Source organism: Lentzea terrae (genome assembly GCF_003265345.1).
GTDB lineage: Bacteria > Actinomycetota > Actinomycetes > Mycobacteriales > Pseudonocardiaceae > Lentzea > Lentzea terrae.
Genome location: NZ_QFWW01000006.1, coordinates 1 through 54,698, shown reverse-complemented (window position 1 = coordinate 54,698; position 54,698 = coordinate 1). Strand labels below are relative to the sequence as shown.

Genomic DNA, 54,698 nt, shown 5'->3' with positions numbered 1-54,698 from the left:
CCCGCTGCTCCTGGGCGAGAAGTCGCAGCCGATGGACATCGGCCGCAAGACCCGCACCTTCCCGGCCGGAATCCGGCGCATCCTGGTGGCCCGCGACCACGGCTGCGCGTTCCCCGGCTGCGGCAGACCACCGAAACACTGCGACGCCCACCATGTTCACCACTGGGCCGACGGCGGTGTCACCTCGGTCGGCAACGCGGTGCTGCTGTGCCGCCACCACCACACACTGATCCACCACAGCGAGTGGACAGTGCGGATGGTCCACGGCATACCCACGTTCTATGCCCCGGCGTGGCTCGATCCGCAACGCAGGCCAAGACGCAATCTCCTCCACGCCGCCGCAGCGGCATGACGGGCGGGCCCACGGGCTCGCCCGCAACCGGCACGCCTACCGCCCACCGCCCATCGCATGCGCCTGCCGCCTGAACTCCTACCGGCCCACCCGCAATGGACGTCGGCGATGCCCCCTGACGCCATTCCGGGAGCGCGCCACGAGGATTCCATCTATATCTCGCGAAGCCGAAGGCAAGCGGCGATGGCGAAGCCGAGCCGATGCTCCTATAGCAACGCGGGCCAAAGGCGAAGCCAAGGCACCCCGTGTGGCGATGCGAAGCGAGCCGGACAGGGCTATGCGTCATCGGGTAAGCGGTAATGACCGCGCGCTGAACAACCCAACGCAACCACGCACGCCTGCGATTGGGGCTTGACTTCGGGATCGAGGTGCTACCGTTTCGCGGATCGGACGGCTGCGAAGCATCCGTCCTTTTCCGCCCGACGCAGCGCCTCGAAAGGGCCCCGAAGTCAAGCCCCAATCGCGATCGTCGCGAAGCGGCGATGACGCAACCAAAGCCCGTAAGGCTACCCACGCAACCACGCTGGAACGCAACCACACCGCAGAAGGTGACCAACCCCGCCGAAACGCCACGCGCCCACCCATCGCGCCCACCCACCGCGCCCGGCGAGCGACCTGACTACACCCCGCTCACACGCCCCCGAATACGCTCACCCACCATGCGCAACGTCCTGCTAATCGCGTCCCTGGCGCTCGCAGCGGCCGGCCTGGCTGGCTGCGGCAGCTCGGCCCAGCCCTCGACCCAGCCCACGAACGGCGGGTCGACCCCGGCCGCCACGAATCCGTGCAAGGCCGACGACTTCAAGGTCACCGGCGAGTTCGGTGCGGCGCCCAAGGTCGAGATTCCCGCCTGCAAGCCGACCGACGAGCTCATCATCAAGGACCTGGTGCAGGGCACCGGTGCCGAGGTGAAGGCCGGCACGACGGCCACGGTCAACTACCAGCTCACCACGTTCTCCGACAAGAAGGTGCTGGACAGCTCCTTCAAGCGCGGTGCGCCGTTCGACGTCAAGAACGTCGGGCAGGCTTCGGTGATCGACGGCTGGAACGAAGGGCTCGTCGGGCTCAAGGAGCAGGGGCGGCGGCTGCTGGTCGTGCCGCCCGCCAAGGGATACGGCCAGGGCGGTCAGGGCATCAAGCCCAACGAGACCCTCGTCTTCGTGATCGACGGCGTGAAGGTTACGCCCGCGTAAGCGAAAGTGGGCCCCGAACAGGTCGGGGCCCACAAAAGATCAAGGCAGCAGCAGGAGCTTTCCGGTCGTCCGGCGCGACTGCAGGTCGGTGTGCGCCTGCGCGGCCTCCTCCAGCTTGTAGCGTCCTCCGATCCGCACGTCCAGCACGCCGGACACGATCGCCCCGAACAGGTCCGCGGCCCGCCACTCGAACTCGGCGCGGTCCAGCAGGTACGCGCCGGTCGACGGCCTGGTCAGGTACACCGAGCCGGCGGCGTTCAGGCGTTGCGGGTCCACCGGCGGCACCGGGCCGGACGAGGCGCCGAACAAGGCCAGCAGGCCGCGCGGCTTCAGCGAGGCCAGCGACTGGTCGAACGTGTCCCGGCCGACCCCGTCGTACACGACGTCGACCTTCTCGATCTGCGACGCGAAGTCCCCGTACCGCAGCACCTCGTCCGCCCCGGCCGAGCGGGCCAGCGCTTCCTTCTCGTCGGTCGACACGGTGCCGATCACGTACGCACCGCGCGACTTCGCCCACTGCGTCAGCAGCAGGCCGACGCCACCGGCGGCCGCGTGCACCAGGACCCGATCGCCCTCGGAAACAACGTGGGTCGAGTGCGTCAGGTAGTGCGCGGTGATGCCCTGCAGCAGAGCGGCGGCGGCCAGCTCCACGTCCAAGCCCTCGGGGACTCGAACGGCAGCGGATGCCGGCACCACGACCTCGGACGCGTAACTGCCCAGCACCGACATCCACGCCACGCGGTCACCAACCGCGAAAGCACTGGAGTTCGACGCCACGACCTCGCCCGCGCCCTCCAAACCCAACGCGGTGGGCAACGGGATCGGGTACTGCCCGCTGCGCTGGTACGTGTCGATGTAGTTGACGCCCGCAGCGCCGACCCGCACCAGCAGCTCGTCGTCACCGGGCACCGGCGACGGCACGTCCGAGTACTCCAGCACCTCCGGGCCGCCGGCCGAACGCACCACCACTGCCTTGGGCATCTGTCCTCCTTGATCGACTCAACCCGGTCAACCCGGTCCGCGTCGAGGTTGTTCCCGCTCCCACGTCGTGAGAACCACCAATCCTGCGGTCACTCCTCGCCGAGCGCCACGCGGCGCGCGAGGCCGAGCGGCAGCGCGCCGGACCCCGCGATCCGGTCGTGGAAGTCGCGCAACGACCCCAGCTCCAACGACAGGTACTCGTCGCGGATCAGGTCGATCTCCAACGCCCCGGTCAGGTACGACGGCGCCTGCGTCGGCCACGCGCAGTACCGCTTCACCTCGCCGGCAGCGGTGCCCGGCGTCAAGGCCGTGCGCGACACCATGAACGACTCGGCTTCCGCCGGGGTCATGTCGCCGCAGTGCAGTGCGGTGTCGACGACCATGCGCGCTGCCCGGAACAGCCGCGCCTCCACGTGACCCATCAACGCCGCGCGCGAGGTGTAGTAGCCGACCGACCGCAGCAGCTTCTCCGCGTACAACGCCCAGCCCTCGGAGAAGTACGACGTCCGGAACACCTTGCGCAGGGGACTGGATGAGCCCTGTGCCGCCACCCACGCCGCGTGCCAGTGGTGGCCGGGGTAGGCCTCGTGCACCGAGATCGTCGGGATCTGCGAGCGCGCGTTGGTGCGCAGGCGGTGCGTCACTTGTTCCGACGAGGCACCGGCAGGCGTGAACGGCACGAAGAAGTAGCCGGCCCGTCGCGACGTCAGCGGTGGCGGGCCGAGGTAGCTCGCCACCGACATGATCGCGCGGTGGAACAGCGGGGACGGCACGACGCGGCACTCCTCGCCGTCGGGCATCGTCACCAGCGAGTGCTCGATCAGCGCGGCGCGAGCGCGTGAGGTCTCCGCCTCGTACTCCGCGCGCATCGCTTCCAACGTCGACGGGTGGTCGTCCTGCAACGAGCTCATGACCGAGCGCCAGTCCGGAGAGCCCGCCAACTCCACGAGCTCGGTCTCCAGGGAGGCGTACGCGTCCTGGCCGCGCTGGTGCAGCTCCGGGGCGCCGTAGCCGAGCAACTCCTTGTCCTGCAACATGGTCGAGTAGAGCTTCTCGCCCATCCGCCAGTCGCCGGTCGCCCGCAGCGAGAGCTCCTCCAGGAACGCCGCGTGCCGGTCGAACGCCTCGGCCGCGGGTCCGGCGGCCTCCACCAGCTCAGCCCGCAACGCTGCAGAGGAGACCTCCAGCGGCAGCGCGTCGAGCAGGAACGAACGGCCCGTCCGCACCTGGTCCATCGCCCGCTGCACCACCAGCGGAGACGCCAGGGACGCGTCGAGGTTCGCCTCGGCGGCCGCGAAGATCGACGGGACCTCGCGCAGCTTCGCGATGGTGGACGCGACGAGCTCGTCCTCTGGCAGCAGCCGGTGCAGGAACGGCGAGAGCAGTCCGAAGAAGACCACGCTCGAGTACTCCTGCGGGTCGCGCCGCCACGCCGGCCAGGCCTCCATCGCCAGTGCGCCGCGCAGCACCGACAGCGCCAGGTCGCGGTCCACCGAGCGGGGCAACGGCTCCAGGCGCGCCAGCCACGCGCCCCTCTCCCTGGCCCGGTGCTCGAACGCGGTGGCGGAGAAGTCGCCGAACGTCGAGTAGTGCTCGAGCGAGCCGACCTGCGCTGCGTGAGCGGGGTGGTGGTCGAAGTACCACGAGAGGAACGACGTGAGCGTGTCGGTGGTCACCCGACCGAACCTACTCGCTGGTTTTACAGTGTGGGGGTGTCTGATCAAACCACGCAGAAGCGCATCGTTGAGTTCGTGAAGGCCCACGGCAAGCCGGGGTCGCCGGTCAAGGCCGTGGTGGAGCCGATCGGTCGCGCCGGCGCGCGGATCGTGCTGGTCGGCGCGGACGGGGCCATGGGCGACGTGATGGCCAAGGACGTCGAGGCCGCCACCAAGGCCGTTGAGGCCGTCGACAACGTCGAGCAGTCCGAGTGGGACCGCGAGACCATCGCCGGCACCAAGATCGGGCCCGCGCACCGCCGCAAGATGGCCACGATGCAGTCATGAAGGTCGTGCTCGCCTCGTGCGCCGCGCTGCCCAAGGGCGACGGCGACGAGGACGCGCTGGTCGAGGTGCTCGAACGCGACGGGGTGGACGTCGAGTGGCGGCCGTGGGGCGAGGACGTCTCCGACGCCGACCTCGTGGTGCTGCGCGCCACCTGGGACTACACCGAGCGCCTCGACGACTTCCTGGCGTGGTGCGAGAACGTGCCCGCGCTCGCCAATCCGGTGCCGGTGGTCCGCTGGAACACCGACAAGTCCTACCTCGTCGAGCTTGCCGCGCATGGTCTCGGTGTCGTGCCCACCGCCGTCGTGGAACCGGGGGAGGAACCGGACTTCCCGGACGGCGAGTTCGTGGTGAAGCCCGCGATCGGCGCGGGTTCGCGCGGTGCCGCCAGGTTCACCGACCACGCCGAGGCACGTGCGCACTTCGAGGCTCTTGGCGTCAAAGCACTTGTGCAGCCCTATCAGTCCAGTGTGGACGCGCACGGCGAGACCGCGCTGGTGTTCTTCGCCGGCGAGTACTCCCACTCGTTCCACAAAGGACCGATGCTGGCGCAGGGCCTCGCGGAGTCGGAGTCCGGGCTGTACGTCGAGGAGAAGCTGCGCGCCATTGAACCGACCGAGGTGCAACGCGCGCTGGCCGAGCAGGTGCTCGACGTGGCCGCTGAGCTGCTTTCGTTGCGGCGTCAGGACTTCCTCTACGCACGGGTCGACGTCGTCGCGGGACCGGACGGCGCACCGCTGCTGCTGGAACTGGAGCTGACCGAGCCGTCGCTCGGGTTCAAGTTCACCGGCGAAGACGCCGCATCCCGGTTGAGCGCGGCGATCCGGCGAAGGGCTTAAGCCCCGAGTTCCGGCGCCTCGCGGGCGATTCTGGCCAGCACGTCGAGCGCGCCGCTCAGCCGGTCCAGCGGCGGCGAGGCCAACGCGAGGCGCACGGCGTTCGGTGCCGCCCCGATCGCGAACGCCGCCGCCGGGGTCACCGCGATGCCCTCGCGCGCGGCCGCGGCGACGAACGTGTCGGCGCGCCACGGTGCCGGCAGCTCCCACCAGCAGTGGTAGGCGCGCGGATCGGCGTGCACGGTGAACCCGGCCAGCCGGTCCGCGACCAACCGCTGCCTGGCCGCCGCGTCCGCCCGCTTGGCCAGCTGAACGGCCGCCGCGGTGCCGTCCGCGATGTGGTGCGCCGCCACGTCGACGGCGAACCGCGGCGCCGTCCAGCCGCCACCCCGCACGGCTGCCGCGACCTGGTCCACCAGCGACGCGGGCGGCACGACGAAGCCGAGCGTCAGTCCGGGCGCGATGCGCTTGGACAGGCTGTCGACGAGCACCGTGCGGTCCGGCGCCACCGCGGCCAGCGGAGGCTCGTCGCACAGGAACGTGTACACGGCGTCCTCGATCACCGGGGCGTCCAGTTCTGCCAGCACCGCAACGACTTCCGCACGGCGCGCGGCGGGCATCGTGACACCGAGCGGGTTGTGCAGCGCCGGCTGCAGGTAGACCGCGCGCACCGCCGCCGCGCGCAAGGCCTCCGGGACGACGCCGTGCTCGTCCATCTCCAGCGGTACCAGGGTGATTCCGAGCCGGGCGGCGATCGTCCTGACCACCGGGTAGGTGAGCGCCTCGACGCCGAGCCGTCCGCCCACCGGCACGAGCGCGGCGATGGCTGCCGCGAGCGACTGCTTTCCGTTGCCGGTGAACAGGATTCGGGCCGGATCGGGTCGCCAGCCGGTGCGCGCCAACAGGTCTGCGGCGGCGGCTCGGGCGGCCGCGGTGCCGGTCACGGCGCCTGCCTGCAACGCGTTCGCCAGCACGTCCGGACGGAGCATCGTGGCGAGGCTTTCGGCAAGGAGCGCGGACTGCTCTGGCAGGACTGGGAAGTTCAGTTGCAGATCCACTGGCGCGCCACCGGGGTCGGCGAGCGCGGGTTCTGCCGCTCCTGCCCGGACGAACGTGCCGCGGCCGACCTCGCCGGTGACGAGGCCGCGCCGCGCGAGCTCGCCGTAGACCCGTGCGGCGGTGGAGTTCGCGATGCGGTGGCGGCGGGCGAAAGCGCGTTGCGGCGGCAGCGGCTCACCCGGCCGCAGTCGACCGGACGCGATGTCGGCCGCCACGGCATCGGCGATCCGCCGGTAGTCCCGCACGTCGTCCCCCAATTGCACCGAGAGCAATGTTTTCATTGTACCGAGCAAAGCTCCTGGCTACGGTCGAATCATGAGTACCGCAACCGTCAACGGCATCACCATCGGATACGACGACGAGGGCACCGGCGAGGCGTTGGTGCTGGTCCACGGCCACCCGTTCGACCGATCGATGTGGCGCCCGCAGGTCGAGCACTTCAGTCGAAAACGATGGCGGGTGATCGCCCCGGACCTGCGCGGCTACGGCGAAAGCACGGTCGTCCCCGGCGTCACCCCGCTGTCGGTCTTCGCCGCGGACATCGCCGCGCTGCTCGACCACCTGGACATCGACACGGTCGTGCTGGGCGGTCTCTCGATGGGCGGGCAGATCGTCCTGGAGTTCGCGCGCACCTTCCCCGATCGCCTCAACGGCCTGATCCTCGCCGACACGTTCGCGCAGCCGGAAACCGAGCGAGGCCGGCGGAACCGGCACGAGATGGCGGACCGGCTGCTGCGCGAGGGCATGTCCGGTTACGCGACCGAAGTGCTGTGGAAGATGGTGGCACCGCACAACACCCAAGCAGGCGAGCACGTCGCGAAGATGATGCACAACGCTCCGCCGGAAGGAGCGGCGGCGGCGTTGAGGGGCCGCGCCGACCGCCCCGACTACACGGCGACGCTCGGCACGATCACCGTGCCGACGCTGGTCGTGGTCGGCAGCGACGACGAGTACACGCCGGTCGCGGATGCCGAGTACATGCACGAACGCGTCCCAGGTTCGGAACTGGTCGTGGTCGACGGTGCCGCCCACATGCCGAACCTGGAACGCGCTGACGTGTTCAACAAAGCGGTCGAGGTGCTGCTAGCGCAGACCTGATCCGATGCCGGTGAGCCCGCGGACCTCCATCTCCGACTGCTTCGCGGGGTCTGCGGGCTCCTTGCTGAGGATCGTGCCCAGGAACCCGGCCAGGAACGACAGCGGGATCGCCACGATGCCGGGGTTGCTCAACGGGAAGAACGCGAAGTCGGCGTCCGGGAACACCGACGACTTCGAGCCGGAGATCGCGGGGGAGAAGGCGATGAGAAGCACGCACGAGGTAAGGCCGCCGTACATGCTCCACAACGTGCCGCGCGTGTTGAACCGCTTCCAGAACATGGAGTAGAGCAACGTCGGCAGGTTCGCGGAGGCCGCCAGGGCGAAGGCCAACGCGACCAGGAAGGCAACGTTCTGACCGTTGGCCGCGATTCCGCCGACAATCGCGAGCACGCCGACGCACACAGCGGTGATGCGGGCGACGCGCACCTCGTCGCGCGGGTCCGCCTCACCGTGCTTGATGACGTTCGCGTACACGTCGTGCGCGAACGATGCGGAAGCGGTCAACGTCAGGCCGGCGACCACGGCGAGGATCGTCGCGAACGCCACCGCACACACGATGCCGAGCAGCACCGTGCCACCGACCTGGAACGCCAGCAACGGCGCCGCGGAGTTCTCGCCACCAGGAGCGCTGGTGATCTTCTCGGTGCCGACCAGTGCCATCGCGCCGAAGCCGATGACCAGCGTGCACGAGTAGAAGATCGCCACCATCCACGTTGCCCACACGACGGACTTACGCGCCTCACGCGCGTTCGGCACCGTGTAGAAGCGCATCAGAACGTGGGGGAGAGATGCGGTGCCGAGGAGCAGCGCGAGCGCCAGCGAAATGAAGTCGATCTTCGACAGACCCGAGCCGCCGTACTTCACGCCCGGCGAGAGCACGGCCTCGCCCAGTGGCGACTTCTGGGTCGCGCGGTCGAGCATCGCGGACACGTCGAAGCCGAACTTGCCGATCAGGAAGATCGTCATCAGGGTCACGCAGAGGATCAGCATGACGGCCTTGATGATCTGCACCCACGTGGTGCCCTTCATGCCGCCGACCAGCACGTACAGCACCATGACGATGCCGACGACGGCGATGATGATCGCCTGGCCGACGGCGCTGTGCACGTCCAGCAGCAGCGCCATCAGACCGCCGGCACCCGCCATCTGCGCGATCATGTAGAAGAGCGAGATCACCAGGGTCGCGTTCGCCGCGGCGGCGCGGACCGGTCGCTGGCGCATGCGGAACGCCATGACGTCGCCCATGGTGAAGCGGCCGGTGTTGCGCAGCCGTTCCGAGATGAGCATCAGGCCGATCAACCAGGCGACGACCCACCCGATCGAGTACATGAAGCCGTCGTAGCCGTTCACCGCGATCGCGCCCGAGATGCCCAGGAACGATGCCGCGGAGAGGAAGTCACCCGAGAGTGCGATGCCGTTCTGGGTGCCGGTGAAGCTGCTGCCCGCGGCGTAGTAGTCCGAGGCGCTCACGTTCCGCGTGGAAGCGCGGTACACGATGTAGAGCGTCAGCAGGACGAAGATGCCGAAAACGGACAGGTTGATCGCGGTGTTCGCCCCGGTCACGCGAGCTCCTCATCGGTTTCTGCGAGTGCGCGCACTTTTTCGACCTGCGGGTCGAGCCTCTTCTTGGAGTAACGGGCGTAGGCCATCGTGATGATCACGGTGGTGACGATCTGGAGAAACCCCATCGTCAGCCCGACGTTCACCGTTCCGAACAGCGGGGTGCTCATGAAGCCTGCGGCGTACGCGGAAAGCAATACGAACGTGATGTACCAAGTGAGGAACAGCAGCGTCGCCGGGATAATAAAACGCGTCACCCGGCGCTTCAGCGCGCGGAAATCCTCACTCGTTTGGATGGCACCGAAATCAGGCTCACCGTCACCATCGATGAGCAATGAGTGACGGGGCTCGTCAAAGGCCGCGAATCCGGGCTGCGCCGGGCGTGACACGGAGGGCAGCGCCTTCGTCATCAACCGCTCGCATTCGTTACGGGGAGTACCCGGTGAGCGCCTGCGCACAGGCTGCGACCGGACCGGGTGTGGAGGGCGCAAGCGTAACCACGCGTGGCCACGAGTCAATCCCCAGAACCGGTAGGACCACCCCATGAGGTGGGCGGTCACGCTGGGTGATCGGTCGTGCACGCCCCAGGTCGTTGTCGCGTCACGCTCTCTGGCCTACTATCCGCTCACACCCGATACGGCTGATCTCGAAATCGAGCGGCGGGGGTGTCTCAAGTCGCGAGGATTCACCAGGCCAGGAGGTAGCCGATAGTGGGGCACTTCGAGCGCGCCTTGGGGATCATTTCGTGAATGTCGAGTGGAGAAAGGTCAGCGACTGGCGCAACTGGCGCCTGCCGGTCAAGCTCGGCGTCGTGCTGCTGGTGCCGGTCGCCGTGGCGGTCGGTGCGGGCGCGTTGCAGATCTCCGGTTACGTCGACCGGTCCAACAACTACGTGCAGATGCAGGGTCTGGTTCGTCTTCGAGCGGATCTTGCGCCATTGATCTCCAGCGTTCAGCAGGAACGCACGCTGGCCGCGCAGAGCGCCACGAGCGGTTCCGGTGTCGGCGCCTACCAGAACCAGATCAGCGCCACGGACAACGCCGCCGCGACCGTGCGCCGCCGCGTCGACCGCACCGGCGGGCTGAGCGAGGTCGCGCGCAACCGCTTCACCGAGCTCGGCGGCCAGCTCGACACGTTGAAGAACCTGCGGGAGAAGGTCGCGCAGGGCGGCGACGGCGGTGACCCGTCCGGCGGCACCACCGGCTACACCGCGGTCGTGAAGTCGCTGCTGGACTTCGAGCAGGCGCTCATCTCCCAGTTCGGCGACCAGGGCATCGCCGGCACGGCGCTCGCGCTGCACAACATGGTCATCGCGCAGGAGCAGGTCTCCCAGCAGCACGCGATCGTGTTGGCCGGGATCGGGCGAGGCAAGCTCCTCGGCCCCGAGGTCCGCGCGCTGGAGCAGTCGGACATCCGCCTGCAGGACCGCATCAACGACTTCCAGGCCATCGGCACCACCGAACAGCGCCGCAGCTACGACCAGTCCGTCACGGGCGCCGCCGTCGCGAGCCGCTCCGCACTGGTCGAACGCGCGCTCACCCAGCCGGACGGCACCCCGGTGACGACGCGTCCCGGCCAGCCGAAGCCGCCGCCGTCGTTCGGCATCGCCGTCGACGAGTGGAACAAGGCGTCCGGCACGACCGCGCGGCTGATGGAGCAGGTCGTCCGCCAGCTGCAGGAGGAGCTCGGGAGCTCGGCCGACGCGCTGCAGGACGACACGTCCAACAAGGCCGGTGCCGCCGCGGTGATCCTGCTGGCGATGCTGATCATCGCCGGCGCGCTCGGCTTCGTCATCGGCCGGTACCTGCTGCGGTCGCTGTCCGAGCTGCGGCACTCCGCGCTCGACGTGGCGCACTACCACCTGCCGGAGGTCGTCGCCGCGATCCGCGCCGACCGCAAGCCGGACACCGAGATCGAGCCGGTGCCCGTGCACACCACCGAGGAGTTCGGCCAGCTGGCGCGTGCGTTCGACGCCGTGCACGAGCAGGCCATCCGGTCCGCCGTCGAGCAGTCGTCGCTGCGGTCGGGCATGAAGAACATCTTCGTCAACCTGTCGCGCCGCTCGCAGGGTCTCGTCGAACGCCAGCTCAAGCTCATGGAGGAGCTGGAGCGCCACGAGGAGAACCCCGAGCAGCTCGCCAACCTCTTCAAGCTCGACCACCTCGCGACGCGCATGCGCCGCAACAACGAGAACCTGATGGTGCTCTCCGGCACCGACGTCGCCCGCCGGTTCCACCAGCCCGTCCCGCTGGCCGACGTGCTGCGCGCCGCGGCCTCGGAGATCGAGCACTACCAGCGAGTCGTGGTGAAGTCGACGCCGTCGGTGGAGATCGTCGGTTACGCGGCCAGCGACCTCGTGCGCCTCGTCGCGGAGCTGCTGGACAACGCCACCGCGTTCTCCGCGCCCACCACCCAGGTCATGATCGGTTCGCGAGTGGACCAGCAGGGCTCGGTGCTCCTCGAGGTCGCCGACCAGGGCATCGGCATGGGTCCCGCCGAGCTCACCGAGGCGAACGAGCGGCTTTCCTCTGGTGCAGAAGATGATGTGCCGGTTTCGCGTCAGATGGGTCTGTTCGTCGTCGGTCGTCTCGCGGCCCGCCACGGCATCACCGTCCGGCTGCGCGGGGCTGGAGAGGGCCGGGAGGGCCTGCGGGCGTTCGTCCTCGTGCCGTCGGAACTAGTCCGGTCGCACGCGGAGCCGGACGCGCCCGCTCAGCCGCGGCACGCCGCGCTGCCCCAGCCGAAGCCGGCGCTCTCCGCGAAGCAGCCGCACGTCGTCGTCAAGACCCCGAACCTGGCTCCGCCGCCGGTGCCCGCGCCCGCCATCGAGCACCAGCGCGAGTCGGCCGAGTGGACCTCGTTCCGCGGCGCCGCGATCGAGGAGCCGAAGCCGCTCCAGCGGCAGCCACGCCCCAACGGGTCGCCAAATGAGACGCAACCCACCCCGGTCGAGACGACTTCTTCCTGGTTTTCCGGCAGCGGCGTCGCGGCGGACACCGCTGAGAACACTTCTGGCGAACCGGTCAACGGTGACCATTCGCCGCCGGCGTCCCGGCCTGGACCGTCACCCTCGGTAGCCGCCACCTGGTTCGGCAAGAAGGCGGCGGGCACGGTCTGGGAACAGCCGGGCGACCCCGCGACGGACGCCGGCGAGACAGGTGCCGGGTTGCCGAAACGGGCGCCGCGTAAGAATCTGCTCCCCGACCTCGCGGAACGTCCCGAGAACGGCACGCGCCCGGCCCCTGGGCCGAAGCGCGATCCGGAGCGAGCACGAGGCTTCCTCGCCAGCTACCAAACAGGCATCCGCCAGATGCCTCTTGGCAGCAACGGGAACGGAAACGGCCAGGGGAAGAACGGCCTGGGGAACGGGGAAAAGGCATGAGCACGCCTCAGTCGCGTCAAGTGGACCAGTTCGGCTGGCTCATCACGAACTTCACCGATCGCGTGCCCGGCGTTGCGCACGCGATCGTCATCTCGGTGGACGGGCTCCTGCTCACCAAGTCCTCCGGTCTGCCGCCGGATCGTGCGGAGCAACTGGCCGCCATCGCGTCGGGTGTCGCGGCGCTCACGATGAGCGCGTCACGATGCTTCGAAGGTGGCGGAGTGTTGCGCACCGTGATCGAGATGGACTACGGGATCATGCTCCTCATGTCCATTCGAGACGGGTCTTGTCTGGCGGTTCTCGCCGCCCCCGACAGCGACGTCGGTCAAGTCGCCTACGAGATGACCGTGGTCGTCGACCAGGTGGGCCAGATCCTCACCCCCGAACTGCGAGCGCAGCTGCACAGCGTGAGGTGATCATGAGTTCGGCCGCTGACGCGCACCGACGACGCAGGCGGGCGGAAACGCCCGCAGAGCAGACGTTCGCCGACCTGATGAACGGGTTCACCCTGGACTCGGGTCGCAGGCGATCGCGCACTGCGCCGGACGTGCCCGCGCGGGAAGCAACTCCCGTGGTGACGCCGGTACCGCAGGTACCGCAAGAAGAACCACCGGTGTTCGAGAGCTCCGTCCCGGAGCTTCCGGACGCCTCGATCGTGCGTGCATATGCCTGGACGGGCGGGCGCACACGGTCGAACATCAACCTCGAGATCGAGACACTTGTCTCCGCCAATGATCAGACTCGGCAGTCGGCAGGTATCTTGCAGGCTGAGCACCAACACGTTGTCGAGCTGTGCCGCGCACCGCGATCCGTCGCGGAGGTGGCCGCACTGATGCGCCTCCCGCTGGGAGTCGCGAAGGTGCTGCTCGGTGACATGGCGGAACGAGGTCTGGTGGACGTGCACCAGACCGCTTCCGCAGGCGGTGTGACGCCGGACCTCGGGTTGATGGAGAGAGTGCTGAGTGGACTACGTCGGCTCTAGATTTCCCGACTTCGGGCCCCCTGGGCCGCCTGGACGGGAGCTGACTTCGGCCAAGGTCGTCGTCGCCGGTGGCTTCGGCGTCGGCAAGAGCACCTTCATCAGGTCCATCGTGGAGAATGATCTCCTCACGATGACCGCGCTCCCGCCGGAGCGCGCCGGGCTGGTCACCGAGCTGGTGCGCATCCAGTTCGGCCGGGTGTGGCTCGATCCCGGTCTCGCCCTGCACCTGTTCGTGGCGCCGCAGTGGCAGGACCCGCGCGCGGGCTGGAACGACGTGGTGCGCGGCGCCGTCGGTGCGGTCGTCCTGTTCGACGTGATGCGGCCGGCGGACTCCGTCGACGCGATGCGGTACTTCGAGGACCACCACATCCCGTACGTGCTGGCGTTGAACAACGTGCACGCGTCGGTCCGGTCGGACGTGAAGGCGATCATCCGCGGGATGGGCATCGACCCCGCGGTTCCCGTGGTGAACTGCGATCCGCGGGTGCGGCTCTCGGTGCGTGAGACGCTGATCTCGCTGACCGAGCACGCGAAGCTGGACCGGTGGCGCCGTCGTCCCGGCCCGGACGAGACGACGCCGCTCGCGCCGGTCTGCTGATTCCGAGTCGCGCTGACCTGGAATCCATAAAACCGCCTCAAGCCTTCGTTAAATGAAGTGTGCTCCAGATCACAGGGCCCCTACCTTGAAGGCATGAGGCTGCTCCTGTGGTTCGGGCTGGTGTGCATGTGCGCACTCAGCGGTGACCACCTGCTCGCGGTGACGACGGGGATGATCCTCGTCGGCTGCGCGACCGACCGCGTCCGCCGCTGAGCGCGCCGGCTGAACCAGAGATGGACCTCGACGGGCCCGAGCCACGTTGCTCGCACCCGTCGAACGGTCGTCACGGTCTCCTGGTCGCCTCGGTGGAAGAGATCACGGGGGCGGGACGTAGTTGATGGTGAACTCCTGATCCGGTGCGCCGGAGCACCGTTCCTGAACTATCTCGGTGCCCGCGATCGTGTCCTGATCACGAAGGCCGAGGCACCTGTTGTCCGTGTTGCTCGGGCGGATGCGGATGTGCTTCTTCTTGGGATCCGGCGAGCTGACCGGTTCTAGCGTGAACATCTGATCCGAGTTGTCGTCGTCGCAGTCTTCACGGGGTACGAGCAGGTCCTGCCCAGTTCCTTCGTTCAGGATGGTGAGGCAGCCGACCCCGGTCTCCGGGTGGTGCCACTGGATCTGCACAGCGTCGTCGTTCCCGACGGGGTCGACGAAAATGCGGGGCGAGGCGGCCTGCCCGCAGGGCTGCTGGGCGGCGATGGCTCTGGTGTATTGACGGGTCCGGTCCTGGCCCTCGCCCAGGCAGAGCTGGGGTGTCCGGGCGGGGTGGATCTCCGCCCAGGTCCCGACCTCGGAAATCTCCAGTCCGGGAACCGTGATCACGCTGAACGACGGACTGGCCCGTGTGCTCGACGGGGTCTGTGTGGATGTGCCGAACGGCAACGCCCGCAGCCCCAGTGCCGCGACGAGGCCGATGCCCACGACCATGATCACGATCAACGGTGCACGCCAGTGCCAGGACGCGCGTTTTCGGGCCGGGGCGGCGATCGCCTCCGCGTCGATGTCGATTCGCCTGGCGACGATTGCCTCGTCGATCGGCGGCTCGTTCCCCATGGCGATGCGCGCTCTGGCGTCGAGCCACCGCTGGACCTGCTCGTCATCCAGCCCGCAGGCTCTCGTGTACGTGTCGACGAACGACTCGCGCGGCAACGTGTTGCGTCCGAGGGTGGTCGCGATCGTGCTGGACGGTAGCGTTTTCCCCTGGTCTCTGGCTCTTGCCTCCAACTGCCGATAGGTCAGCCCGGCCCAGGTCCGGAGCAGACGAAGCGCCGGTGTGAACTCGGCCAGACTGGTGGCCGGATCCGGCGGAAGGACCTCCCTCGGCGACCCCTCTGTGTCGCCTCCTTCGCGGCTGGTCATGAGTCTGAATAGCCCCCCTGAGTGATCATGATCCTGGATTGCCCTCCCATGATTGATCCCGAATCTGGATTTTTTCTGGATTGATCCGGATTCTATACGGGTTGGATAGGGTTTACCCGACAATGCGGCCGAAAGGTAGCACTGCAATGCGCTGTTCGGACGCTGTTCGAGCACGGTTCGAACACGGTTCGAACGCTGACCGACCTGTTTCGATCCAGGCCGAACGGCACGAGGGCTTGTTTCCGGCTTGTTCGCCCGGCCAGGCTTGCCATTGCCGGTTCCACACGCCGATCACTCAGGGTCGAATGCGGCGGGGACACTCTCGGACGTGAAATAAGAAGGTAGCGCATACGAAATGAGGCCGTAGCGCGACCAAGCCTGGAGAAGAGTTCGCCGGCGTCATCCTGACGGCCGCCTCGGCTTGATCAACTCGGGCGATGGCACGCCGTAATTCGTCGTGCCGATGACGGGATGAAAATTTCGTCTCGATCGAAGTGCCGAAAATCGGACTGCAGGAGCGTCTTTATGCACAACGGGCAACGTGGCTTGGACGAGTGGCAGGTAATAGTTGTCGGAGCGGGTAACGCGGGTCTGTGTGCGGGTATTGCCGCAATGCAGGCCGGTGCTACCTCGGTCGCAGTTCTGGAGGCCGCCCCGAAGGAACTTCGAGGCGGGAACAGTTCATTGACCAAGACCATGCGTTTCTCCTGGCGGGGAAGGGAGTTCATGGCCGGTTTGCTCCGGGAATCGGACAGGGGGCGGGTGGACGAGATCCTGGCCGGCCGATCGGAATACACCGATGAGCAATATCTGGAGGACTGGCTGCGGATCTCCGGAGACCAGGTGGACGTCGCGCTCATCGAGTCGATCATCCGCCGATCCAACGGCACGATCGCGTGGATGCGCGACTTCGGTCAGCGTTGGGCACCGAGGCCGAAGCCTCTCCCCGGCGATGTGCCCGTCGTGCTCGACGGTGGCGGCGAGAGCATGCAGCACCGCAACTTCACCGAGTTCGAACGCCTGGGCGGGACTGTCCTCTACGACAGCACGGTCACGGGGTTCGGCAGGACGGCGGACGGTCGCTTTCTGCTCAGGGGACCGGGGACGGCCTTTCCTCTCTTCGCCGACGCACTCGTGCTGGCGTCGGCCGGCTTCGAGGCGAACTCCCGGATGCGCGTGCGCCACCTCGGCGAACAGTGGCGCGACGTCAAGTTGCGCGGAGTGCCGTTCAACGACGGCGGCCCGCTGGCGGCGGCCATCGAGTTCGGCGCCGACACCGCGGGCAGCTGGGCGGAGTGTCACGCCACGCCCCAGGGAATGACGCTGCCCGACTACATGCTGCCGGGGCAGATGCACAAATCCCACGGCCTGGCGCGTTATGCCTTCCCGTGGGGTGTCGTGGTGAACCGGGAAGGGCGCCGTTTCTTCGACGAGTCCGGCGAATACAGCAATCTCAGCTACGTGACGCTGGGGCAGCAGATCATGAACCAGCCAGGCAGGATCGCCTTCCAGGTCTTCGACCACAAGGTCGTCGAATCCGGCGTGCTTCCGGACGGTTATCTCGGCGACCCGGACGCCGTGATCGCCCATTCGATCGAGGAAGGCGCCCGGAGACTTGGCATCGACGCGGAGAACCTCGTCGCCGAAGTGCAGCGGCTGAACAGTGACGGCAATGACTCAATCCCCGGCGAACGAGGCGAAACCACGCGTACGCCCAAGCGCCTCGACACGCCTCCGTTCTTGTTCGTTCCGGTGGTCAGCGGTCTGACGTTCACTTACGGAGGCCTGTCCGTGACCACCGGGGCCGAAGTGCGCGGTGGAGGCGAACCGATCAGCGGACTGTATGCCGCCGGCGTGATCGTCGGCGGTCTTTACCACCACGGATACCCAGGCGGAACAGGTCTGATGGCGGGCGCCGTGCTGGGTCGCGCGGCAGGCACGGCAGCCGCCGAACACGCCATTCGAACAGGGGGAACAAATGGTGCGGGCAACATCGCTGGATGAAATGACGATTGTGGTCGTCGGGGCCGGCAAGATCGGGTCCCACCACGCTGCCGCTTTCCGGCAGGCGGGTCACCTCGTCAGCACCGTCGACCCCAGCAGCGGCGCGGACTGGGACCACGTGGCGCGGGTGCCCGAACCGTCGAGTGTGGACGCCTGGGTGGTCGCCACGCCGACGGCCACCCATCTCTCCGTGGTCTGCGACATCCTGCGGCGCCAGCCGGACGCCCGCATCCTGCTCGAGAAACCGGCCTGCTATCCGGCTGAGCTCACCGAACTCGTGCGGACGGTCCGGCAGCATCCCCGTGCCCGGATCCTCGTCAACGACGTGTACTCGTACAGCGCGTCCGTGCGGCGCTTCGCGGAGACCGTGCGAGAGCACAGTGAGTTCGATCCGATCAGGAAGATCACCATCGAGTTCACCAAGAACCGGGACTTCGACGTCGCCCACGGCAGGTTCGTCGACACGCAGTACGGCGAGGCCGGTTACGAGGGCTTCCACATGTTGAGCATTCTGCGGGCGGTTCTTTCGGCCGACGCGTACCAGAGCTATCTGTACACCGTACCGGCGTCCGTCACTGCGGAAATGCGCGTGCGGACCTCGGCGGCGGATTTGCCGGAGATTGAGCTCTACACGTCGTCCACGGGTGCCATCGCCTTCGCCGACCTGGCCGGGTTCGCCTTCTCCGCGGATGTGTTCAAGAACTACATCGAGCCCTCGGCCGTGCCCTACGGAGTCGATCTCCGGTATCGATTCGCCGACGTGGAACTCGACTCCGGAAAGCACGTCACGCTGGTCTTCGAACCGTTCTTCGGTTCGGAAGACGACTACAAGAACACGCACGTCGTCTACGTCCACGATGGGCGGGACGCGGCACCGAAGCCCCATTTGCTGGTGTTCGGTAATCATTTCAAGGAGGCGCTCCTGACGCAGTTGGACCTGTTGCACCGGGCCGAGGAGGGGCATGCCGTGATACGGCCGTCCGAGCACCGGTTCCTGGCGGCACTGGGATGGGCCGTCGGCACCGGAAGCTTTCCTCCGCTGACGGGAGCGGACCAGTACGTCGATCTTCGGGGAAATGACGAGAAGCTCGCACAACTTGGGAGTGAAGCATGACTCAGACCGTTCAGGACTTTTCCACCATTTTGCGACCGGCCCCCGACATGCAGGCCGAGGTCGTCGACCGGGACCTGGCAGTGACGCAGATCGCGAGCCAGATCAAGACAGACGAGACAGCGGCGGCGTTGTTCGCACAAGCCTGCCGATTCGAGGCCCCGTTCGCCGCGAGCTGGATTCACGGGCGCGGCGCCAGGTCCCCGTACCTGTCGCTGGAACTCGCCGAGGAGTCCCTCGACGACGACGGGTACCGCGCCCTGCTCGCCGACGTCGTGCTGACCACCTCCACCGGTGTTCCCTTCGACTACCGGGCGCTGGCCGCGGAGAAGCTCGCTGCTTTCGGCGCCGGCAAGTTCACCGATGCCCTCACGGAGGTCGTCGACTCGTTCGAGCCGATGCTCGCCCGCACCAGGGAAGCGAAGATCGCTGTCCCGACGGATGGCATCGACCACCTGTTCGACATTCCGGACACGGTCACCGGAAGGCTCAACCTGATCATTTCGGCCAGCCGGGCGAAGACGCTGGAGAGCCGGTACCTGCTCGCCCGCCGGATTCTCGGGATCGACGAGGTGGTGGCTCCGCGGACGGAGGCGGAGCGGCTGATCATCTCCGATGTCGGCACGACCATGGCTTCGCCGTCGGACTACCTGGTGCCGTGGGACCAGGAGTTCCCCGGCGAGAACGGCACCAGCCTCACGCTCGCGGAACTGATGCGAATCGTGCTGATGTGCGGGGAGTTCAAACTCCCGGACGCGACCGTGCGGCCGATCCTGGTCGATTTCTACCGATCCGTGCTGCGGACCGGCGGCCGCTCGATCATCGGCCTCGCCGCCGGCGTTTTCCACGTCGAGCACGGCACGCTCTCGGAGCCGTCCTACTACTACCAGGGGCGCGATGCCATCCTCGGCAAGGGAATCGTCATCGACTGCGTCGGCGGGGCGATCCTGCAGGAGGGCTCGTTCCTCGGCGGCGGTTTCATGCCGATCCTGATCCACACCCACAAGCACATCCGCGGGAAGGGTGAAGCGGCCGCCTCGGAACGGAAGCGCATTCACCCGTGCATCTTCGTCGCGGAAGCCGGTGCGCGGTACCCCATGGCCGCGGTCGGCCTGTTCGAGACGGTGGACTACCTGGGCAAGGAAACGCCGTACGAGGGAATTCGGGCGTTGCCCCACGGTGCGTGACCTGGGCGAAGTTTCGAGAGTGAAAGCAGCGACAGCGGCGTCGCGCACGATTTTGCCGGAGTGAGCTGACGAATTCACACGGGATCGGCGCCGCTGGGCCGCGAAGACGATGTTGCCCAGCGGCGTCGATCCACACCAGAGCAGGGGGATTGTTGCAATGCGCGCTTCCAAAGTCGCCGTGGTCGGCGCGGGCTATGTCGGATTGACCACCGCCGTGTGCCTCGCCTCACTGGGTCATCGTGTCGCCTGCGCGGATGTCGACCCGCGGAAGGTGGCCGCGCTGGGGCGCGGCAGGGCGACCATCCAAGAGCCGGGTCTGACCGAGTTGCTCAGGGAAGGACTGGAGTCCGGCCGGCTGGAGTTCACTCTCGGCGCGAGCGCCGCGGCCGCCGAGGCGGACATCGTGTTTCTGTGCGTGCCGACGCCGATGAGCGCCAGTGGAGCGGCAGACCTCAAGGCGCTGGAGTCCGTCGTGGCCGAGCTGCGGGACGTGCTGCCGCCGAAGTGCGTCGTGGTCAACAAGTCGACGGTTCCGGTCGGTACGGCGGTCCGTGTCGCCGGCCTGCTCGATCGTGAGGACGTGTCGGTCGTGTCCAACCCGGAGTTCCTGCGTGAGGGCTCCGCCATCTACGACTTCCTGAACCCAGACCGGATCGTGGTCGGCTCGGCCGATCACGATCGGATCGGTGCCGAGCGGGTCGCCAAGCTGTACGCGAAGGTCGCCGCGCCCGTTCTGGTGACCGACTCCGCGAGCTCCGAGATGATCAAGTACGCGTCGAACTGCTACCTGGCGACCCGTTTGTCGTTCGTGAACACGATCGCCGAGCTGTGCGAGTACCTCGACGCGGACATCGACGACGTGACCAGGGGCATGGGCTACGACGCCCGGATCGGGAGCGCGTTCCTGCGGCCCGGACCGGGCTGGGGCGGTTCCTGCTTCCCGAAGGACTCCGTCGCGCTGCAGCGGACCGCGGAGTCCGTCGGCAGCGAGTTCCTGGTGCTGCGGGCCGCCATCGAGGCCAACCACAGGCATCAGGCGCTGGTGGTGGACAAGGTGCGCAAGGCGGTCGGCGGTGACCTGGCGGGCGCCAGGATCGCGCTGTTCGGATTGACGTTCAAGGCGGGGACGGACGACCTGCGGGACTCGCCCGCGCTGGCGATCGCCGGGCTGCTGGCGGACGAAGGCGCGGAGCTCGTCGGCTACGACCCCTGCGTCCACAGCGCGGTGGCGGGGCTCACGGACCGGGTGCGGATCGCCGGAACCGCCTATCACGCGGCGCAGGGTGCGGAGGCGATCGTCCTGCTGACGGAGTGGCCGGAGTTTCGCGCCCTCGACTGGCCGCGGATCGCCGACCGGGTCGGTGGCCGAGCCGTCATCGACACCCGGAACCACCTCGACCGGCTCGTCCTGCGCCGCGCGGGCCTGTCCTATCAGGGCATCGGCCGTCCGGCAGTGCGGGACGACCGCCGGACACCCGTGCCGCCGATGGCGGCGTGATCCGAAGTCCGGGCTGAGCCCCGTCCGGGCGATCGGTGACGTGGTCCGCGCGTCACCCGTCGCCCGGCCGGGGTTCGCCGGTGTCTCCAGCCGACGTGAACAGGAAGTCCGATGACGACACGAGCTGGTTCGTGGTCCGCGCTCCTACCGCTGTGCCTTGGCTTCTTCATGGTCATGCTGGACATGTCCGTCGTGAACATCGCGGTGCCGTCGATGGTGCGGGATCTTGGCGCCGACCTGAACGCGGTGATCTGGGTGACCAGCGTGTTCCTGCTCGCCTATGCCATCCCGATGCTGTCCGCCAGCAGGCTGGGCGACCGGGTCGGGCCGAAACGCGTCTTCGTCGCCGGGCTCGTGGTGTTCACCGGGGCGTCGCTGTGGTGCGGGCTGTCCGGCGACGTGGAGATGCTGATCGCCGCCCGTGCGGTGCAGGGTCTCGGCGCCGCGCTGATGACACCGCAGACGACGGCGTTCATCACGCATCTCTTCCCGCCGGCTGAACGCGGCCCGGCGGTGGGCGCCTGGGGCAGTGTCGCGGGCGCCGCGATGATCACCGGTCCGGTGCTCGGCGGCGTGCTCGTCGACCGGCTCGGCTGGGAATGGATCTTCTTCGTGAACGTGCCGATCGGACTGGTCGCGCTGGTGCTGGCCGTTCTCCTCGTCCCGGACTGGCAACCGCGCAACGCTCGCCGGTTCGATGTTCCCGGCATGCTGCTCTCCGGCGCCGGCATGTTCTGCCTGGTGTTTGGTGTCCAAAATGGACAGAAGTACGACTGGGGCACTGTCGGCGCGGGCATCGGGATCTTCGACATCATCGCCACAGGTGTGTTGCTGCTGGGTTGCTTCGTGTGGTGGCAACGAGTGAACCGCCGCGCGCCGCTGCTTCCCTTGCGGATCTTCAGCAACCGCACGTTCTCCGCGGGCGCCTCGTCCGCGGTGGTCATCGGGTTCGTGATGACCAGCATGCCGTTCCTGCTGGTCATCTACATCCAATCGGTGCTCGGACTGTCCCCGACCGCTGCCGGTCTGCTCATCGCGCCGATGGCGCTGCTGTCCGGTACCGCCGCGCCGTTCGTCGGCCGGATGTCAGACCGGATGAACCCCAAGTACCTGGTGATGTTCGGGATGTTCGCGCTGTCCGCGGGCCTCGGCGTCATCGCGCTGGTGATCACACCGGCGAGCGCGCCGGCGATGCTGATCCCCGGGCTGTTGCTGTGCGGTCTCGGCGTCGGGTTCGTCTTCTCCCCGTTGAGCAACGTGACCATCAGCTCGGTCGACCGCACGCTGGTCGGCAGTGCGTCGGGCATCTTCAACACCGCCAGGCAGGTCGGTGGGGTGCTCGGCAGCGCGGCGGTCGGCGTGCTGCTGCAGATGCAGATCAGCGCGTCGACGGTCCGCAGGGCGAACGAGGCCGCCCTCGCGTTGCCCGCCGAGTTCCGCCCACGACTCGTCAGCGCCTTTGCCGACGCGGCGGGCGGCGCCACTCCCGCGCTCCCGGCGGACCTGCCACCGGAGATCGCCGACCAGGCGCGGCATCTCGTCGCTCACGTCATCCAGAACGGGCTGACGGACGCGGTCAAGATCTCCTTGCTGCTGCCGATCGGCGTGCTGGCGTTCGGGCTGCTGGTCGCGGCGGCTCTGCGCCCGTCGCCCGTCGCCGCTGACTCCGGGCCACGCAGCTAGGCCGTGCGCACTCGACTGAGAGCGGCGATCTGCTGGGTGTGCACCGGAAGGTGGTTCCCGGCGAGCCCGTTGATCAGGTCGGCGAGCGGCAGCGGCTGGTCCACCAGAAGCTGGTCGCCGGACATCAGGAACGTCGGCACCAGCACTGCCGCGGTCTGCTCGCTGAGCTGGTCGGCGAGGTCGCAGAACACGGCCGCCTGGCTGCGGACGTGGGCGATCAGGTCAGCCCGGCCGGAGTGCTCGGCGATGATCCGGTCCAGGTTCCAGCTGTCGAGGCAGATCCGGTTGTCGAACGTGGGGCGTGCGCCGGAGACGACGCCGAGCGCGACTGCCGCGGTCGCCGCGTCGACGCTGAGCACGTGGGCGAGCACCTGGTCGGCGTTCCAGCCTCCGTCGGCCGCAACGCCTCGGTCGGGGGCTGCCGCCGCGTCGAGGAACTGCTCGTAGGCACTGCGCAATGCGGTCGTTTTCATGCAACCAATGGTTGCACGTTGCGAGTTCAGTTGCAACCAGTTGGTTGCACAACGGTTGACAAGATCGCTACGATCGTTTCAGTGTTGACCGAAGGGGATCACCTGTGAGCGTCGGACGAGAGACCCGGCTGTCCGCCTGGATCGAGCGGTTCGCGGCCCACTTCGCCGAGGAGGGCATCCCGCTGATCGGCGGCCGCATCCTCGGCTACCTGCTGGTCTGCCAGCCGGTCGAGCGCACCGCCGCCGAGTTGTCGCAGGAGCTCGAGGCCAGCAGCGGCTCGATCAGCACGAACCTGAAGTACCTGGTCAACGTCGGCCTGGTGACCAAGAGGACGCGGCGCGGCCGGCAGGCGGCCGAGTACCGGATCAACGAGAAGGCCTGGACCGACTTCATCCAGCGCAAGCTCAACGCGATCGCCAGCGTCCAGACGCTGACCGACGACGGCATGCGGCTGCTCAGCGGCGATCCGGAACGCGCGATGCGGCTGCGGACCGTCGACCACCTCTACGGTTGGCTCTCAGCGGAACTACCCGCTTTGTGGGAGCGCAGGCCCGCGTCGCCCAAGTAGCGTGGGTGCATGTGGCACCCCTACCGCGATGACGTCGAGTACTACGAGGAGCGGGCGCGCGGTCTGCTCGCCTCCGCGTGGGACGGCGTGCCCGGTGCGTTGGAAGTCTTCGGCGATGTGCCGCTGACGGACGAGGGGGCGCACATCGTGCTCGCCCAGGCCCACGGTTGTCAGGACTGGAAGGCGCTCAAGGCCAACATCCGCAAGCCGCGCCCGTTCGCCCGCGCCCACCAGGCCATCGAGCTGCAACACCCCGATGAGCTGAAGGCGATCATCACGCGCGACCCGTGGCTCGTGAAAGCCAGTGGTACCAACGGGAACGACCTGCTCGGGCTGTCCGCGGCCAAGTGCGACGAGCGGCTGGTCAAGGTGCTGCTCGACGACGGCGCGGACATCAACCACCAGAACGTGCACGGCTGGACCGCGTTGCACCAGGCGGCCTACGCGAACCTCCCCTCGTTGGCCCGGTTGCTGCTCGACCGCGGCGCTCGTACGGACCTGGAGGCGCGTGGCGAGGGCGGCACCCCGCTCACCGTCGCGTTGTTCTGGGGCAACAGGGAAGTCGCGGAACTGCTCGGGGTCAATCCGCCGAACCTGCGCGTCGCGGCCGGCCTCGGCAACCTGGACCTGGCGACCGAACCGGAGGCCGGGCGCGGCTATTACCGCCCGCACAGCGGTTTCCCGCGCTGGTGGCCGACGAACGACCCGCAGGAAGTGCTCGACGAGGCGCTGTCGTGGGCCGCGCGGAACGACCGCGTCGAGGTGTTCGGTGACCTGCTCAAGCGGGGCGCCAGGATCGACGCGGACGTCTACCGGGGCACGGCGCTGGCGTGGGCGGCGTGGTGCGGGCTGGAGAACGCGACTCGGGCGCTGTTGGACCTGGGCGCGAATCCCAACCAGCGCACAGGTTTTGGCGGCCCGATGCACGGCGAGGGCGTGACGGCGTTGCACCTCGCGGCCGAGCGCGGGCACCTGGCGATCATCCGGATGCTGCTCGACGCGGGGGCGGACCGGACCATCCAGGACGTGAACTTCGAGGCGACGCCCGCCAACTGGGCCGGGCACAACTCCCAGGAGGACGCTCAGGCCTTGCTGAGCGCCTGATCCTCAGCGGGCAGTTCAACCTCGTGCGTGCGCTCGCGGCTGGACGTCCACAGCGACGCGGTGGCCACGACGACCGCACCAGCGCCGAGAACGTGCAGCGACACGAGCACCTCGGGCACCCCGGTCCAGTACTGGACCACGCCGAGCGCGCCCTGCGCGACCACCACGCCGATCAGCGTCCAGTACTGGCGGTTGCGGACGAAGAAGCCCATCGCGATGAGCATGCCGAGGAACAGGAACAGCAGGTCCGCGTGGATCTGCGCGAGCGTCGGCACCGGCACCGCGAGCCGCGGCGTCTTCGAGTCGCCCGCGTGCGGGCCGGCCGCGGTGACGAACGTGCCCGCGATCAGCAGCAGGTACATCACGACCGCCATGACGACCTGAAGCCCGCGCGCTCCGGCCGGGACGAGCCAGCGCGCCGGTCCGTCGCCTTCGCTGAGCGAGCGAAGCAGCAGCACGGCGAACCACACCAGCACCATCGAGACCATGAAGTGGACGGAGACGCTCCACCACACCAGTCCGAGGCGGACGGTCGCGCCACCGATCACGGCCTGCGCGAGCACACCGCCGACCTGGATGGCCGCGAGCGTGATGACCCTGCGCCGGCGTGGCTTGTTGAGCCAGGCGGCGACGAGGCACAGGCCGGTGATGATGCCGATGACGCCGAACAGCGTCCGGTTGCCGAACTCGACCCACTGGTGCAGCGCGGCGACGTCCGGGTGCTCGACCGGCACGATGCTGCCCTCGACGCACTCCGGCCACGTCGGGCAGCCGAGCCCGGAGCCGGTGACGCGCACGATCGACCCGGTGACCGCGATACCGCCCTGCGCGATGATGGCGGCAATCGCGAGGGCGCGTTGCAACGGAACGATGAAAGCGGTCAATCGGGACACGCGAACGATGGTATGCCCGGTCAGGTGAGACGAGTCGTCCGGGTGGCCAGTGCCCCGGCCACAACGCCCCAGGCCACGAGCACTGCGACGGGGCCCACACCAGGAGCAGTGCCGTGGACCACAGAAGTTTCCAGCGCCTGCGCGAGAGCAGCCGACGGCAACAGGTGCACGAACCCGACCGGGACACTCAAAGCCACGCCACCGACCATCAGCAGCACGAACCAGATGATGTTCGCCAGCGCCAGCACGATCTCCGCGCGCAACGCACCACCCAGCAGCACGCCGAGCGCGCCGAACGTCAGAGTGCCCAGGACGATCAGCAGCACGACCCACGGCAGACCCGAGAGCGGAAAGCGCCAGCCCAGGATCAACGCCGTGACCGCCAGCAGAGCGATCTGGATCGCGACCACGACCAGCGCGCCGCAGACCCGTCCGGCCACGAGCAACCAACGGGGCAGCGCGGAGGCCGAAAGCCGCTTCAGCACGCCATAACGCCGGTCGAACCCGAGAGCGATCGCCTGCCCGGTGAACGCGGAAGAGATGATCGCCAGCGCGAAGATCCGCGCGGCAGCGGAACCCACGCGAGGCTCCGGCATCGGGATCACCGACATCAAGCTGAGAGCGACCAGCAACGCCAACGGGATGATCACCGTCAGCAGGATCTGCTCGCCGTTGCGCAACGTCAGCATCGCCTCGGTGCGGGCGTGCACGAAGAGCATCCGAGGCAGAGAGCCGCGGCCGGGCGCCGGCTTGAACGTGCCGGGAGCGAAGGTGGTCACGAACGCAGCTCCCTGCCGGTCAGCTCCAGGAAAACGTCTTCGAGGCTGCGCTTGGCCACGGTCAGCTCCTCGGCCAGCACACCCTGCTGCGCGCACCACGACGTGACGGTCGAGACGACCTGCGGGTCGATCAGACCCTCCACGACGTAGGCGCCCCGCGTCGCCTCGCGCACCTTCAGCCCCTCGGGCAGTGCGGCGGACAGCAGCGACGTGTCGAGCCCCGGCCGGGCGCGGAACCGCAGCTGCTGGTCGTCCGCGCGGTTCGCGGTCAGCTCGGCGGGCGAGCCCTGCGCGACGACCCGGCCCTGGTCGATGATCACGACGTTGTCGGCCAACGCCTCGGCCTCGTCCATGAGGTGCGTCGTCAGCAGCACAGTCACACCGTCCTCGCGAAGAGCACTCACGAGGTCCCACACCAGATGCCGCGCCTGCGGGTCCATGCCCGCGGTCGGCTCGTCCAGGAACACGAGTTCTGGCCGGCCGATCAACGCGCAGGCCAACGAGAGCCGCTGCTGCTGGCCGCCGGAAAGCCGCTTGTACGGAGTCCGCACGACACCGGACAGTCCGAGGACTTCGATCAGCCACTTCGGATCCAACGGGTGCGCGGCGCACGCCGCCACGAGGTTCAGCATCTCCAGCGCGCGGATGCCGGGATATCCGCCACCGCCCTGCGGCATCACGCCGATGCGGGGCCGCAGAGCTTCGGCTCCCGGCGCGAGGCCGAGCACGCGCACCGTGCCGTCGTCGGCCGAGCGGAAGCCCTCGCAGATCTCGACGGTCGTCGTCTTGCCCGCGCCGTTGGGCCCGAGCAGGGCGAGCACGGTGCCGGGAAGCTGAACGAGGTCGAGGCCGTCGACGGCGGTCTTCGAGCCGTACCGCTTGACCAGCCCCGACACTTCCACCGCAGGCTGGGGATTCGGGCTCACGGACGGTCAGCCTAGGCGGTCGCGGCAATCCGCCAGAAGGCAGGGCTCGACGCCGTTTTCTGAAGGACGGCTGAAAAAGGTGGGGCTGGCCCTACCCCGGGACCTCAGGGACACCTCAGGGTTTGCTCGGGGGAGTTCCCCATTGGTTGATCAACGAGATCACAAGAGACTTTTGACGTGCTCAAGACGGGGGCTAACAGACGGGGACTGGTGGTCGGGGGACTGGTGTTCTCACTGGTTCCGATTTTCTACCTGCATGTCGTGTCGGCAGGGCAGCTGAACCCGATCACCGACGTGATCAGCGACTACGTGTTCGTGGACAACGGCACCGGCTGGCTCGCGGCGACGTCACTTAGCCTCGCCGCCGTTTCGATGTTGCTCGCTGTCAACCTGAGAGGTGTAGGCAGGTCAGCGCAGTGGCTGATCGGCATCTGGGCGGCAGGGCTGACCGTGTCGACGATCTTCCCGACCGACCCGACGGGGGCGCCGACATCCATGTCGGGCTACATCCACCGGTACGCCGGCGCGGTGATGTTCGTGGCGTTGCCCGCCGCGGGTGTGCTCATCGCCAGGAAATTTCCGGCTCTGCTCGGTATCGCATTAACGGCGAGTGTCTCGAGTGCGGCTTTTATGGTCAGTCACGTTTCGTTCGCCGGATTCGAGGCGCGCGGCCTGACCGAACGCGTTTTGTTCGTGGCCCTTTACGGACTTCTCTTCGCCATCGCGGCCCTACAGGTTAGGCGCACGACATGACTCTGCTCGCCATCACGCTCGCCGTGCTGGGCGCCGTGAGCTTCGCGCTCGCGGCCCGCCTGCAGCACGACGCGGTCGCCGAGACCGGGGCACGGGTCAGCGTCCTGCGGCAGCCGCGCTGGCTCGGCGGCCTGGCCCTGCTCATCGCCGGTGCCGGGGTGCACGCGGCCGCGCTCGGCATGGCGCCGCTCACGGTCGTCCAGCCGATCGGCGTGCTCGCGATCGGGATGACCGCACTGATGGACCGCCGTTTCCGCGAGTTGCCGGCGATCCTGATCACAACCCTCGGCGTCGGTGCGTTCGTGTTCCTCGCCTCTGGCAGTGCGACCGCCACTCAGGTCGCGCCGGATGCCGAACTCACCGCCGGTTTCGTGGTTCTCGGCGCGATCGCGGTGCCTGGGGTGGTAGCCGCTCTCACGACGAACGCGCGCACTCGCGCCGTGGCGTTCGCATCGGCTGGTGGTGTCGCGTACGGGTACGTGTCCGTGCTGATGCGCGCCGTCTCGCAGTCGGTGCAGCAGGGCGGGTTCGGACTGAGCCACGTCGCGTCCGTGCTCGGCATCGCCCTCTCGCTCGCCGTCGGTGGCTGGCTGGTCCAGCACGCCTACGCCGGCGGGCCTCCTCATCTCGCCGTCGCCTGCCTGACCGTGGTGGATCCGCTGGTCGCGGTCGGCATCGGTGCCTTCCTGCTCGGCGAGGCCGCGCACCTGTCCGTGTGGACCGGTGTCGCGCTGATCGCCTGCGCGCTCGCCGCAGCCAGCGGTGTGTTCGCCCTCGCTCGTCAACCTCGTGTCTCTACTCGATCGGAGCTTCCCGTGAACACCTCCAGCGCGCTGCGCGTCGTCATCGCCGCCGACACGTTCCCGCCGGACGTCAACGGAGCCGCACGGTTCGCCCAGCGCCTCGCCATCGGCCTCGCGTCCCGCGGGCACGACGTCCACGTCATCGCCCCGGACTCGCCGAAGGCCACCGAGATCGACGGGGTGACGGTGCACCGGCTGCGCTCGCACCGGCTGCCGTTCTACCCGGACTTCCGGTTCTGCCTGCCGTGGCAGGCTTCCCGCGAGGCCGACGAGCTGATCAAGTCGTTGAACCCGGACGTGGTGCACGTCCAAGCGCACTTCGTGGTGGGCCGGTTCGTCCTGAACTCCGCCGTCGCTCAGGGCATTCCCACGCTCGCCACGAACCACTTCATGCCGGAGAACCTGTTCAGCCACGCGCACGTGCCGGCGTTCCTGCAGGGCATGGCCCGCAAGTTCGCCTACCGCGACCTGGCGCGGGTGTTCGGCAGGGCCGACGTCGTCACCGCGCCGACGCCGCGCGCCGTGCAGTTGTTGCACGAGAGCGGTTTCCCGGAACGCGCGGTGCCGGTGTCGTGCGGCATCGACATCGCCCGCTACCAGCGTTCGGTGACGCACAACGACCGTCCCACGGCGTTGTTCGTCGGCCGGTTGGACGAGGAGAAGCGCGTCGACGAGTTCCTGCGCGCCCTGGCCCGCGTACCCGGCGCGTTCGGTGAGATCGTCGGTGACGGCACCTGCCGCGCCGAGTGGGAGCTGCTGGCCCGCGACCTCGAGATCACCGACCGCGTGAAGTTCCACGGCTTCGTGTCCGAGGACGACCTGCTCGACGCCTACGCCCGTGCCGACCTGTTCGTCATGCCCGGTGTCGCCGAGCTGCAGAGCCTCGCGACGATGGAGGCGATGGCCGCGGGCAAGCCGGTGATCGCCGCGAACGCCATGGCGCTGCCGCACCTCGTGCACCCCGGCCGCAACGGCTGGCTGTTCGAGCCCGGCGACGTCAGCGCGCTGGCCCAGCGCCTGCACACGCTGGTCCACGACACGCCGATGCGGACGCGCATGGGCGCCGCCAGCAGCGAGATCATCTCGCACCACGCGCTGGCGGCGACCCTGGAGCGCTTCGAGGGCCTCTACGCACGAGCGATGGGCCGCACCGCGCCGATCATCGCACTGGCGGCCTGAGCTTCTGCTCGATCGCCTGCGCGACAACCAGTCCGGTGTGGGAGAGGGTGAGCGTCGAGGGGTGCTCACCCTCTCCCTTCACGAGGAACCGGTACAGCGAGGCGTGGCCCTCCAGCCGTTCGCGCAACATCGCCGGGACGTCGCAGCCGTCCGGGTAGATCGCCGGGATCGCCTCGTTGACGAGCTGGCGGCGGATCCGGCGGCGCTCCACCCGTGGCACGTACCAGGACGTGATCAGCAGCAGCGTCAGGCCGAACGCCAGCGCCGTGCCGATCACCGCCTGCCAGCCCCAGCCCGGCGGACCGATGATCAGCAGAACGTCGGCGAGCGCGAGGTAGCCGATGCCGTAGACCACGGCCCAGCCCGCCGTCGCGGCAGCGGGCGGCTCGGCTCGTTCGGTGCCCCAGACGCCTTCGGCCCGGCGCCAGCGTTGCAGCGACTTGCCACCGGACAAAGCCATGTAGATCCCGAACACTCCACAGAGGACCGAGGTCGGGATCACCAGCCAGGGCCTCGTGTGCAACTCGAACTGCCAGACCGTCCAGACGAGTCCCGCCGCCGTCAGCGCGACCGCTGCCTGCTTCCAGCGGCGCTTGATGATCTGCATCGGCTTGAAGTCGGCCAGCACGGCGAGCGGTGTGCGGATCGGCGCCGGCAGCGAGCCGAGGATCAGGAGTGCCGTGACGACCAGCGCCACGCCGGCCACCGTGACGGTGCCTGTCGTGATCTGCGCACGGTCGTCGGGCAATCGGTCGATCGCTATGGCCGCCAACGGGATCACCGGTGAGAGCAGCACCAGTCCGTGCAGCATCGTGCCGCTTCGCAGTGCCGCGTATCCGAACGCGGCGAGCAGGCTGGCCGCGCCGATCGCCGCACCCGGACCCGCGGCCCACGTCGGCAACAGGCCGAACAACGCCATCACGACCAGCGCGCCACCGACCGCCAAGCCGAGCAACCCCAGGAACTGGGCGAGGTTTCCGCCTCTGGTGAGCCCGGTGATCGTCCAGTACGGCAGCAGTGCCGCACCGCGGACCGATCGGGTGATCGGCCGGACCGCGGCGAGCCCCGACCGTTCGGAGTCGGCGACGGTGACCGCGACGGCCGCGGCGGTGGCGGCGGTGCGGATCATCTGGTCCGACGCGGCCTCCTGGGTGAGCGGCTCGCGGCCGATGCCGGCGCGGTCGAACGCGTTGAGCGCGGCCATGCCCATCGTGACCGTGTGCTCCTGCGGGAACTCCAGCCGCCGCAGCAGATCGGCGTGCTCCTCCAGGAAGAGCTCACCCCGTGACCGCTTGTCCGCGCCGTCACCGCGGTCGGCGATGATCGCGGCCCTGAGCCGGGGCAGCTCCTCGCAGATGATCCGCCAGTGCAGGCCCCACGCGGCCAGTTCGGCGAGCTTCATCGACGACGGCGAGAGCTCGTGCTCCGCCTCGTAGATGCCCTGCAGCTCCTTCTTGGCCTCCTCCGCGCAGTTCGCGACCTGGATGGGCAGCTCGACCCCGAACATGGTCTCGAGGACGCTGTCGACGACGGCTTCCGCGCGTTCCTGCGGCGTGCGCTGGTCGCCTTCCGGCCGGCCGAGCTGGTCCATCCTGCGCAACCGGCGCGGGTCGAACAGCACGCGGCACAGCATCGTGGCGCCGTCCAACCGGCCCCAGATCCAGTCGTTGACCCGCCAGGACCGCTTGAGGAACCCGGAGAACCTCGACAGCGACGCCCCGCCGGCCTTGTCGTCGGCCGTGAGTGACTGCTGGGCGAACGCGTTGCGCGTCTGCAGCGACACCTGCACCAGCTCGACTGCCGTGTCCAGCCCGGTGGAGGCGTCGTCGGACAGGCAGGTGCCGGCGATTTCGAGCGCGAGCAGGCGGCTGAGGTGGCGTTCGCCGTCGCTCAGCCCGGCCTCCTGTTCGGTCGGTTCCTGGCCGAGCAGCGCCTGCCAGCAGCCGAGCCCGCCGAGCCGGAGCCGGCGCTCGTCGAGGCCTCCGAGCACCTGCTGGGCCGTGCCGACGATCCGGCCGATCTCCGCGACCTGCGCCTTGACCTCCAGGCCGAGGTGTCCGTCGATCATGTGCTCGTGGTAGCTCGCGAGCCGGCCGGTCCAGTACTCCTGGCCGAGCGAGTCGGACGGCTTCCACGCGAACAGCTCGGTCCGGAGCCTGCGCAGTTCCGCGCGCACGTGGTGGAGCTCGCGCCGGACGCCGGCGATCTGGTCCGCGCTGCCGTCCGGTGCGACCCACACGAGCCGCTTGAGCAGGTCGAGTGCCGACGCGCCAAGGCGTTCGGCCATCGTGATGCCCCACTCCCAGCCCACACCCTCGCGGCACGCGGTGTCCGGCAGCTTCACCCCTGGCACGTACGGCAGCACGCCGTGCTGCTTCTTCCACTTGCGCTGCGCGGACTCCGCGGCCCGGCGCGCCCGTTCGAACGACCAGTTGGCCGGGTTTCCCTTGGGCAGCGCGAACTGCTGGGCGGTGAGCTGCCGTGCGGCCAGCCGGATCTCGACGTCCTCGTAGTGGCCGAAGAGCTTGTCCGCCAACGAGTACACCTCGTCGACGACGTTCTCGTCGTTGGTGTGCAAGCGTTCCAGGAGTGCCATCCGGCCGCCCCTGCTGCTGGCCGCGCGCCGGTTGTGCTCCTCGATCTTCTCGACGTACGTGCGGTTGGCCTGGCTGGACATCGCGCCCAGCAGCTTGCCGCCGGAGCTGACCGTCGTGAGGCCCTTGTCGATCATGTCTGCTTGTGGCTCGGAGCCGAGCGGTTCGGCGTGCGGGAACACCAGCAGCATCACCCGGCGCACGGGCCCGTCCGCCGGCATCCGGTCGATGGCCTCCAGGGCTTCTTTGGTCGGGGTGTTGACCAGCACACCACCGTCGACCGCGAACCGGCTCCGGTCGCCGCCGTTGGCCCAGCTCGCGACGTCGGCCATGTCGGGCCGGTCCGGCGTGGCCTGCCCGCCGACGGGGATGAAGCTCGGCTCGAACGCGAACGGGAAGCTGGCGCTGCTGCGTGCGGCCAGGGCCAGCTGCCGGACGCGGTCGTTCAGCGTCTCCGGCTTGAAGTCGTCCCTGGTCTCCTCGCTGACCCAGGTGTAGGGGTCGCGGCGGAACGAGAACGAGCCCTGGTGCACCGACTGCGTGAGCGGCTGGCCCAGGTCGTCGTAGGTGACGGCCGGGACGCCGCCGAGCAGCGTGGTGGTGATGCGCAGGTCGATGGGCCGCTGGTCGGGCTCGGTGGGCTCGAAGTCCGCGGTCAGCCGGGCCAGAGCCTCCTGAAGCCTCGGCAGGAAGAACTCGTCGCCCTGGAGCAGGCTGGCCGGCTGGCCCCGGAACGGCGTTCTGAGCAGCTGCTCCATCCGGCCCTGCTCAGCCCACAGGTCCCGCAGCCGGCTCAGGTCGGCCCGCTTGTTGACCTGCGACAACGCCAGCGCGGCCCCGTTGATGCCGCCCGCCGACGTACCCGCGATGACGTCGGCCCGCGCGGTGCAGCCGACCAGGTCCAGCAGCGGCTGGTAGGTGCTTCCCGGCCTGGTCAGCCGGTCCAGCTCCAGCACGACACCGCCCATCCAGACGGCCAGGCTCACGCCGCCGTTGAGCACAACGGCGAACCGGACCTCTTCGCGCGACATGGGTTGCTCCGTCATACGCGCATCACCCCCTCCGGCTTCGATCTTCCCCTGTACAGGTACTCGTCCGCCGAAGGGATGTGGTTACTGACCCGATCGACCCATCAGCCGTTCGTAGAAGTCGTTCCACCGATCGGCGGTCGGTCCGAGGCGTTCGAGCATCTCCGCGACGGTAGGGGAGGGGTGCGGGATCGACTTGCGGATGTAGTTGACCAGGTGCAATGCCACCAGCTCGGCGTCGTGGTCCGCGTGCTCGCGGGCGAACACGCGTTCGGCGTCGTCCAGCTCGAACCGCGGCGACGTGGCCAGCCCGAAGTCGGCGAGGTAGACCCGTTCGCCGTCGGACCGGATGTTGCCGAAGTGGACGTCGAGGTGCAGCAGGTCTCGCGACCGCAGCGCTGCCACGATCTCCACGAGCTGCCGTTCCACCTCTGGCAGGCGTCCCGGGGTGAGCCACTCGCGCAACGCCAGCGGGATGTGCTCGAAGAACAGCACCAGGCTGTGCGTCGCTGCGGCCAGCTCGGTGAACCTGGCCCTGATCTGCGGCGACCCGCCCAACCGTGCGGCCGCGGCGTCGACGTCCAGGAACTCGGCGGTGACCGGCGCCCGGCCAGGCAGCACCCGGAAGTGGTGCAGCAGCGGGAAACCGGCGGTGCCCGCCACGAGCTGGTTCGCCGCCAGCTCACGCCACGCGGAGAAGCCCGGCGACCCGATCCCGTACTGGCACACCACCGGCAGGTCGAACAGGTTCGCGGTGGAGAACGGCCGCGCGAGCTCGCGATCGGTCAGCGGCACCCGCTTGGCGAACACCGGAACGCCGTCGACGTCCAGCAGCACCGGCCCGCCGCCGGCTCCCGAACCCAGCGCCTTCCCGCGCTCCAGCAGCGCCGAGAGTTCGGAGTCGGATTGCTGCGAGAACCAGTCCCTCACGCAGCGGGGTCGGACTTGAGGAACGGCCCGACCCGCTTCCGCGCGATCAGCACGCACACCGCGAACGTGATCACCGCACCCGCAACGGCCTGAGGCACCGTGTACGCGCGCCCGTCGAACGCGGACCCGGTCGGCGGCAGGATCACCGCGATGATCGCCGACGTCACCGCGGCGAAGAGGCGGAACTTCTGCCCGACGACGGCGGTGGCCAGCGGAAGCGCCGCCCACAGCACGTACCAGGGCTGCAGCACCGGCCCGAGCACGAGGATCGCGCCGAGCGACGCGCCGAGGCCGTTCATGGCCTTGATCCGGCCCTTGAAGCTGCGCCACAGCAGGAGCACCGTGATCACGAGGGACACGCCCTGACCGAGCAGGCGGGTCACCGCGATCATCGCCTCGGTGTGGTTGCCGAGCCCGAGCATGATGCCGGTGCCGGCACCGAGGAAGCCCAGCGCCGTCGGCGGCGACATCCACGACTTCACCGTCCCGGCGACGTCCAGGGTCGAGATCCACCCGAAGCCGAACCCGGTGCCGAGGCAGATCACCACCACCCCGACCGCGGCTATCGCGGTCATGATCCCGGCCACCAGCAACAGATGTTTGAACTGACCGCCGAGCTTGCGCGCCACCAGCACGCCCAAGAATCCGAGTGCGGCCATCGCGGGGATCTTCACCATCGCGCCGCACACGATGATCGCGGCGCCCCCGGTGATCCAGGTCCACTTCAACGGTTCCAGCCCGCGCATCGCGAGCTCGAACCCGACCAGCATCAGGCCCAGCGCCAGCCCGTCGTTGTGCACGCCGATGACGATGTGGAACAGCACCAGCGGGTTCAGCGCACCCAGCCACAACGCGCCGACCGGCGGCACGCCGAACCGGGCGGCCAGTCGCGGCAGCGCCCACACGATCATCGCGAGACCGCACAGCACCAGCAGCCGGTGCAGGAACACGCCCGAGACCACGTGGTCCCCGGTGAGCATCGCCAGCAGCCGGCCGGCGGCGAGGAACAGCGGGCCGTACGGGGCAGGGGTCTCGCGCCAGATGTTCGGCACACCGCGCGTGAGGATGTGGTCGACGCCCAACGCCGTCGCGGGCCCGAGCTCGTACGGGTCCTGGCCGCGCGCCGCGATCTCGCTCTGCGCCAAGTACGAGTAGACGTCCCGCGAGAACATCGGGACGCAGAAGACCAGCGGCACGGTCCACATCAGCAGCGTGCGGTCCATCTGGCTGCGCGAGACCAGGCGCGCGCGTCCCGGCCGCACGAACCGGCCCAGCGCCAGCCAGGCCGAGACGATCATGAAGATGCCGGTCCAGACGACCCCCATCGCGACTGAAGGCATCCGCGAGAAAAGTCCGAGGACAGGCACGCCGTAGAGCGGTGAGTAGATGGGTGCGGCACCGCCACCGAGCGACCCGATGGTCAGAAGCAGCGCGCCGATCGTGCCCCAGCGACGAACGATGTCCAGCTGACGACGCTCTCGACCGTTCAAGAGGTCGCTCTCCGGAGTCACGGCTCCGCCGTTGGTGGGCATGCGAGCAGGGTATCCAGCCACGTTCAGCCGTGAGTCAGGTCACCCTGTGACCGCGATCTTTGCGACCTCCGGCTAAATACGCAACACTGGTGTTGTGAAAAACGCCGAGACCCACCTTGACGCCGTGCAACAGCACGACGGCAAGACTCGGCGTGCCGTCGCCAGGCTCCTGTTGGAGCAGGGTCCGGTCACCGCGGCGGCTGTCGCCGAGGAACTGGGCATCAGCCCCACGGCCGTGCGCCGTCACATCGACGCACTGCTCGCGGACGGCGAGGCACTCACGAGGGACGCACCCCGCCAGACCCAACGCGGTCGTGGCCGTCCCGCGAAGCTCTTCCTGCTCACTGACGCCGGACGCGCCCGGTTCGGCCACGCATACGACGACCTCGCGGTCGCCGCGATCAGGTTCCTCGCCGAGACAGGTGGCGAGGGAGCGGTCAAGGCGTTCGCGCAGAGCCGTGTCGACGCGCTCGTGGACCGGCACCGTGCAGCGATCGTGGCCCAGGCCACACCCGCTGACCGGGCCAAGGCCCTTGCGACCGCGCTGACCAGGGAGGGCTACGCTGCGTCGGCACGTCACGTCGGGGTGGGCGAGCAGTTGTGCCAGCACCACTGCCCGGTAGCCCACGTGGCGGCTGAGTTCCCTCAGCTGTGCGAGACCGAGACGGAAGCTTTCGCGGCTCTCCTCGGTTCACACGTACAGCGCCTCGCGACGATCGCAAGCGGCCATGCCGTCTGCACGACGCACATCCCGAACGTTCAACCCAGCTCTGCCGGCCTGGCCGGAAAGCACAGCCCAGATGATGGAGGGGAGCCCGCATGACTGCCGCTGCCGAGCAGCGCACGCCCACCACGGTGCAGTCTCCGCTCACGCAGGAAGAGACCATCGCGTCTCTCGGCAACTACGAGTTCGGCTGGGCCGACTCGGACGTCGCCGGCGCGAGCGCCCGCCGAGGCCTCAGCGAGGATGTCGTCCGCGACATCTCGGCGAAGAAGGACGAGCCCGAGTGGATGCTCGAGTACCGGTTGAAGGCGCTCAAGCTCTTCGACCTCAAGCCGATGCCGAACTGGGGCGCCGACCTCTCTGGGATCGACTTCGACTCGATCAAGTACTTCGTGCGGTCCACCGAGAAGCAGGCCCAGAGCTGGGAAGACCTGCCCGAGGACATCAAGAACACCTACGACCGGCTGGGCATCCCCGAGGCGGAGAAGCAGCGCCTCGTCGCCGGTGTCGCCGCCCAGTACGAGTCCGAGGTGGTCTACCACCAGATCCGCGAGGACCTGGAGCAGCAGGGCGTCATCTTCCTCGACACCGACACGGGCCTGAAGGAGCACCCGGAGCTCTTCAAGGAGTACTTCGGCTCCGTCATCCCGGCCGGTGACAACAAGTTCTCCGCGCTGAACTCCGCGACCTGGTCCGGCGGCTCGTTCATCTACGTGCCGAAGGGTGTCCACGTCGACATCCCGCTGCAGGCCTACTTCCGGATCAACACCGAGAACATGGGCCAGTTCGAGCGCACGCTGATCATCGTCGACGAGGGTGCCTACGTGCACTACGTCGAGGGCTGCACCGCGCCGATCTACTCGTCCGACTCGCTGCACTCGGCCGTCGTCGAGATCATCGTGAAGAAGGGCGGCCGCTGCCGCTACACGACGATCCAGAACTGGTCGAACAACGTCTACAACCTGGTCACCAAGCGCGCCAAGGCCGAAGAGGGCGCGACCATGGAGTGGATCGACGGCAACATCGGTTCCAAGGTGACCATGAAGTACCCGGCCGTCTTCCTGATGGGCGAGCACGCCAAGGGCGAGGTCCTCTCGATCGCGTTCGCGGGCGAGGGCCAGCACCAGGACGCCGGCGCGAAGATGGTCCACCTGGCGCCGCACACCTCTTCGACGATCATCTCGAAGTCGGTGGCGCGTGGCGGTGGCCGCACGTCGTACCGCGGCCTGGTCCAGGTCAACAAGCGGGCGCACCACTCGAAGTCCACGGTGAAGTGCGACGCGCTGCTGGTCGACACCATCAGCCGGTCGGACACCTACCCGTACGTCGACGTCCGCGAGGACGACGTGCAGATGGGCCACGAGGCCACGGTCTCGAAGGTCTCCGAGGACCAGCTGTTCTACCTGATGTCGCGCGGCCTGAACGAGGACGAGGCCATGGCGATGATCGTGCGCGGGTTCGTCGAGCCCATCGCGCGCGAGCTCCCCATGGAGTACGCCCTCGAGCTCAACCGCCTGATCGAACTGCAGATGGAAGGGGCCGTCGGCTGACATGGCCGCCCTGTCGACTCAACCTCACTCCCACGGTGCTGTCGTTCCGGTCACCTCGCGCGCCGAGCACTTCACGTCCTACGACGTGAACGCGTTCGAGGTGCCGGGCGGTCGTGAGGAGATCTGGCGTTTCACGCCTCTCAAGCGTCTGGCCGGTCTGCACTCCGGCGCTGCGGCAACGGGTTCCGCTGCCGTTGAGGTGAACGCCGCTTCCGGTGTCACCGTCGAGACCGTGGGTCGTGACGACTCGCGGCTCGGCACCGCCGGTGTGCCCGGTGACCGCGTCGCGGCGCAGGCGTACTCGTCGTTCGAGAACGCCACCGTGGTGACGCTGCCCGGTGACGCGAAGTCCGAGCCGACCACCGTCACGGTGACCGGCCCCGGCGCGGGCGCCGTCGCGTACGGCCACATCCAGGTCAAGGCCTCGCAGTTCGCCGAGGGCACCGTGATCCTGGACTTCCGCGGTTCCGGCGCGTACGCGGACAACGTCGAGTTCCTCGTCGCGGACGGCGCGCACCTCACGGTGATCACCATCCACGACTGGGCCGACGACGCCGTGCACGTCTCGCAGCACCACATGAAGCTCGGTCGTGACGCGACCCTGCGGCACACGGTCGTGACCCTGGGCGGCGACGTCGTCCGCGTCACCCCGGTCGTGCAGTACGCGGGCCGCGGCGGCGACGCGGAGCTGTTCGGTCTGTACTTCGCGGACGCGGGACAGCACCAGGAGCACCGGCCGTTCATCGACCACGGGCAGCCGAACTGCCGCAGCAACGTCGTCTACAAGGGCGCGCTGCAGGGCGACGGCGCGCACGCGGTGTGGATCGGCGACGTGCTGATCCGCGTGGCGGCCGAGGGCACCGAGACGTTCGAGCTGAACCGGAACCTGATCCTCACCGATGGTGCGCGTGCCGACTCGGTGCCGAACCTGGAGATCGAGACCGGCGAGATCGAGGGCGCGGGCCACGCCAGCGCCACCGGCCGGTTCGACGACGAGCAGCTGTTCTACCTGCAGGCGCGCGGCATCCCGGAGGAGCAGGCACGCCGTCTCGTCGTGCGCGGCTTCTTCCAGGAGCTGATCGCGAAGATCGCCGTTCCCGAGGTGCGCGAGCGCCTCGAGGCCGCCATCGAGGCAGAGCTCGAGGCGGTCGGGGCGTGATCAAGGTGTGTGCACTGTCCGAACTGGACGACCGCAAGCCGTTCGCCGCCAACGTCGATGATGTCGATGTCGTCCTGGTGCGCAACGGCGAGCGGGTGCACGCGCTGGCCGATCTCTGCTCGCACGCTGCAGTGTCGTTGAGCGAGGGCGAGGTCTCTCGCAAGGGGATCGAGTGCTGGTTGCACGGGTCGTGCTTCGACCTGGAGACCGGCAAGCCCAACTCGCTGCCCGCGACCGAACCGGTCGACGTCTACGCCGTCGACATCCGTGACGGCGACGTGTTCGTCGACGTCACCGTCACCACGAACTGACTTTAAGTACCAGGAGATACAGGTAGTCATGGCCACGCTCGAGATCAAGGACCTGCACGTCTCGGTCGTCAGCGAGGACGCCCCCAAGGAGATCCTCAAGGGCGTCGACCTGACGATCAAGGCGGGCGAGACCCACGCCATCATGGGCCCCAACGGCTCCGGCAAGTCCACGCTGTCCTACGCCATCGCCGGTCACCCGAAGTACACGATCACCTCGGGCACCGTCACGCTCGACGGCGAGGACGTCCTGGAGATGTCCGTCGACGAGCGCGCCCGCGCCGGCCTCTTCCTCGCGATGCAGTACCCCGTCGAGGTGCCCGGCGTCTCGATGTCGAACTTCCTCCGCACCGCCGCCACCGCCGTCCGCGGCGAGGCCCCGAAGCTCCGCACGTGGGTCAAGGAGGTCAAGGGCGCGATGGCCGACCTCGACATCGACCCGGCGTTCGCCGAGCGTTCGGTGAACGAGGGCTTCTCCGGCGGTGAGAAGAAGCGCCACGAGATCCTGCAGCTGGGCCTGCTCCAGCCGAAGGTCGCGATCCTCGACGAGACCGACTCCGGTCTGGACGTCGACGCGCTGCGCGTCGTGTCCGAGGGCGTCAACCGCTACAAGGCTTCGGGCGAGGTCGGCGTCATGCTGATCACGCACTACACCCGGATCCTCAAGTACATCGAGCCCGACTTCGTGCACGTCTTCGCGAACGGCCGGATCGTCGAGTCCGGTGGTCGCGAGCTGGCCGACGTGCTCGAGGCTGAGGGTTACGTGAAGTACACCGGTTCCAAGGAAGCCGCAGCCCTTTCCTGACGTTCGCAGTGTTGAATCATTCTGGGTTTCGAGGAGGCGGCGCTGTGACCACCACCGCAGCACCACTGGATGTAACCGCTCTCCGAGCGGACTTCCCGATCCTGTCTCGCACCGTTCGTGACGGGAAGCGCCTGGTCTACCTGGACTCCGGCGCCACCTCGCAACGCCCGACGCAGGTTTTGGACGCTGAGAAGGCATTCCTGCAGACCGCCAACGCGGCGGTCCACCGGGGTGCCCACCAGCTCGCGGAGGAAGCGACCGACGCGTACGAGGGTGCGCGTCAGCGCATCGCGGACTTCGTCGGCGCCGACTTCGGCGAGCTGGTGTTCACGAAGAACGCCACCGAGGGCTTCAACCTCGTGGCGTACGCGATGGGCAACGCCGCCACCGCAGGCCCCGAGGCCGCGCGGTTCGTGCTCAACCCCGGTGACGAGATCGTCGTGACCGAGATGGAGCACCACGCGAACCTCGTGCCGTGGCAGCAGGTCGCCCAGCGCACCGGCGCGGTCCTGAAGTGGTTCAAGCTGACCCCGGACGGTCGCCTCGACCTGTCCGATGTGGACAGCGTGATCACGCCGCGCACCAAGGTCGTCGCGTTCACGCACCAGTCGAACGTGACCGGTGTGATCAACCCGGTCGACGTGCTCGTCGCCGCGGCGCAGAAGGTCGGCGCGCTGACCGTGCTGGACGCGTGCCAGTCGGTTCCGCACGGTCCGGTGAACTTCCACGAGCTGGGTATCGACTTCGCGTCGTTCTCCGGCCACAAGATGCTCGGCCCGTCCGGCATCGGTGTCCTCTATGGACGTCGCGAGCTGCTGGAAGCGTTGCCTCCCTTCATCACCGGCGGCTCGATGATCGAGCTGGTGAAGATGGAGGGCTCGACGTTCGCACCGCCGCCGCAGCGCTTCGAGGCCGGTTCGCCGATGACGTCCCAGGCCGTGGGTCTGGGTGCCGCGGTGGACTACCTGTCGGTCGTTGGCATGGAACGAATCCACGCCCACGAGCACGCGCTGACCGTTGCCGCGCTGGAAGGTCTTTCGGGCATCAAGGGTGTCCGCCTGATCGGCCCGTCCGACGCGGTCGACCGCGGTGGCGCCGTGCCGTTCGAGATCGAGGGCGTCCACCCGCACGACGCCGGCCAGGTGCTCGACAGCCTGGGCATCGCCGTCCGGGTCGGCCACCACTGCGCGTGGCCGCTGCACCGCTGCCTGAACGCCCAGTCGTCGGTGCGCGCGACGTTCTACCTGTACAACACGCTGGACGAGGTCGACGCACTGGTCGACGGCGTCCGCGAAGCGCAGAAGTTCTTCGGGGTGGCCTGATGCAGCTCCAGCAGATGTACCAGGAGATCATCCTGGACCACTACAAGAACCCGCACGGCCGAGGCCTGCGCTCGCCCTACGACGCGGAGTCGTTCCAGGTCAACCCGACCTGCGGCGACGAGGTGACGCTGCGCGTCCACGTGGTCGACGACGTGGTGCAGGACGTCTCCTACGACGGCCAGGGCTGCTCGATCAGCCAGGCCTCCACGTCGGTGTTGACCGACCTCGTCGTGGGTAAGCCGGTGGGCGAGGCGTTCAAGAAGATGGACGCCTTCGTCGAGCTGATGCAGGGCCGCGGCCAGGTGGAGCCCGACGAGGACGTCCTGGAGGACGGCATCGCCTTCGCCGGCGTCGCGAAGTACCCGGCGCGCGTGAAGTGCGCGCTGCTGGGCTGGATGGCGTTCAAGGACGCAGTAGCACGAAGCCAGGGAGCAGCATGAGCACCGAGTCGGAAGAGGTCGTTCGCGGCGCGGAAGGCATGCCGGTCTTCGAGCCCAAGGCCGATGTCGCCGCACTGGACGACGTGGAAGAGGCGATGCGCGACGTCGTCGACCCAGAGCTCGGCATCAACGTCGTCGACCTGGGCCTCGTCTACGACATCCGCGTCGACGAGGAGAACATCGCCACCATCGACATGACGCTGACGTCCGCGGCCTGTCCGCTGACCGACGTCATCGAGGACCAGACGAAGGCGGCTCTCACCGGTGGCGCCGGCGGCGGCCTGGTGAAGGACTTCCGCATCAACTGGGTGTGGATGCCGCCGTGGGGTCCGGAGAAGATCACCGACGACGGCCGCGAGCAGCTGCGGGCGCTCGGCTTCACCGTCTGATCGGCTCGACCAGGCGCGCACCCCGCTCGGGGTGCGCGCCTTTTCGTTGTTTCGGCCTCCTGCGGCGACCTCGCTCGCTTACGCTCCGACCTCTACGTGGCAGCAGTCAACGCCAAGAACCGCGACGCAGCACTCGAACTGATCTCCAGCAGCGCTTTCGCCCGCTTCGACGAGCTCCGCAAACACGCGTTGACGAGCACCGAGGACCAGCTGGCGGCCGCACTCCCCACCGGCCCGCGCGCAACCGTGTACGTGCTGCGGGCCAAGGCCGATCCCGCCCAGCTCCGCTCCGGCACGGGCCGCAGCATCATGTCGTTCATGGTCGAGCAAGGCCTCGTCACGGTGAACACGTCGAGCAAGTACGTGAGAGCCGACGGCACCACCACCGTCACGCAGACGAGGCCCCAGCTGACGAAGCTCATCCTGAACGACGACCGCGCGACCGCCGAACTGAGTTCCGACGATCCGGGCGGGCCGCAGTCGGCCGTGCCGCTGAAGTTCGCTTTCCAGACGGCCCGGTTCGGCGCCGCACGCGCGGCCGAACTGCGCACGCCGATCAACTGAGGACCCAGTTCCCGTTTTGTTTTGTCCAAACAATTATTAGGCCGAAAGCCCTAGTGACGACCTCGGACCCACCTGGAATGGTGGATGATGCTTGCTGGGGGCCATGGGGGATTCCGGTTCACGCCTTCTGTTCGCAAGGCGGACGCATCGTTGCAGGTAGCGGCCGGTAGACGCGCATGCCCGACTTCTTTCACGGGTTCATTTCCTACTCTTGAAGTCAGGTGCAGACAATGCTCATCAGACGTATCGCGGTGTGCTTGACGACCGCACTCGCCTTTGCCGGATTGGTGGTCGCGCCAGCCAACGCGGACACCGAGAAACCGCCTGCCGGAATCAGCGCCGAAGCGTGGCGGACCAGGCCCGCCTTTCCGATCTTCACCGCCGCGGCCGGTCCCGTCGTCTGCTTCGCCGGGCACGTGCAGGACCACGGTTGGCAGGCCGCGGACTGCAGCGACGACGGCGACTGGGCCTGGGCAGGTACCACCGGCGAGTTCCGGCGCCTCGAAGCCATCCTGATCGTGGGCTACAACACCGGCGGCAAGACCTGCGCCGAAGCACACGGCCAGGACTACGGCTGGCAGGGCCTGCGCTGCGCGGACGACGCGCGGGAGTTCGCGATCGGCACGACCGGCCAGTTCCTCCGGATGGAGGGGTTCAAGTTCGGTCACACGACCCGTTGGACCTGCAACGAGGCGCACGGCCAGAACTACGGGCGGCAGGGCTACGGCTGCGTCGGTCCGGCCCAGACCAGGTTCGCGGGCACCACCAGCCAGTCGCTCCGGCTCGAGGCAGCGACCGCCACCATCTTGCCCTGATATCTGCGCGGAGGGGCCGCCTGAAAGGGAGGCTCCTACCCTTTGGGACACCACACCGAACTCGATTAAATGCGTTGCGACCCTGTCCGGCCGTCACCTAACTTGATCCCATCACGAACGACAGAGATCAACCGGAGGAAGACATGCTTGCCAAGGCGGAGCTTGCGGGTTGGCGAATTCTCGCCTTCGTCGCCGGCGTGCTGCTGGCGCTGGCGTGGGGCTCCACGCCATGACCTGATCCCCAGGTCATGACCTCGGAGCCGCCCACGGGAAACCATGGGCGGTTTTCTTTTTGCGCGGTATCAATGCCGACGAGCTTCGGAAGCGGAACGGATTCCAAACCCGTTTCCCGAGGGTTCGACTCCTTCCGTCGGTGCGACACAACCAAATACACACGCGGTCGTGGTGAACTCGGCGGACACGTCGGTCTTCCAAACCGAAGCAGAGGGTTCGATGCCCTCCGGCCGCTCGCTTTGAAGTGGATCTAGCCCAACTGGCAGAGGCACATGGTTGAGGGCCATGACAGTCGGGGTTCGACTCCCCGGATCCGCACGCCCTCGTAGCCCAACGGCAGAGGCAACGCGCTCAGAACGCGTCCAGTCCAGGTTCGAATCCTGGTGAGGGCACTGCACCACCACAACTGCATCGGGGGACGCGCCGGCGCGCAGGTGATCCTTGCAAGATCGCCCTGGAGGGTTCGACACCCTCGTCTTCCACTGTCGTCCCGTAGCTCAGCTGGAGAGAGCGTCCGTCTGATACGCGGTAGGTCCCAGGTTCAAGTCCTGGCGGGACGACCACCGTCCGGTAGCTCAGCGGAAGAGCGTCTGTCTTACAAACAGAGGGTCCCAGGTTCGAAACCTGGTCGGACGACCACACCTCCCGCACAAAGCCGCAGCCCGCCGTGATCCCGGCGGGCTGCGGCGTGCGTTCAGGCGTAGACGCGTTCCACGAACGAAGCCAGCTGGTCCTCCGGCAGGTGCCGCGCCAGGTCCGCCTCCGACACCATCCCGACCAGCCGGTGGTTCTCGATCACCGGCAACCGCCGGATCTGGTTGTCTCCCATCGTCTCCAGGACGTGCGCCAGTGAGTCCTCGGCATCGACCCAGTGGACGTGGCCGCCGAACTCACCGGCACGGGTCGTCGAAAGATCCATCCCGGCGGCAACGGCACGAATCACGATGTCGCGGTCGGTGATGATCCCGTGCAGCCGGTCGTCCTTGCCGCAGATCGGCAGGGATCCGACGTCGAGGTCCCGCATCATGCGTGCGGCTTCGACGAGGCTCGCGTCCTCGTCCACACACTGCACTCCGGGGTGCATGATCTCGCGCGCTTTGGTCACAACTCCTCCTCTCGCGCCGTTTTCAGGATCCGCCTGGCTGAACCACTCCGCAGATTGGTCGTCTGAACGGGTAAAGCTTGCGGGTCCAACAGCCCGAAGTGCTACTCTCTGTGGTCATATAGTTACGCAGTTGCTATCTCCGGGGGCCGCGATGAGGCTGTTGGCGGAACTGTCCGACGATCCCTGGACCGGCGTTTCACCATCTGTGTACGAGACAGGCAGGCTCGTCGCACTGGCCCCGTGGCTCACGGGGAACGAAGCCAGAATTCGCTACCTCCAAGACACTCAGCACTCCGACGGGACGTGGGGAGGACCCGGCGAATACGCGCTGGTCCCGACGCTCAGCGCCGTTGACGCGCTCAGAGAGCACCCAGCAGCGCGCAGAGGTCTCGAGGCGCTGCACAAGCTGCTGAGACGCCCGCTGAAGCTGCCGGACACGGTCGCCGTCGAGCTCATCGTGCCCGCGCTCGCCGAGAGACTCGGCTTGCGCACACCGCTCGACCCACATCCGCTGCACGCACTCAGACAACGCCCGCTGCCGGAAAAGCTCTGGCACACCCTGGAGATCTTCGGTCCCCGCCCCGAGGTCACCACCGTCAACGGCATCGTCGCCGCCAGCCCCGCCGCCACCGCTGTCCAGTTGCAAGGCCCCAGGCCAGGCGCGAGCCTCGACTACCTCGACACCGTCCAGCGCAGCCACGGTGGTCCCGTCCCCGCAGGTGTTCCGGTCCCTCTCTTCGAACGTTCCTGGATCATCGTCGCCCTGAAGTCCGCGGGCCTCGACGTCCCCGATCCCATGCTCGACCGGATCAAAGCCGCGTTCACCCAAGACGGCGCGGCAGGCGGACCGGGGCTTCCCGCCGACGCCGACGACACCGCCACCGCACTGCACGCTCTTGCGTTGTGCGACAGCCCGCGCACCACCGAAGCCCTCCACCGCTACCGGGAAGCCCGCCACTTCGCCTGCTTCCTGAACGAGCGCACCCCGTCGACCAGCACGAACGCCCACGTGCTCCAGGCACTCGGCCACGATCGGCAACTGGAGGAGTGGCTGCGCGACATGCAGCGACCAGAAGGCTTCTGGCTCGACAAGTGGCACGCCTCGGCCTACTACGCGACCGCGTGCGTGACGAATGCCTTGCGAGGCAATAAGAAGGCGGTCGACTGGGTGCTGGAGACACAGCGAGACGACGGCTCGTGGGGCAGATGGGAAGGGACCTACGAGGAAACCGCGTACGCCATCAGGATCCTGTCGCACTCGCGGCAGGACGTCACCGAGGCGATGATCCGCGGCGCGGAGTTCATGCGTGAGTGGGGAGACCGCCCACACCCGCCGCTGTGGCACGACAAAGACCTCTACACGCCAACGAGAATCGTGCAGGCCGAAGGCATGGCAGCGCTCCACCTCGCGTGCGCGGTGTGCTGATGAACCGCACCGAGCTGAGGTTCGCGCTGCAGCTGATCCCGTTCCTGGACTCGGTCGAGGACTACCAGGACGGCCTGGTCAAGCTCAGGGACCGCCGCTGGCTCGTCTGGCATCCGGACGTGATGGCCGCGTTGTTCCGCCACGACCGCGACCTGCGCCACCCGCCGAGCCGCACGCTGAGTCCGTTGCTGGGCCACCGTTCCGTGCTGTGGCTCGACGGCGAGGAGCACACCGCGTACCGCCGCGCCCTCGCACCCATGTTGCGCGGCAACAGATATCAGGCGCTGATCGATGAGATGGTCGGACGCTCGATCGCCAAACTGCCCAGCGGTGACCCGGTCGGGCTCGCCGCGTGGACTCGCCGGCTGACGCTGCGGATCATCGGCCGCATCGTCCTCGGGGTGGACGACGACGAGTTGCTGACCGCGTTCACCCGCTGGCTCGACCGCCGCCTCGGCAGCCGCGTCCGCACCCTCGCGCACCGCTACCTCGCGCCCGGCACCACGAGGTTCGACCCCGAGCTGGACCGAAGGCTCTTGCACCGCGCGAAAGCCGCCGAACCACCCGCGCTCGCCGCCTACCTGCCGCAGGAAGATCTGCGCGACCAGGTGGTGTCACTTCTGTTCGCTGGCCACGAAACCACGGCTTCGGCCACGGCGTGGACGGTGTTCTGGATCGACCGGTCGCCGGGACTCGCGGACAAGATCCTCAGCGGCGACGCTGCCCTGCTCGAAGCCACGATCATGGAGTCGCTCCGGCTGTCCCCGCCCGCGACGCTCGCCGGCAACCGGATGAGCGACGCCGGTATGACGATCACGCCGAGCATCTACCTCGCGCACCGCCGCGCCGCGACCTACGCCGATCCGCACAACTTCGACCCGGCCAGGTTCCTCGGTGGGCAACAGCGGCCGGGGGCGTTCTTCCCGTTCGGCGGGGGAGTGCGGCACTGCCTGGGAAGGGACCTGGCGCTGCTGGAGATCCGGATGATCGTCACGGCGCTGCTGCGACATCGGCGCATCCGGCTCCACGTACCCCGCCACTGCGCACCCCAGCTGCGGGGCGCCGCGATGGCGCCCCCGCCGAGCCTCGCGATGGTGGCCACGTGTCGGCGTTGATCTCCATCCACAGACTGGAGCATCCGCTGGGCGTGCACTACGCGTGCTGCGCGGCGTGGGGTGCCTGCTACGCAACGAAGTTCGACCTCGCCGTGGTACTCGTGGTGCTCGCGAACCTCATGGTGACCGTCGCCGCCAACGTGCTCAACGCGTACGCCGACGTTCGCAACGACCTCGTCACGTCGGGGAAGCGGCGCGTCGCCACCGCGGTACTGGAGATCGGCGAACATCGGGTGCTGGAACTCGCGATCATCGAGATGATCGTCGCACTGGCGCTGGCCGCCGCGGTCTCCTGGCGCGCGGCGTCGGGCATCGGGCTGATGATCCTGCTGTACCTGACGTACAACCTCGAACCGGTGCGGCTCAAGCGTCGTGGGTATGCCGGCCCGGTGGTCATGGGTGTCGCCGTGTGGTTGTTGCCGAGCGTGACTGCTTACGCGGCGGCTGGGGGACATGCCGACGCGGCCGTCTGGCTCGTGTTCACCGGTGTCACCACGCTCGCCGTCGGCCGTGGGCTGTGGTGGGCCGTGCCCGACCGGGAGGGCGATGCCCTGGCTGGCTCGATCACGCCGGCCGTTCGTTACGGCGTCCGGCACACGGTCAATGCCGCCACTCAGTTGACGGTGGCAGGTCTGCTACTGCTAGGCGGTGGGCTGTGGCTGCGGTTCGGCCTGGCCTGGGCGATCGTTGGAGTCGCGGCGAGCGGGGCGTTCCTGCTCGCCCGCTGGCTGCCCACCACCCGGTTGATGTTGCGCTACGGCTTTCCGGTCGCAGTGGTCGGAACCGTGGTGCTCGCCGCCATCCCGTTGCTGGCTCAGTCCTGACGCTTCCTGCCAAGCCCGCCCAGGCCTGGGAAGTGCTCGGGGTTGAGGTCCTGCTCGTTCTGGTCCAGTTCCCACAGCGGCAGTGGCACGACGCCGGAACCCAGGACCTCCAGGCCGTCGAAGAACGACACGATCTGATTTCGGTCGCGGTAGGCGAACTCCGGCACCGGATCCGTGTACATGGAGCTGAAGAAGCCCACTGCGGACTGCAACGGGTCACGGAACGTGTGCGACAGCCCGAGGTAGCTGCCCGGCGCCAGCGCGTCCATGTAGGTGTGCAGAAGCTTGTGTGGTTCTTTCTCGTCGGGCACGAAATGCAGCACGTCCACGACCAGCAGGGCGACCGGCAGCGCGAGATCCAGCGTCTCGCGCACTTCAGCCGACTCCAGCACCTTCGTAGGCTCGCAGAAGTCAGCACACAGGTAGGTGACCCCGTTGACGCCGGCGATGATGTCCCGGCTCATCGCCGCGACTGACGGGTCGATGTCGGTGTAGACCACTGTGGTGTCGGGCGCCGCCAGGTGCACGTTGCCCGCGGTGGGCAGACCCGAGCCCAGATCCAGGAACTGGTGCACGCCGAGATGGGCGAGCTTGCGGACCATCCGTCGCAAGAACGCCCGGTGGGCGCGCACCAGATACGGCAGGTGCGGTGAAGCGGAGACGAAATGTGCGGCCTGCTGCTGATCGGCCTCTGTGTTGTGCGTTCCGCCCAGCCAGTAGTCCCTGATTCGCGCGGTGTTGGGCTGATCGGGACTGTTCACTCCCGGCGCCCAGATGGGGGTGGCCACGCAGACTAACTACCGGATCCGGGCTTGGAGGCACACCTGTAGCACCAAGATTAGCCCAAACGGGTGAACATCACCTGAAGGATTATCAGACCGGTGCAGTCTGTGCGACCAGGAATCTGACGACGTCGTCGAGCCGTCCGCGCCGCGCGAACGCCCTCCGTTGCCGCGCCGCGCCCGTGCCGTCGAGCAGCAACCGGTCGAGGCCGTCGCTCACCATCTCGTAGTCGCCCGCGAACACGAGCGCCGGCCGGATCCAGCGCAGCAGCGACGCCGCGATCGTGGCCGCGGGCGTCGGCGCGCCGGTCACCGGGTCGATCCCGAAGCCCTCCAGGCCGTCGCGCGCGGCACGCCACATCGCGACCTTCAGCAGGTGCGGTGGGATCGGTGCCGGCGCGGCACCGGAACTCAGTGCGGTGGCGGCGATTCCGCGCACCACAGCGGCCAGCAGGACCGCTTCCTCGACGGTGGGCGCGACGTCGGACACCCGCAGTTCGAGCGTGGGGTGGCGGGCGGACAGCCGGACGTCCCAGTAGAGCATCCCGGCGTCCATCGCCGCGCCGCTCGCGACGATCTCGTCCCGTGCCGCGTAGTACTCGGCCGCGGAGTCGAAGTGCGGAGGCGCACCCGAAGTGGGCCAACGGTTCCAGACCACGTACCGCCAGCTCGCGTAGCCCGTGTCCGCGTCCAGCCAGTACGGCGAGTTCGCGCCAAGTGCCAGCAGGGTCGGCAACCACGGCCGCAGGTGGTTGCTCACGAAGATCTTGGCCTCGTCGTCCGGCAGCCCGACGTGCACGTGACAGCCGCAGATCGCGAGGTCGTTGGTGAGCGCGCCCATCTCCTGCGCCATCCGGTGGTAGCGCGGGGCGTTCGTCAACGGCGTGGGCATCGTCAGGCCCAGCACGGGAGTTCCGGTCGCGGCGAGCCTGGCGTCGTGGCGCGCGGCCCGTTCGATCAACGCTTTGCGTGCCACCACGAGCTCGTCGCGCAACACGGTCATGTCGGTGCAGATTCCGCTGGCCGATTCCACCTGGTACTGCGCGATTTCGGGCTGCAGGTCGACCTGGTAGCGGTCGGCGCCGGTGAGAACCTCGCTGGCGCGGTTGGCCAGATGGCCGGTGGAGGCTTCGACGAGTACGAATTCCTCTTCCACGCCAACGGTGAGGAGGCCTTCGATGGTTCTGCGTTGTGCGGGAACCGATTGAGTTCTGCTGCCGACCTGCACGCCGAACCTCCTGTGCACTGAGTAGCGACCTCGATGCTATGAGTGATCAGGTCGTCGCACAGGAGGCGTTTGGTTGTACTTCTCAGCTCACCGCGCGTTGCGCGACACCACGCAGCACATCACGTCGTTCGCTGCCCGGCCGGCCCATGACCCAACTCGACCCGGCGAGCGACTTCGCGTGCTCCTTGACTGGCGCCAGCAACCGCGACACCTCGCGATACGACCCGACTGACCCCGGGGCACAGATAAGGGTCGCAAGAGAGAGGGTGATGTGTCGTCCCTCCGCCGTGTACGGCTTGTCCAGCAAACGGGCACTCAGCGGCACCGTTTCGTCGAGCCCGGCGAGGATCAGGAAGTCGTCCCCGCCGACGTGCCCGACCTGCACGCCAGGGAACGCGTGCGCGAGATCGGCCAGGTCGTGCCCTATCTCGCGGATGAGGTCGTCGCCGGCCGCGAACCCGACCGAGTCGTTGACCAGCTTGAAGCTGTCGACGTCGAGCCACGACACCGCGAAGATCTCGCCGACCTCGATGCGCCGGTCGACCTCCTTCGCGATCGCGTCGCTGCCGGGCAGCCGGGTGAGGGGGCTGAGCGCCGCAGCCTGTTCGACCTTGAGTTCGGCGACACCGCGCACGACGTCTGCCACGCGCACAACGCCCATGCACCGCTCGTTGTGGTCCACGACGATGAGGTCGTCGTTGGTGCGCTCACGGTTCGCGCTCGCGACCACGTCGAGGAGGTCGAGCGCCGACGATTCCGTGCCGATGATGTGCGGCTTGTCCGCGAGCCGTGCGGCTTCTCGTTTGGCGTGCAGGGCGTGCCCGTACGGCCCGGTGACCGCGAGCAGGAACCGGTTGCGGTCCACCGACCACTTCGGGCGACCCTCGTCGTCGACGAGCACGACGCCGGTGACCGACGGTTGGCTCGCCAGGACCTCGCGCACCTCTTCACTGGTGGCGTGCTCGGGCAGCGTCGTGGCGGGGTGCAGGAAGGCCGTGATCCGGGGACCCGTGTTGGTGCGGCGGATCTCCCCGGTCTCCGTGACGGCCTCCGGCGCGATGCGGGCGTTCACCGCAGGTCTTCGCTGCGGCGGCGCGAGGTACTTGCCCTGGGCGTACCCCACTCCGAGTTTGCGCAGGTAGGTCAGCTCCGCCTCGGTCTCCACACCTTCCGCGACGAGCTGGCCGCCCGTGTACTCGCCCAGGTGCACCAACGACTTCACCAGCGCACCTCGCGCGGCGTCGCCGGGCAACGTGCGGACGATCTCGCGGTCGAGCTTGACGTAGTCGGGCGAGGCGCTGGTCAGCAGGCCGAGCGGCACGTCGCCCTCGCCCACGCAGTCGAGCGCGATGCGGAAGCCGTTGTTGCGCAGCGTTTGCATGCCGCGGGCGAGACGGGCGCGGTTGGCGCGTGAGTACGGTTCGCCGATCTCGATGACGATGCTGTCCGGCGAGCGTCCCGCGTCCCGGAGAGCGCCGTAGAGCGGGCTCATGATCTCGGGCTGGTCCGCGACGGTGATCGCGAGCAGGTTGACGTGCAACGGCAGCATCAGGTCGAAGTCGGCCGCGGACCGGATGGCGCGGCAGGCGAGGCCGACGTCGGCGTTCGCCAGGAGACCGGCCTGGAAGGCGGCCTGAAGCAGATCCTGCACGCTGCCGTCGTGCGGCCGGGCCAGAGCCTCCACCGCTACGACGCCCCCGGTGTTCAGGTTGAACAGCGGCTGGAAGGCGAACCTGACGTCATCCAGCAATGCGGGCACGTCTCAAATCGTGCCGGTGCGGTTGTGCAGCTCCAATAGGGTTCACCAGGTGTTCATCATCTTGGCGCGAAGGCGCCACGGTGCTGCGCGGAACAGTTTCGCCATCGCGGCCGCAGTACCTGTCACGTCCTCGCGGTCGGAGAGGTAGGCGCGCTGCAGTTCGGCCGGGAGCTGGAAGAACAGCTCGAAGAAGTCCCTGGTTTCGTCGGCGTCCATTCGCAGCAGCGCTTCTAGGCCGAACTGTCTGAGTGCGTGCACCGCGCGTGCGCGCTTTGACCAGATGACGTGCTTCGGGTGTTCGCCTGCCTGGATGGCTTGGGCGACCTTCGGGGCGAGTGCGAGCGAAGTGGCGACGCTGTAGCCGGTCGCCGGGTGGATGAAGCCCGCTGACGCACCGAACGCGAGGCCCTTGGCTCGTGGGGCGTCGAGGGGGAAGCGGACGCGTTCCTCTCTTCCGCTCGGCTCGAGGCGTGCGTGGAGCCTTCGTCGGAGTTCGCTCAACGGCATGCCCGGACGGCGAGCCAGGCAGGTCTCCTCGACGAGGATGCGGTTGTCGCCTAGCGGGACCGTGTAGAGGAACGTGTCGCCGTTACGCCAGTCCATCAGCGTGGTCTCGGTGCTGTCCGACTCGACGACCGTGCCGACGGCCGTTTGCTCGGCACGGCCCTTGCGCGCGCCGGTGGCGTTGAACGTGTAGCGCGCTTCCGTTGGTGCGTTGAGGACCTGTACCTGTGGTGGCAGTTCATGGAGGCGTGCGTTGTCGAGGACGACGTAGGTCCGTGGGATCAAGTGCTCCTCGCGCGCGTACGCGCGAACTGTCGTGCTCTCTGTCTTGATGGGCGTGCCTGCTGGGAGCTCGTCGGCCCACGCGCCGTAGGTCGCCGTGTAGCCGCGGTGCGGGTGACGGTCGACGATCGCGGTGTCGAGGCCTGCGTGTGCGCAGGCGCGGGCCAGGGCGCGGCCGGCCGGGCCTCCACCGATCACGAGCACGTCGTACACGAGGTCCATGATTGACGTTGTGGCCAAGACCTACCGACAGCACCTCATCCGACGCATCGGCAACGTCGTCATCTCTCGCGCCGTTTCGCTCGGCATCGCGCCCTCTCACTACGTGCTGCTGTCCATCCGTGGGCGACGCAGTGGTTTGGAGCGGACGATCCCCATCCGTCTGATGCGTTTTGACGACCAGGAGTGGTTCGTCGCGCCGTACGGGGTTCGTGACTGGGTGCGCAACGCACGTGCCGCCGGTTCGGCCGTCGTGCGAAGGGGACGTAGGTCACGTCAGGTTCGTTTGGTGGAGGTTTCCGCGGCCGTCGCGGCGCCGGTGTTGGCCGCGTATGTGCGCAAAGAGCCGGTGACTAGGCCTTTCTTCGACGCACGCGTCGGCGACCCGGTCTCGGCGTTCGAGGCGGAGGCTGCGTGGCATCCGGTCTTCCGCGTCGAGAACTAGCAGGTCAGGGGCCGTTTCCAGGCTTAGGTGACCCCCCGATTTGGAGATCGAAAGTGCCCCGTGTAATATTCTCCAAGTCAGAGCGACACGGGCCGGAAAACAAGCCGGAACGTCCCTGACAACACAAGCCCCGGAAGTAACCAGCGAAAAGCTGGCGTGACTGCGGTGAGCGCGTGTTCTTTGAGAACTCAACAGCGTGCCGAAACACAGCCAGTAATATGAATACCTCCTCGTCGAGGTATTCCTT

50 protein-coding genes and 5 tRNA genes are annotated in these 54,698 nt (G+C 68.1%); 37 read left to right on the top strand and 18 right to left on the bottom strand.

Annotation, left to right across the window (positions count from 1 at the left end; all coding sequences use genetic code 11):
* On the top strand, positions 1 to 352 hold a 352-nt coding region (locus tag DI276_RS09290), incomplete at its 5' end, for an HNH endonuclease signature motif containing protein (RefSeq protein WP_232836541.1).
* A 659-nt stretch (positions 353 to 1,011) separates the two neighbouring features.
* Entirely contained in the window at positions 1,012 to 1,545 is a 534-nt protein-coding gene (locus tag DI276_RS09285; RefSeq protein ID WP_112262877.1) for an FKBP-type peptidyl-prolyl cis-trans isomerase, read from the top strand.
* Positions 1,546 to 1,584: 39 nt separating this feature from the next.
* On the opposite strand, the gene DI276_RS09280 is transcribed toward DI276_RS09285, so the two are convergent.
* Positions 1,585 to 2,526, bottom strand: coding sequence for a quinone oxidoreductase family protein (locus tag DI276_RS09280; RefSeq protein ID WP_112262876.1), 942 nt, complete (start codon positions 2,524 to 2,526; stop codon positions 1,585 to 1,587).
* 89 nt (positions 2,527 to 2,615) lie between these two features.
* The gene (locus tag DI276_RS09275; RefSeq protein ID WP_112262875.1) at positions 2,616 to 4,202 is read right to left on the bottom strand and encodes a DUF885 domain-containing protein; all 1,587 of its coding nucleotides are present in this window, start codon (positions 4,200 to 4,202) and stop codon (positions 2,616 to 2,618) included.
* 36 nt (positions 4,203 to 4,238) lie between these two features.
* Here DI276_RS09275 and DI276_RS09270 point away from each other — a divergent pair, with 36 nt between their 5' ends.
* Positions 4,239 to 4,529 carry a hypothetical protein gene (locus DI276_RS09270; RefSeq protein ID WP_232836540.1) on the top strand — a complete coding sequence of 97 codons (291 nt, stop codon included), beginning with the start codon at positions 4,239 to 4,241 and terminating at the stop codon, positions 4,527 to 4,529.
* Positions 4,526 to 5,368 (top strand): ATP-grasp domain-containing protein, encoded by an 843-nt coding sequence (locus DI276_RS09265; protein ID WP_112262873.1) that lies wholly within the window; start codon positions 4,526 to 4,528, stop codon positions 5,366 to 5,368. Before DI276_RS09270 ends, DI276_RS09265 begins: the two co-directional genes overlap by 4 nt.
* Here the strand turns inward: DI276_RS09265 and DI276_RS09260 are convergent.
* Positions 5,365 to 6,669, bottom strand: coding sequence for an aminotransferase-like domain-containing protein (locus tag DI276_RS09260; protein ID WP_112263320.1), 1,305 nt, complete (start codon positions 6,667 to 6,669; stop codon positions 5,365 to 5,367). The genes DI276_RS09265 and DI276_RS09260 overlap by 4 nt on opposite strands.
* Positions 6,670 to 6,739: 70 nt before the next feature.
* Here DI276_RS09260 and DI276_RS09255 point away from each other — a divergent pair, with 70 nt between their 5' ends.
* Positions 6,740 to 7,522 carry an alpha/beta fold hydrolase gene (locus DI276_RS09255; RefSeq protein ID WP_112262872.1) on the top strand — a complete coding sequence of 261 codons (783 nt, stop codon included), beginning with the start codon at positions 6,740 to 6,742 and terminating at the stop codon, positions 7,520 to 7,522.
* On the opposite strand, the gene DI276_RS09250 is transcribed toward DI276_RS09255, so the two are convergent.
* Both DI276_RS09250 and DI276_RS09245 read right to left on the bottom strand, forming a co-directional pair.
* Positions 7,508 to 9,085, bottom strand: coding sequence for a solute symporter family protein (locus tag DI276_RS09250; protein WP_112262871.1), 1,578 nt, complete (start codon positions 9,083 to 9,085; stop codon positions 7,508 to 7,510). The two genes, DI276_RS09255 and DI276_RS09250, sit on opposite strands and share 15 nt — an antisense overlap.
* Positions 9,082 to 9,492, bottom strand: coding sequence for a DUF485 domain-containing protein (locus tag DI276_RS09245; RefSeq protein WP_112262870.1), 411 nt, complete (start codon positions 9,490 to 9,492; stop codon positions 9,082 to 9,084). The genes DI276_RS09250 and DI276_RS09245 overlap by 4 nt, the downstream gene beginning before the upstream one ends.
* Before the next feature lie 335 nt (positions 9,493 to 9,827).
* Between DI276_RS09245 and DI276_RS09240 the strand changes: the two genes are divergently transcribed.
* The 4 genes from DI276_RS09240 to DI276_RS09225 are packed head-to-tail and all read left to right on the top strand — an operon-like array spanning position 9,828 to position 14,044.
* A complete protein-coding gene (locus tag DI276_RS09240; protein ID WP_112262869.1) occupies positions 9,828 to 12,464 on the top strand; it encodes a nitrate- and nitrite sensing domain-containing protein in 2,637 nt (878 codons plus the stop codon).
* Positions 12,461 to 12,880 (top strand): roadblock/LC7 domain-containing protein, encoded by a 420-nt coding sequence (locus DI276_RS09235; RefSeq protein WP_065917605.1) that lies wholly within the window; start codon positions 12,461 to 12,463, stop codon positions 12,878 to 12,880. Before DI276_RS09240 ends, DI276_RS09235 begins: the two co-directional genes overlap by 4 nt.
* A 2-nt stretch (positions 12,881 to 12,882) precedes the next feature.
* A complete protein-coding gene (locus DI276_RS09230) occupies positions 12,883 to 13,446 on the top strand; it encodes a DUF742 domain-containing protein (RefSeq protein WP_198680534.1) in 564 nt (187 codons plus the stop codon).
* Complete coding sequence (locus DI276_RS09225; protein WP_198680533.1) at positions 13,427 to 14,044, top strand: ATP-binding protein; 618 nt, start codon at positions 13,427 to 13,429, stop codon at positions 14,042 to 14,044. Before DI276_RS09230 ends, DI276_RS09225 begins: the two co-directional genes overlap by 20 nt.
* Before the next feature lie 315 nt (positions 14,045 to 14,359).
* On the opposite strand, the gene DI276_RS09220 is transcribed toward DI276_RS09225, so the two are convergent.
* Positions 14,360 to 15,580, bottom strand: coding sequence for a helix-turn-helix domain-containing protein (locus tag DI276_RS09220; RefSeq protein ID WP_232836539.1), 1,221 nt, complete (start codon positions 15,578 to 15,580; stop codon positions 14,360 to 14,362).
* A 510-nt stretch (positions 15,581 to 16,090) separates the two neighbouring features.
* Between DI276_RS09220 and DI276_RS09215 the strand changes: the two genes are divergently transcribed.
* The 5 genes from DI276_RS09215 to DI276_RS09195 all read left to right on the top strand — a co-directional run bounded on the left by DI276_RS09215 (position 16,091) and on the right by DI276_RS09195 (position 22,889).
* Positions 16,091 to 17,410, top strand: coding sequence for an FAD-binding protein (locus DI276_RS09215; protein ID WP_332874629.1), 1,320 nt, complete (start codon positions 16,091 to 16,093; stop codon positions 17,408 to 17,410).
* Between the two features lies 1 nt (position 17,411).
* The gene (locus tag DI276_RS09210; protein WP_112262867.1) at positions 17,412 to 18,524 is read left to right on the top strand and encodes a Gfo/Idh/MocA family oxidoreductase; all 1,113 of its coding nucleotides are present in this window, start codon (positions 17,412 to 17,414) and stop codon (positions 18,522 to 18,524) included.
* Positions 18,521 to 19,708, top strand: coding sequence for a hypothetical protein (locus DI276_RS09205; RefSeq protein WP_112262866.1), 1,188 nt, complete (start codon positions 18,521 to 18,523; stop codon positions 19,706 to 19,708). The genes DI276_RS09210 and DI276_RS09205 overlap by 4 nt, the downstream gene beginning before the upstream one ends.
* A 157-nt stretch (positions 19,709 to 19,865) precedes the next feature.
* Positions 19,866 to 21,206, top strand: a complete 1,341-nt coding sequence (locus tag DI276_RS09200; protein ID WP_112262865.1) for a UDP-glucose dehydrogenase family protein — start codon at positions 19,866 to 19,868, stop codon at positions 21,204 to 21,206.
* 111 nt (positions 21,207 to 21,317) lie between these two features.
* Positions 21,318 to 22,889: a DHA2 family efflux MFS transporter permease subunit gene (locus tag DI276_RS09195; protein WP_112262864.1), complete on the top strand. Its 1,572-nt coding sequence runs from the start codon at positions 21,318 to 21,320 to the stop codon at positions 22,887 to 22,889.
* Here DI276_RS09195 and DI276_RS09190 read toward each other — a convergent pair.
* The gene (locus DI276_RS09190; RefSeq protein WP_157984594.1) at positions 22,886 to 23,362 is read right to left on the bottom strand and encodes a hypothetical protein; all 477 of its coding nucleotides are present in this window, start codon (positions 23,360 to 23,362) and stop codon (positions 22,886 to 22,888) included. The genes DI276_RS09195 and DI276_RS09190 overlap by 4 nt on opposite strands.
* 104 nt (positions 23,363 to 23,466) lie before the next feature.
* Here DI276_RS09190 and DI276_RS09185 point away from each other — a divergent pair, with 104 nt between their 5' ends.
* Together DI276_RS09185 and DI276_RS09180 are read left to right on the top strand one after the other, a co-directional pair.
* Positions 23,467 to 23,931, top strand: a complete 465-nt coding sequence (locus DI276_RS09185; RefSeq protein ID WP_112262862.1) for a GbsR/MarR family transcriptional regulator — start codon at positions 23,467 to 23,469, stop codon at positions 23,929 to 23,931.
* Between the two features lie 9 nt (positions 23,932 to 23,940).
* Positions 23,941 to 25,035 carry an ankyrin repeat domain-containing protein gene (locus tag DI276_RS09180; protein ID WP_112262861.1) on the top strand — a complete coding sequence of 365 codons (1,095 nt, stop codon included), beginning with the start codon at positions 23,941 to 23,943 and terminating at the stop codon, positions 25,033 to 25,035.
* Here the strand turns inward: DI276_RS09180 and DI276_RS09175 are convergent.
* Genes DI276_RS09175 through DI276_RS09165 form a run of 3 tightly spaced genes read right to left on the bottom strand, consistent with a single transcriptional unit; the run spans position 25,014 to position 27,633 of the window.
* Positions 25,014 to 25,928 (bottom strand): COX15/CtaA family protein, encoded by a 915-nt coding sequence (locus DI276_RS09175; RefSeq protein ID WP_232836538.1) that lies wholly within the window; start codon positions 25,926 to 25,928, stop codon positions 25,014 to 25,016. The genes DI276_RS09180 and DI276_RS09175 overlap by 22 nt on opposite strands.
* A 20-nt stretch (positions 25,929 to 25,948) precedes the next feature.
* Positions 25,949 to 26,707 carry an ABC transporter permease gene (locus DI276_RS09170; RefSeq protein ID WP_408610512.1) on the bottom strand — a complete coding sequence of 253 codons (759 nt, stop codon included), beginning with the start codon at positions 26,705 to 26,707 and terminating at the stop codon, positions 25,949 to 25,951.
* Complete coding sequence (locus DI276_RS09165; protein WP_232836537.1) at positions 26,704 to 27,633, bottom strand: ABC transporter ATP-binding protein; 930 nt, start codon at positions 27,631 to 27,633, stop codon at positions 26,704 to 26,706. The genes DI276_RS09170 and DI276_RS09165 overlap by 4 nt, the downstream gene beginning before the upstream one ends.
* A 177-nt stretch (positions 27,634 to 27,810) precedes the next feature.
* Here DI276_RS09165 and DI276_RS09160 point away from each other — a divergent pair, with 177 nt between their 5' ends.
* Positions 27,811 to 28,386 (top strand): DUF998 domain-containing protein, encoded by a 576-nt coding sequence (locus DI276_RS09160; protein ID WP_112262859.1) that lies wholly within the window; start codon positions 27,811 to 27,813, stop codon positions 28,384 to 28,386.
* Positions 28,383 to 30,368: a glycosyltransferase gene (locus DI276_RS09155; protein WP_112262858.1), complete on the top strand. Its 1,986-nt coding sequence runs from the start codon at positions 28,383 to 28,385 to the stop codon at positions 30,366 to 30,368. Before DI276_RS09160 ends, DI276_RS09155 begins: the two co-directional genes overlap by 4 nt.
* Here DI276_RS09155 and DI276_RS09150 read toward each other — a convergent pair.
* From DI276_RS09150 to mptB, 3 genes are all read right to left on the bottom strand, one after another.
* Entirely contained in the window at positions 30,349 to 34,008 is a 3,660-nt protein-coding gene (locus tag DI276_RS09150; protein ID WP_112262857.1) for a patatin-like protein, read from the bottom strand. The genes DI276_RS09155 and DI276_RS09150 overlap by 20 nt on opposite strands.
* A gap of 66 nt (positions 34,009 to 34,074) precedes the next feature.
* The gene (locus DI276_RS09145; RefSeq protein WP_198680530.1) at positions 34,075 to 34,920 is read right to left on the bottom strand and encodes a BUD32 family EKC/KEOPS complex subunit; all 846 of its coding nucleotides are present in this window, start codon (positions 34,918 to 34,920) and stop codon (positions 34,075 to 34,077) included.
* Positions 34,917 to 36,452 (bottom strand): polyprenol phosphomannose-dependent alpha 1,6 mannosyltransferase MptB, encoded by a 1,536-nt coding sequence (mptB, locus tag DI276_RS09140; protein ID WP_112262856.1) that lies wholly within the window; start codon positions 36,450 to 36,452, stop codon positions 34,917 to 34,919. Before mptB ends, DI276_RS09145 begins: the two co-directional genes overlap by 4 nt.
* A gap of 124 nt (positions 36,453 to 36,576) precedes the next feature.
* Here mptB and DI276_RS09135 point away from each other — a divergent pair, with 124 nt between their 5' ends.
* The 15 genes from DI276_RS09135 (at position 36,577) to DI276_RS09065 (ending at position 45,401) form a co-directional block, all read left to right on the top strand.
* The gene (locus DI276_RS09135; protein ID WP_232836536.1) at positions 36,577 to 37,275 is read left to right on the top strand and encodes a helix-turn-helix transcriptional regulator; all 699 of its coding nucleotides are present in this window, start codon (positions 36,577 to 36,579) and stop codon (positions 37,273 to 37,275) included.
* The gene (gene sufB / locus DI276_RS09130; protein WP_112262854.1) at positions 37,272 to 38,726 is read left to right on the top strand and encodes a Fe-S cluster assembly protein SufB; all 1,455 of its coding nucleotides are present in this window, start codon (positions 37,272 to 37,274) and stop codon (positions 38,724 to 38,726) included. Before DI276_RS09135 ends, sufB begins: the two co-directional genes overlap by 4 nt.
* 1 nt (position 38,727) lies before the next feature.
* On the top strand, positions 38,728 to 39,885 hold the full coding sequence (gene sufD / locus DI276_RS09125) for a Fe-S cluster assembly protein SufD (protein ID WP_112262853.1): 1,158 nt from the start codon (positions 38,728 to 38,730) through the stop codon (positions 39,883 to 39,885).
* The gene (locus DI276_RS09120; protein WP_112262852.1) at positions 39,882 to 40,196 is read left to right on the top strand and encodes a non-heme iron oxygenase ferredoxin subunit; all 315 of its coding nucleotides are present in this window, start codon (positions 39,882 to 39,884) and stop codon (positions 40,194 to 40,196) included. Before sufD ends, DI276_RS09120 begins: the two co-directional genes overlap by 4 nt.
* Before the next feature lie 28 nt (positions 40,197 to 40,224).
* Positions 40,225 to 40,998: a Fe-S cluster assembly ATPase SufC gene (gene sufC / locus DI276_RS09115; RefSeq protein WP_112262851.1), complete on the top strand. Its 774-nt coding sequence runs from the start codon at positions 40,225 to 40,227 to the stop codon at positions 40,996 to 40,998.
* A gap of 44 nt (positions 40,999 to 41,042) precedes the next feature.
* Complete coding sequence (locus DI276_RS09110) at positions 41,043 to 42,320, top strand: cysteine desulfurase (RefSeq protein ID WP_112262850.1); 1,278 nt, start codon at positions 41,043 to 41,045, stop codon at positions 42,318 to 42,320.
* Entirely contained in the window at positions 42,320 to 42,760 is a 441-nt protein-coding gene (gene sufU, locus DI276_RS09105; protein ID WP_112262849.1) for a Fe-S cluster assembly sulfur transfer protein SufU, read from the top strand. The genes DI276_RS09110 and sufU overlap by 1 nt, the downstream gene beginning before the upstream one ends.
* Positions 42,757 to 43,149 carry a metal-sulfur cluster assembly factor gene (locus DI276_RS09100; protein ID WP_112262848.1) on the top strand — a complete coding sequence of 131 codons (393 nt, stop codon included), beginning with the start codon at positions 42,757 to 42,759 and terminating at the stop codon, positions 43,147 to 43,149. Before sufU ends, DI276_RS09100 begins: the two co-directional genes overlap by 4 nt.
* 96 nt (positions 43,150 to 43,245) lie before the next feature.
* Positions 43,246 to 43,713 carry a hypothetical protein gene (locus tag DI276_RS09095; RefSeq protein WP_112262847.1) on the top strand — a complete coding sequence of 156 codons (468 nt, stop codon included), beginning with the start codon at positions 43,246 to 43,248 and terminating at the stop codon, positions 43,711 to 43,713.
* A 230-nt stretch (positions 43,714 to 43,943) separates the two neighbouring features.
* Complete coding sequence (locus tag DI276_RS09090) at positions 43,944 to 44,528, top strand: hypothetical protein (protein WP_112262846.1); 585 nt, start codon at positions 43,944 to 43,946, stop codon at positions 44,526 to 44,528.
* Between the two features lie 396 nt (positions 44,529 to 44,924).
* Positions 44,925 to 44,997: transfer RNA gene (locus DI276_RS09085), tRNA-Gly, on the top strand.
* A gap of 9 nt (positions 44,998 to 45,006) precedes the next feature.
* Positions 45,007 to 45,080, top strand: a tRNA-Leu gene (locus DI276_RS09080).
* A 1-nt stretch (position 45,081) separates the two neighbouring features.
* Positions 45,082 to 45,154 (top strand) — tRNA-Leu (locus DI276_RS09075).
* A 94-nt stretch (positions 45,155 to 45,248) separates the two neighbouring features.
* Positions 45,249 to 45,325, top strand: a tRNA-Ile gene (locus tag DI276_RS09070).
* A gap of 1 nt (position 45,326) precedes the next feature.
* A tRNA-Val gene (locus DI276_RS09065) sits at positions 45,327 to 45,401 on the top strand.
* A 55-nt stretch (positions 45,402 to 45,456) separates the two neighbouring features.
* Here the strand turns inward: DI276_RS09065 and DI276_RS09060 are convergent.
* Positions 45,457 to 45,867 carry a CBS domain-containing protein gene (locus DI276_RS09060; RefSeq protein ID WP_112262845.1) on the bottom strand — a complete coding sequence of 137 codons (411 nt, stop codon included), beginning with the start codon at positions 45,865 to 45,867 and terminating at the stop codon, positions 45,457 to 45,459.
* Positions 45,868 to 46,018: 151 nt separating this feature from the next.
* Between DI276_RS09060 and DI276_RS09055 the strand changes: the two genes are divergently transcribed.
* From DI276_RS09055 to DI276_RS09045, 3 genes are read left to right on the top strand one after another with little or no spacing between them, the layout of a single operon-like run.
* Positions 46,019 to 47,293, top strand: coding sequence for a prenyltransferase/squalene oxidase repeat-containing protein (locus DI276_RS09055; RefSeq protein ID WP_112262844.1), 1,275 nt, complete (start codon positions 46,019 to 46,021; stop codon positions 47,291 to 47,293).
* Positions 47,293 to 48,408: a cytochrome P450 gene (locus DI276_RS09050; RefSeq protein WP_112263314.1), complete on the top strand. Its 1,116-nt coding sequence runs from the start codon at positions 47,293 to 47,295 to the stop codon at positions 48,406 to 48,408. Before DI276_RS09055 ends, DI276_RS09050 begins: the two co-directional genes overlap by 1 nt.
* Positions 48,396 to 49,232: a UbiA family prenyltransferase gene (locus DI276_RS09045; RefSeq protein ID WP_157984593.1), complete on the top strand. Its 837-nt coding sequence runs from the start codon at positions 48,396 to 48,398 to the stop codon at positions 49,230 to 49,232. Before DI276_RS09050 ends, DI276_RS09045 begins: the two co-directional genes overlap by 13 nt.
* Here DI276_RS09045 and DI276_RS09040 read toward each other — a convergent pair.
* The 4 genes from DI276_RS09040 to DI276_RS09025 form a co-directional block, all read right to left on the bottom strand.
* Entirely contained in the window at positions 49,223 to 50,020 is a 798-nt protein-coding gene (locus DI276_RS09040) for an SAM-dependent methyltransferase (protein ID WP_112262843.1), read from the bottom strand. The genes DI276_RS09045 and DI276_RS09040 overlap by 10 nt on opposite strands.
* An 85-nt stretch (positions 50,021 to 50,105) precedes the next feature.
* On the bottom strand, positions 50,106 to 51,170 hold the full coding sequence (locus tag DI276_RS09035) for a carboxylate-amine ligase (protein WP_232836535.1): 1,065 nt from the start codon (positions 51,168 to 51,170) through the stop codon (positions 50,106 to 50,108).
* 154 nt (positions 51,171 to 51,324) lie between these two features.
* Entirely contained in the window at positions 51,325 to 53,001 is a 1,677-nt protein-coding gene (locus tag DI276_RS09030; protein ID WP_112262842.1) for a GGDEF domain-containing protein, read from the bottom strand.
* 42 nt (positions 53,002 to 53,043) lie between these two features.
* Positions 53,044 to 54,009 (bottom strand): lycopene cyclase family protein, encoded by a 966-nt coding sequence (locus DI276_RS09025; protein WP_112262841.1) that lies wholly within the window; start codon positions 54,007 to 54,009, stop codon positions 53,044 to 53,046.
* Here DI276_RS09025 and DI276_RS09020 point away from each other — a divergent pair.
* Complete coding sequence (locus tag DI276_RS09020) at positions 54,008 to 54,451, top strand: nitroreductase family deazaflavin-dependent oxidoreductase (protein WP_112262840.1); 444 nt, start codon at positions 54,008 to 54,010, stop codon at positions 54,449 to 54,451. The two genes, DI276_RS09025 and DI276_RS09020, sit on opposite strands and share 2 nt — an antisense overlap.
* Positions 54,452 to 54,698: the final 247 nt, after the last annotated feature.

Excerpts from the sequence above, each read along its gene's own strand:
- DI276_RS09285 (WP_112262877.1), top strand. The coding sequence starts at position 1,012 with ATGCGCAACGTCCTGCTAATCGCGTCCCTGGCGCTCGCAGCGGCCGGC.
- DI276_RS09280 (WP_112262876.1), bottom strand. The coding sequence starts at position 2,526 with ATGCCCAAGGCAGTGGTGGTGCGTTCGGCCGGCGGCCCGGAGGTGCTG.
- DI276_RS09265 (WP_112262873.1), top strand. The coding sequence starts at position 4,526 with ATGAAGGTCGTGCTCGCCTCGTGCGCCGCGCTGCCCAAGGGCGACGGC.
- DI276_RS09255 (WP_112262872.1), top strand. The coding sequence starts at position 6,740 with ATGAGTACCGCAACCGTCAACGGCATCACCATCGGATACGACGACGAG.
- DI276_RS09245 (WP_112262870.1), bottom strand. The coding sequence starts at position 9,492 with ATGACGAAGGCGCTGCCCTCCGTGTCACGCCCGGCGCAGCCCGGATTC.
- DI276_RS09235 (WP_065917605.1), top strand. The coding sequence starts at position 12,461 with ATGAGCACGCCTCAGTCGCGTCAAGTGGACCAGTTCGGCTGGCTCATC.
- DI276_RS09230 (WP_198680534.1), top strand. The coding sequence starts at position 12,883 with ATGAGTTCGGCCGCTGACGCGCACCGACGACGCAGGCGGGCGGAAACG.
- DI276_RS09210 (WP_112262867.1), top strand. The coding sequence starts at position 17,412 with ATGACGATTGTGGTCGTCGGGGCCGGCAAGATCGGGTCCCACCACGCT.
- DI276_RS09205 (WP_112262866.1), top strand. The coding sequence starts at position 18,521 with ATGACTCAGACCGTTCAGGACTTTTCCACCATTTTGCGACCGGCCCCC.
- DI276_RS09200 (WP_112262865.1), top strand. The coding sequence starts at position 19,866 with ATGCGCGCTTCCAAAGTCGCCGTGGTCGGCGCGGGCTATGTCGGATTG.
- DI276_RS09195 (WP_112262864.1), top strand. The coding sequence starts at position 21,318 with ATGACGACACGAGCTGGTTCGTGGTCCGCGCTCCTACCGCTGTGCCTT.
- DI276_RS09190 (WP_157984594.1), bottom strand. The coding sequence starts at position 23,362 with ATGAAAACGACCGCATTGCGCAGTGCCTACGAGCAGTTCCTCGACGCG.
- DI276_RS09180 (WP_112262861.1), top strand. The coding sequence starts at position 23,941 with ATGTGGCACCCCTACCGCGATGACGTCGAGTACTACGAGGAGCGGGCG.
- DI276_RS09155 (WP_112262858.1), top strand. The coding sequence starts at position 28,383 with ATGACTCTGCTCGCCATCACGCTCGCCGTGCTGGGCGCCGTGAGCTTC.
- DI276_RS09150 (WP_112262857.1), bottom strand. The coding sequence starts at position 34,008 with ATGACGGAGCAACCCATGTCGCGCGAAGAGGTCCGGTTCGCCGTTGTG.
- mptB (WP_112262856.1), bottom strand. The coding sequence starts at position 36,452 with ATGCCCACCAACGGCGGAGCCGTGACTCCGGAGAGCGACCTCTTGAAC.
- sufB (WP_112262854.1), top strand. The coding sequence starts at position 37,272 with ATGACTGCCGCTGCCGAGCAGCGCACGCCCACCACGGTGCAGTCTCCG.
- sufD (WP_112262853.1), top strand. The coding sequence starts at position 38,728 with ATGGCCGCCCTGTCGACTCAACCTCACTCCCACGGTGCTGTCGTTCCG.
- sufC (WP_112262851.1), top strand. The coding sequence starts at position 40,225 with ATGGCCACGCTCGAGATCAAGGACCTGCACGTCTCGGTCGTCAGCGAG.
- sufU (WP_112262849.1), top strand. The coding sequence starts at position 42,320 with ATGCAGCTCCAGCAGATGTACCAGGAGATCATCCTGGACCACTACAAG.
- DI276_RS09100 (WP_112262848.1), top strand. The coding sequence starts at position 42,757 with ATGAGCACCGAGTCGGAAGAGGTCGTTCGCGGCGCGGAAGGCATGCCG.
- DI276_RS09090 (WP_112262846.1), top strand. The coding sequence starts at position 43,944 with ATGCTCATCAGACGTATCGCGGTGTGCTTGACGACCGCACTCGCCTTT.
- DI276_RS09055 (WP_112262844.1), top strand. The coding sequence starts at position 46,019 with ATGAGGCTGTTGGCGGAACTGTCCGACGATCCCTGGACCGGCGTTTCA.
- DI276_RS09050 (WP_112263314.1), top strand. The coding sequence starts at position 47,293 with ATGAACCGCACCGAGCTGAGGTTCGCGCTGCAGCTGATCCCGTTCCTG.
- DI276_RS09020 (WP_112262840.1), top strand. The coding sequence starts at position 54,008 with ATGATTGACGTTGTGGCCAAGACCTACCGACAGCACCTCATCCGACGC.
- DI276_RS09025 (WP_112262841.1), bottom strand. The coding sequence starts at position 54,009 with ATGGACCTCGTGTACGACGTGCTCGTGATCGGTGGAGGCCCGGCCGGC.